Here is a 56711-nt window from a genome sequence, read left to right on the forward strand (position 1 = left end):
CCCGACATGAGCCCGGCGCGCTGGCACGCGCGCGCTGGGCGCTGCTGCCCAAGGACTGGCTGCGGTGGCAGATGGTGGGGACCGCTGCCAGCGACCCCAGCGACGTCAGCGGCAGTCTGCTGTCGACACCGGACGGCGAATGGGACATGGACCTGATCTGCGACCTGGGCCTGGGCCCCCATCTGTTCCCGCCCGTGCGCGCTTCGGCCGACGCAGCGGGAACCTTGCGCCGCGACGCTGCCGACGCCCTCGGGCTGCCGGCCGGCGTGACGGTCGCGACCGGTGCTGCTGACACGGCCGCCGCGGCCTTCGGCAGCGGTCTCGTGGAGCCGGGCATGGCGCAGCTCAGTGTGGGCAGCGGTGCCCAGATCATCGTGATGCAGCGCGACTGCCCTGCCAAGACGCCACAGCTCAACGCCTATCGGGCGGTGGTGGGCGCAGGGGGGCCGGGATGGTACGTGATGGCGGCGATGCAGAACGCGGGCACCGCACTCGAATGGGTCAGGGCCTTGTTCGACCTCAGTTGGGAACAGTTTCACGAACAGGCCTTCGGCGTCGACCGACGGCTGTCGCAGGCGCTGTTTCTGCCGTATCTGAACGGCGAGCGCACACCGTGGATGGACGCGCAAGCGCGTGGCGCGTGGGTCGGCCTGGCGCGCTCCGATGACCGTCCCCGGTTGCTGCATGCTGCCTTGCGCGGGGTGGCGTTCGCCCTGCGCGCGGGGCTCGATGTATTGCGCGGCGGCGGCCACGCCGTGACGGCCTTGCGGCTGGCCGGCGGGGGTGCCGCTCACCCCGCATGGCGCCAGTTGCTGGCGGACGTGCTGGGGTGCCCGTTGTGGCCCTCCGAGGTGCCCAACGCCTCGGCTCGCGGCGCTGCCTTGCTGGGCGCCTTGGCCGCCGGCCTGCTCGACCCCGCGGCCTTGCCGCCGGTGGCGGCGCTGTCGGGCCCCGTGGTGCAACCGGCGCCCGACCACCAAGCCGATCACGAAGCCGACTACGCCCGGTTCAGGGCCAGTTATTTGGCGCTACACCCAATACGCTGATGCCTGCACGCGACACTTACTTCCGCTGCAATTGACCCGCCCATGGGGGCGTGCCAGCATGACCCATGAAGCGTTCTCCCGTTGCGACGGTGGTGCCGTCCTCACCGGTCGAGATCGAGCAGGTGGCCCGCGAATGTCGTCGCTTGGTCACCCGGCGTGCGGCGATGGCCGCGGGGGTGGCCGTGCTGCCGGTGCCCGGGCTCGACTGGTTGACCGACGTGGGCGTTCTGGTGCAATTGTTTCGCGACATCAACCAGGCGTTCGGCTTGACACCGGAGCAGGTGGAGCGCTTGAGCCCGCACAAGCGGGTATATGCATACAAAGCCATCACGGCCGCGGGCGGTTTCGTCGTCGGTCGCGTGGTCACGCGTGAGGTGGTGCTCAAGACGCTGAAGCTGGTCGGCGTGCGCCTCACCACCCAACAGGCGGCCAAATTCGTCCCCGTGGCGGGGCAGGCCGTCTCGGCGGCGTTGACCTTTTCGACCTTGAAGCTCGTCTGCGAGCAACACATCCGGCAGTGCATCGAAGTGGTCGAGGTGTTGTTAAAGCTGCCCGAGCCTCAGGCTGCCTCGGACCCTTCGGCCGCCGTCTCTTCTGCCGGGCCCGATTCAGGGGGGGGCATACGCCCCGAACTAGGGATGGCGGTGCATCCCAACGGTGCCCAATATGGGGCCATCACAGCCGGGTCGCACCGAGAGGGTATGCAAGTTGCCGATCTGTGAGTGAGCGAAAGACGCGACGCGCGCATCCGCCCCTGGGTGGCATGCGTACCGAGACACAGGAGTACGTACAGGAGCTGCATCATGACGACCTTGACGATGCTTGCACCCCCACCGGCCCAGTATGAGCTGCGCTTCCAGTCGCTGTTCCATGCCGGGCGCGGCTATGCCTTTCCCTGCGATGCAGAAGGCCATGTGGACATCGACGCACTGAGCGAAAGAGCCCGGGCCAACTACCTGTATGCACGAGCCGTGGTGGGGCGCGAGCTGGCACCCCCGGCCGTGCAGACCTGCGCAGTGGACTGACGGTCGGGGACTTCAAGTCAGAACAGAGAATCTGATGATGTGCAAGGCCGTGATGACCTTGCACGACGGGCCCGGCAGGAGACAGTCGAGCCCATGGCAAGAGGGTGCTGGAGGACCGCCGTCGGCGCGACCCTTGGCTGGGTCGACGCCCTGACACTGGACGCGACACCGCTGCCGGTAGGCGAAGGTCCTCACATCGGTAGTTCCGATACGCAAGACCTACATGGCAGCGTAACCATCTCTCGTGCCGACGCCTCGTACGGCAGACGCAACTGCCTGGTTCGACGGGCCTTCTCATCACCCGCCGGCCATCACCCGCCGGCCATCACCCGCCGGCCGACAACGAGGTTGCCTCCGAGGTTGCCTCGTCACCTCCCATGTGCGCCCAGGCGCTGTCCGGGCCAAGGGCGTGGTCTGCCGCCCAGCCTCGCGCGATGGACAGAAGATGTAGCTGCACTTAGACCTCTGGCTCGCGAATGCAGGCCGGTAGGCTGGGGTCGGTGGCTGGCCGGCTTGGTGCGCTGGATGAACGGCGCGCCGAGCCCTCGATGGAGTGTGTCAGCCGGCCGCCGACTTGAGCCAAGCCCGGAAGCCTTCGTCCTCGAACGCATAGCGGCCCCGCTGGACCTTGCCCAGCACACCGGACGTCTCCAGCTGTTGGATGGCATTGGCCACCGATGCGGGCGCGACCGGCTCGTGCAGCCCGAGCGCGGCAGCGATCCGCTCGCGCGTGGCCTTGGCGAACAGCTGGGGAGCCTCGCCCACCAGCTCGTGCAGCACCGCACGTTGCATCGCCGAGCATTTGGCGTAGAGGTCTTCGAACACGAGGTCGGGGCTGTTGACGCGCTTGAAGCGTTGCAGGGCTTCGGTCACGGTTTGCCCGGGGGCATCGGTGATCCAGTAGCGAACGAAGTCGATCATCTCGCCGGGCCGCTGCAGCAGCTGCGAGAAGGCCCAGTCGAGGTCGGGCAACGCGACCTGCCGGCCACTGGCTGCTTGGTAACGCTGCGCGACGAAGGCAACGAACTCCATCCCCAGCAGCGGGAAGTCCATGTGGGCCGCCAGTTTGAAGGCCGTCTTGCTGTGGTCGCCCACCAAAGCCAACAACTGCGAACGCGACGACCCGGTGAGCAGCAGCAGCAGCCCATTCGGATGCACGTTGAACAGTGCGCGCACGGCTTTCATGGCGGCATCGCCGGTGGCGGTGCGGCCCAGTGTCTGCGCCTCGTCGAGCATCAGCAGCACCGGACGGTTGGGGTCGAGGCGGCGCAGCTCGGCGAACTGGCTGGCCAGCCAGGCGGCAGGGTCGGCGTTGGGCGGCAGCGGCTGCAGGGGGGCGATGCCGACGCTGACGCCGAGCGCGCCCACCTTGGTCACGGCGGTGCGGCTCGGCTCGGCTGCGAGCCCGCGCAGCAAGGCGGCCAGCGCCGTGTTGATGGCCCCCAACGGGTCGCTCTGGCTCCACAGGTCGACGTACAGCGGGCGCAAACCGCGCTGGGCGGCGGCTTCGGTCAGGTCGTGGGTGAGAAAGTAGGTCTTGCCGATTTGGCGCGGGCCGAACACGGCCAGCGGGCGGCGCGGGGCGTCGGCCAACAGGTCGAGGTAGTGCGTGGCGAGAGCAGGTCGGGGATGACGCCAGGGGTCGGGGCTCATTTCTTCATTTTTCCACACTGAAAGGAAATTTCCAACAGCAATGGAAATACCCCGAATTGCGCAGTGCCGGCGGTCCTGCCGTGGGCGCGCTCGCCGGCCGGCCGCGCGGCCGGCCGTGGCCGGGTCGCGACAGCCGCACCCAGCCTGCAGGCGCCGCCAGGCGCGCCGGCCTTCGCAGAAGAACAGCAAAGCGAGTACCCGTCCCCTTGCGGCCGGCGGCGCTGCGAAGGCCGCAGGAGCGCCGCACAATCACGCACCATGGACGATGCCCGCCCCCGCCGCAAACCCCGGCCGCCCGACGACAACACCGTGCGACCGGGCGATCGCGACAGCGACGTGCAAGCCTGGGTCGCCGCCTTGCGGCAGCAGGCCGGGCCCTACGTCTCGCGCGGCCTGGTGGGCCTGACTGGCAGCGAGGCGGCCCGCGTCGCGGCCTTGCTGCGAGGGGGTGACGACCAGCACCCGGCGACGCCCCCGCCTGCGGCCGGCCCGCAGCCCTCGCGTGGTGCCCCGCCACCGGGCCAGCGCGAGCCCGACGCGGCCCCCGACGCTGCGCCCGCGTCGGCGCCGTCACCCGCCCGGTTCCGCCCGCGCCTGACCCTGCAGACCCTCGGGCGGGGCGAGGGCTTGCTGGGGCTCAAACCGGCTGGCCCGCTCGGTCCGCGAGGCGACAGCGTCACGGTGGCCTGGGTCGACTGGACCTACACCACCGACACCGGCCTGCGCTGGGAAACCCCGGCCCCCCTCGGCATCCTCAACACCCGGCCCGCCGCCAGGCAGACGGTGTACGACGCACAGGGCCGTCCGCACCTGTTGCAGCGTGACTTGCCCGCAGAGGCCGACGCACGGGACGCCGTGTCGGCATCGGGCTTGGTCCCGATCCCCGCCGAGGCGTTCCAGTGGCGAACGCCGGCGGCTGCCGAGGGGCGCGGATCGGCCTGGACGCTGGTGCAGGAAGACGCCTTCGGTGATTTCTGGGCCGAGCGGCTGCCGCTGCTGCAGGCGCACGGCTGGGCGGTGGTGGTGCGCCCCGGCTTTGCCCACGAGAGCGTGCCGGTCCAGGCGTGGTGCCTGGTGGTGTGCCCGGACACGGGCGACGTGCTGGGCAAGGAGGTGGCCGAACCGCTCGGCCGCGGCGACCGGGGTGTGCAGGCGCTGCGGCTGCCGGAGCGGGCGGGGTCGTGGCTGGTGACCCTCGGCATCGAGGTGGACGGCCGCTCGCTCGACCTGGCGCCGCTGTTGGCCGATTTGCTCAAGCGCGACGCGCGCTGGCTCGACGCGCGCGAGATCGCCGCCATCGACGACCACGCCGTGATCCTGCTGCGAGCGCCCGGCGGCCGGCGCATCGAGGCCCCGGCGGGACCGTTGAAGGCCATCGTCGGCGCCATGGTCGAACTGCTCACCGACCCGCAGCGCGGCGAGGGGCCGCTGCGGCTCTCGGCCTGGGACGCGCAGCGCCTCGATGCCTTGCGTCTGAGCCTGCTCGACAGCCAGGCGGCCCGGGCCGGTGAGCATGGCGCGTGGCAGCTGCAAGGCGAGGCCGGGTTATGGGCCCTGGCGACACGGCTGCGGGCCGCAGCCAGCCCGCAACCGGTGGCGCCGCCGCCCGGTCTTGGGCTGACCTTGCGGCCCTATCAGCTGCACGGCCTGGCGTGGCTGCAATATCTGCGCGAGCAGCACTTGGCCGGCATCCTGGCCGACGACATGGGCCTGGGCAAGACGGCCCAGGCCCTGGCCCACCTGCTGTGTGAACAGCAGGCCGGGCGGCTCGACCTGCCGGCCCTGGTGGTGCTGCCGACCTCGCTGATCTTCAACTGGCAGGCCGAGGCGCGCCGGGTCGCCCCGGGCTTGCGGGTGCTGACCCTCCAGGGGCCGGATCGCGCCGGCGATTTCGGCCGCATGGCGCAGCACGATCTGGTGCTGACCACCTATCCGCTGCTGTGGCGCGACATCGGCGCGCTGCAGCGCCAGCCTTTTCATCTGCTCATCCTCGACGAGGCGCAGATGGTGAAGAACGCGGGCAGCCGCACGGCGCGGGCACTGCGCCAACTCAAGGCGCGCCACCGGCTGTGCCTGACCGGCACGCCGCTCGAGAACCACCTCGGCGAGTTGTGGGCGCACTTCGATTTCCTGCTGCCCGGCTTTCTGGGTGACGCGCGCACCTTCGCGCGCGTGTGGCGCAAGCCGATCGAGACCAACGGCGAGACCCTGCGCGCGCAGCTGCTCGCGCAGCGCGTGCGTCCTTTCATCCTGCGACGGCGCAAGCAGGACGTCGCGGCCGAGCTGCCGCCCAAGACCGAGGTGATCCGACGCGTGCGGCTGCAGGGCCGCCAGCGCGAGCTGTACGAGAGCGTGCGGGTGGCGGCCGACGAACTGGTGCGGCGTGCGCTGCAGCGCCAGGGCTTTGCCGGTGCCCAGATCACCATCCTCGACGCATTGCTCAAACTGCGGCAGGTCTGCTGCGACCCCTATCTGCTGCGCCGGCCGCCCGGCCCCGGCGAGACGATGGAGCGGGCCAAGCTGGAGTTGCTGCGCGACATGCTGCCGGCCCTGGTCGCCGAAGGCCGCCGCGTGCTCGTGTTCTCGCAGTTCACCCGCATGCTCGACCTGTTGCGCCCCGAGCTCGAGGCCCTGCAGCTGCCCTGGCTGGCACTCACCGGCGACACGCCCACGGCTGAGCGCGGTGCCGTGGTGCAGGCCTTCCAGTCGCAGCAGGTGCCGATCCTGTTGGTGAGTCTCAAGGCGGGGGGCGTCGGGCTCAACCTCACCGCGGCCGACACCGTCATCCACCTCGACCCGTGGTGGAACCCGGCGGTGGAACGCCAGGCCACCGACCGGGCACACCGCATCGGTCAGTCACAACCGGTGTTCGTCTACAAGCTGGTGGTCGAGGGCAGCATCGAAGAGCGTCTGCTGGAGCTGCAAGCGCGCAAGTCGGCGCTGGCGGAACAGGTGCTCGGGCACGACGGCGCGACGACACCGAAGTTCAGCCCCGAAGACCTCGACGCCTTGCTGGCACCTCTGAGTTGAAGCGACGATGTTGACCCAACACACCACCCACCTCGAGCTGCAGACCCGCGGCCGCGGTTTGGTCGAGATCACCGCACAGCTGCGCCACTGGCTCGCCTCACAAGGGGTGACCACCGGGCTGCTGACCGTGTTCGTGCGCCATACCTCGGCGAGCCTGCTGATCCAAGAAAACGCCGACCCGGACGTACGTGCCGACCTGGAGCGCTACTTCGCCCGTCTGGTGCCCGACGGCGACCCCTTGTTCGAACACGTCGCCGAAGGGCCGGACGACATGCCCGCCCATGTGCGCTGCGCCCTGTTGCCCACGCAGTTGGCGATCCCGGTGGTGCAAGGCGCGTTGGTGCTCGGCACCTGGCAGGGCGTGTACCTCTACGAGCACCGCACCCGCGGACACCGGCGCGAGGTGGTGTTGCATCTGATGGGGGCGTGAGGCCGCGTCCCCTGTCGGGCGTCCAACGCGGGCATGTCGCCACCTGCCAGCCACCGCATCGGGATCTGCCAGGCTGCAAGGTTCCTTCCTACGCAAGCGCGTAGTTGACACGCGAGCAAGGCGGTGACCGACGTCCACCTGCGTGTCCAACTGCGCGGCGATCTCGATGCCGTCATGGTGCTGGCGCTGCGCAAGGCGCCCGAGGGCCGATGTACGCCCCCGATCGGCTGGCGCAAGCGCTGATGGCACGCGCCCATGCTGCAGGGCTGGGGGCCGCGGCGTCGAGCGATCGCAGCGAAGCGTGTGCGCTGTTGCACGGCGCGCAGCAGCGGCTGAAGGGCGCGCCCGCGGACGAAGCGCAGCGTCCCCGGCTGGTGAAGCTGGAGCAGGTGCGCGAGGCCTCGGCCGCCTGTGGGTGATAAAGGAAGCGGGCGCCACGAGCCCGATCACGGGGCCGTTCGACCCCCTCCGCCCTGGGCCAGCCACCACGCCCGCGTGCTGCGGCGGAAAGCTGTGCTCAAGTTGGCGCTTGATCGGCCGAAATGTCCGGAGCTAACCTCGCAGAGGCTCGGCTTGTCTCGCCGTTGCGTGTCGCCGCAGTGCACCGCAGCGAACCCGATTTTTCTACTGTCAGGACGGCAAGACCCATGCTGATCAAGAACCTGAGCATCAGGGCACGGCTCATCTTTGTGCTGTGTTTCCTCGCCGTGCAGTTGGCCGTCGGCGCCTTCATCGGCATCTACAGCCTGCGCGACGCCAACCAGTCGATGGCGACAATGTACGACGACCGTCTCGTCGCGCTGGGTCAATTGGACCGCGTGATCCGCCTGTTGAACGTCAACCAGACCCTGCTGGCGCAAGCCCTGGTGCTGCCGGCGGACAAGGTGGCGGCGCACCTGCGCACGGTCGAAGCCAACGCGGCCACGATCGACCAGGTGTGGAAGCAGTACCTGGCCACCTATCTGACGCCGGCGGAAAAGGCCCTCGCGGGTGAGTTCGACCAAGCGCGCGGGCAGATGCTGCAAGGCGGCGTGAAGCCGACAGTGGCGGCCCTGCGGGCCGGTGACGTTGCCAAGGCCACCGAACTGTTGATCGGGCCGGTCACGACGCTGTATCTCCCGACGCGCGAAGCGGGCGACAAGCTCATCGAGCTGCAGTTGAGCGAATCGGCGACGCTGCGCCAGGAAGCGCAGGCTCACTACGAGCTGGTGCGCAATGTGTGTAGCCTGGCCGTCTTCTTCGGACTGCTGGTGGCGTGCGGTTTCGGTGTCTGGCTGGTGCGCTCCATCGTCGGGCCGCTGTCGATGGCAGTGCGCATCACCGACCGGGTGGCCCAAGGCGACCTGACACAGCGCATCGAAACCAATGCGACCGACGAGACCGGGCAGCTGCTCAATGCGCTGCAGCGCATGAACCAGGGGCTGGTGGGCATCGTGGCCCGGGTGCGCAACGGCTCCGACTGCATCGCCACCGGTTCGACGCAGATTGCCAGCGGGAATCAAGACCTGAGCCAGCGCACCGAGGAGCAGGCCAGCAACCTGCAGCAGACCGCCGCATCGATGGAACAGCTGACGGCGACGGTCAAACAGAATGCCGACACCGCGCGTGAAGCGACCCGGTTGGCGCAGGGCGCATCAGCCGCTGCCACCGAAGGCGGGCGTGTGGTGGGCCAGGTGGTGGCGACGATGGACGACATCACGCGGGCCTCGAACAAGATTGCCGACATCATCGGCGTGATCGACGGCATCGCGTTCCAGACCAACATCCTCGCGCTCAATGCGGCCGTGGAAGCTGCTCGAGCCGGCGAGCAGGGCCGCGGGTTTGCCGTCGTGGCAGGCGAAGTGCGCGGCCTCGCGCAACGCTCGGCTCAGGCCGCGAAGGAGATCAAGGTGCTGATCGGCGACAGCGTCACGAAGGTGGAAAGTGGTTCCGCCCTCGTCAACGAAGCAGGCGCGTCGATCAACAACATCGTCCAACAGGTGAGCCGGGTGCGCGACCTGATCGAGGAGATCAGCTCGGCGACCGCGCAGCAGAGCAGCGGCATCGAGCAGGTGGGGGATGCGGTGCAGCAGCTCGACCAGGTCACCCAACAGAATGCGGCGCTGGTCGAAGAAAGCGCGGCGGCAGCGGAAAGTCTGAAACACCAGGCGGACGAACTGGCGCGGGTGGTGTCGGTGTTTCGCGTCGCCTGAAAACGGCGCTCACCATCGGCCGGCAGAGCCTGGCAGGTCCGACCAGAAGTCGCGCGCTTCGCGGTGCGCCAAGGCGTCGCTGCGCAAGCCTTCCGGCAGGCCGACATCACGCAGGGTGCGAGGATCCAGCTCGGCCAGCGTCGACACCGTCCGCCGCTGCCGAGTCGCATCGCGGTGGCGTGACCAGACGGCGACGGCCTTGCGCCACCACATGATGAGGCGGCGCCGGATGAAGGACGGCGACGCGCGCCGGGAGGTGGACGGGCAGGGCAGCGAAGACATGGCGGGGCGGCAGTGGTGTTGGCAGTGGTCAGCATAGATTTACAGCCTCATGGGAGGAATCGACAAGTTCTTCCCAGATTGGTAAGTTATGCTTACCAGTCATGCGCTTGCCCCTGCAAACATTGCATGCCTTTCGAGCCGCCGCGCGACTGCAAAACCTGCGGGCGGCGGCGGATGAACTGCACCTGACGCACAGCGCGGTGAGCCAGCAGATCCGCACCTTGGAAGATCAGCTGGGGTTCGCGGTGTTCGCCCGCGTCGGCCGTCGGATCGTGCTCAACGCGGCCGGCCAGGCCTTGTTCGCCCATGTGGATGCGGCACTCGGCCAACTCGAACTCGGCGTGCAGGCCGCCGCCGCCGCGGCCACCGGGCACGAGCAGCGGGTACGACTGACGGTCGTGCCGTCGTTCGCGCAGCGGTGGCTGATGCCGCGCATCGCGCGCTGGCGTACGCTGCATCCCGACATCGCCATCGAGATCCACGCTTCGCAGCAGGTGATGGATTTGCAACGCGAGGGTTTCCATGCCGCGGTGCGCCAAGGTCGTGGCGACTGGGACCCTTTGGTGGCCGAGCCCTTGACCGACAGCCCGATGGTCGTGGTGGGGTCGCCGGTGGCCGCGCAGCGGCTGGCGGGCCAGGAGGCGCAGGCCTTCGTGCATGAGCCGCTGCTGGGCGAGCCGGGGCCTTGGGAGCAGTGGTTTGCCGCCGCCGGTTTGCCGCGGCAACGCATCAAGCCGGTGGCGATCTTCAACGACCTGGGCCTGATGCTGCAGGCGGCCGAGCAAAACCTCGGCATTGCGCTCGCGCGCGAGTTGCTGGCCGCCGATGCCCTGCGCGACGGCCGTTTGCTGCGGCTGCACCCCCTGGCCCTGAGGGCGGCCGGCAACGACCGCTACTTCCTGGTCTACCCTCCGGCCTTGCGTGACTGGCCGCCTTTGGCGGCCTTGCGCGTCTGGCTCAAGGACGAGTTGCGCCGGGGGCGCCGACACTTGCGCTCGGGCTGAGCGAGCCCCCCGGGGTGTCAGGGCTGGAACACCGCCCGCACCATGCCGTCTTCCTTCTTCTTGAACATCTCGTAGGCACGCGGACCTTCATCCAGCGGATAGAGGTGGGTGGCGAGGAAGGACGCGTCGAGTTCACCGCGCTGGGCGTGTTGCAGCAAACGCGGCACATACCGCTGGCCGTGCTGCTGCGCGGTCTTCACCGTCAGCCCCTTGTTGATCACGGTGCCGATCGGGAACTTGTCCATCAAGCCGTAGACACCCAGGATGGACAGCGTGCCGCCCTTGCGGCATGCCAGGATGGCCTGGCGCAGCGCATCGCCCCGGTCGGTCTGCAGATGCAAGGCCTGCTTGACGCGGTCGTAGGCGTATTCGAGGCCGGTGCCGTGCGCTTCCATGCCCACGGCATCGATGCAGGCGTCGGGGCCGCGTCCTCCGGTCATCTCCTTGAGGACCTCGAGCACGTTGTCGGTGGCGCTGTAGTCGATGGTTTCTGAACCGATCTTCTCGCGCGCCAGTTGCAGGCGTTCGGGAAACCGGTCGATGCCGATGACACGCTCGGCCCCCATCAGGAACGCACTCTTCTGCGCCATCAGCCCCACGCCGCCACAGCCCCACACCGCCACCGTATCGCCCGGCGAGATGTTGCAGAAGTCCGCGCCCATGTAGCCGGTGGGCACTGCGTCGGACAGGAACAAGGCCTGCAGGTCGGACACGCCGTCGGGCACCACGAAGGCGTTGACGTCGGCATGCGCCAGCCGCATGTACTGGGCGTGCGAGCCGGCGTAGCCACCGAAGGCGTGGGTGTAGCCGTAAATGCCGCCGGTGGGGTAGCCGAACAGCGGTTCCTGCAGGTAGGGATGCGGGTTGGTGTTGTCGCACAGCGACCAGAGCTGTCGGCCGCAGTACCAGCAGCGGCCACAGCCGATGAAGGACGGCACCACGACGCGGTCGCCCGGCCTGAGCTTCTGGACGCCGCGGCCCACTTCGACGATCTCGCCCATGAACTCATGGCCGATCACATCGCCTTCCCGCATCGTGGGCAGGTAGCCGCCGATGAAGTGCAGGTCCGACCCGCAGGTCGTGCTCAGGCGCACTTTCAGGATGGCGTCGCCGGGGTTGACCAGCACCGGGTCCGGCACGGTTTCGACGGCGAGCTTGTTGACGCCGTTCCAGCAGATGGCTCTCATTCAAACGCTCCATAAGGGTCAGGGTCGCGGCGGGCCGCGGGGTTGTGGGCCAGGCTGGGCACTTCGCCGGTCTCGGCCAGGCTCTTGAAGCGCCGCAGGGCGAGTGACACCGCCACCTCGGGCGCATGCAGCCACTTGGCCACCAGGTCGCCCAGCTTCCCGCCAGGGGGGTCGAAGCGCCAGGTCAGCGTGACCTCGGTGCCCCAGTCGGCCGGCGCCGAATGGAACACCAGTTCACCGCGATTGGGCAGCTCGGCGCCCTCCAGCGACTGCCACACGATGCGGTGGCCGGGCAGGTCTTCGATCACTTGCGAGGACCACTCGAGTTCGCCCGCCACCGGCACATGGGCCTTCCACTGCCAGTGCCCCTGGTCGTCGAGGGACACTTCGGCCAGATGGGCCATGACGGTCTGCTGGGCCACGGGTTCGAGCCAGAGCCGGTGCAGTTCGAGCGCCGGTCGGCCTATGGTGAGGGTTCTGCGGACGCACCGGGCATGGGTGGGATGGACCCTGGCCGTGGCGTCGGTGGGAATGGATGCCATGTTGTGCTCCCGAAATGAAGGCACGAAGTCGCCGGCAAAAGGGGTGCCGGCCGGCCTGCATGTGCACGCCGTGGGCACCGCTGTACGGCTGAACGAGGCTGCTCTTGGACCGAGGTGACAGGGCCGCCGTCACGCCTTCCCGCGTGTCCCGGGTGCCCGGGAGCCGACATCTTGGGAGCCCTGTTTGCTCGCCTCTCCAACTGACTGCCGTTGCCCCCTTGTCCCCGCTGACCCTGACATGCAGCAAGTCCTGATTCGCATCGCCGCTGTTGCCGTCACCTATGGCGTCCTGGGGGCCGCCACGGTGCTGCTGTCACTGCGCTTTGCGATTCCATCGCCGATCTTCCCCGCCACGGGCGTCGCGATGGGCGCCGTACTGGTGTGGGGCCTCAAAGTCCTGCCGGGGGTGTTCGCAGGCCGACTGCTGCTCACCGCTATCACGGGCGGAACGTTCGGACCCGCCGAGTACAGCTTGGCCTTCGAAGCGGCGGTTGCGGCGGGGGCGACGCTTCAAGCGGCTGCGGGTGGGTGGTTGGCGAGACGCATCATGCGACCGACCGAGTATCTGGACTCGGGCGGTCGGGTGGTCGCGTTTCTCGCGCTGATAGGCCCTGCAAGCTGCTGGATTGCGCCTGCCATCGGTGTGCCGGCGCTGGTGTGGCACGGGCGCATCGCGGCCGACGACGTCTGGTTCGTCTTCTACAAGTGGTGGGTCGGGGACAGCATCGGGGCCATGTGGGTGGCGCCCATCTTCCTGCCGCTGTTCGGCCGGTTCCGCTCCCTTTGGCGATCGCGGGCGCCCACCGTGGTGGGCACCTTGCTCTCGATGTCGTTGCTGCTGGGCGCCTCGCTAGCGGTGGTGACGAACCAGGAGAAGCAGCGGCTCAGCCGCAAGTTCGAAAAAGAAGTGACGGAGCGAGCGGACGCGATCAAAACGGCGTTGGGCCGCGTGGTGGCCGTTGCCGAGGGGGTGCGCCGATGGAGCGAGCGCACCAGCCCCGAAGCGCTGCCGGAGGCGGTGAGCGCCTTTGCGCTGCCGCAACTGCCCGCCGGCGCCACGGTGCGGCTCGACCACTCCGTTGCGGCGCCCGTGCCGCATGGCGACCACCGTGCGGCGGTCGACCTCTCGCCCAGCCACTTCATGCTGCGGCTGCCCGGTGACCCGCCGATTCACGTGGAAGTGCCAGCGTTGCAGGTCATCGGCAACCCGGCATCCTGGTCTCCCGTCAGGCTGTGCCTCTTCGACGCACAGGTCGCACCCCCCAAGCCTATTTGGGGCGCGGACGGATGCCGCGAGGTCGGGAGGCGGTCCTTGCAGCGAGAGACCGAGATCGATTTCGCGGGCCGCCGACTGCTGCTGCGCGCGATTGCGCCCCCCGCATACGTCGCCCGCGACCGGTCGCCGGGGATGTTCACCGCCGACCTGCTGGCGATGGCGGGCAGCATCTTCGTGATTGCCTTCGTGCTGGTGATGACCGGGCGCACGCAGCGGGTCAAAGAGCTGGTCAACGAGCGCACCGCCGAACTCAGCGAGCGCGAGGAGCGCCTGCGCTTCATCCTTCGCTCGGCCGGGGTCGGCATCGTCTACGCAAGTCCGGGGGGGCTGGTGGAGCAGGTCAATGACGAGGCGTCGCGCATGATCGGCTTGAGCGAGTCGCAGGCCTTGCGCCGACATCTCACCGAGCTTGTGCAGCCGGACCAGGTGGACGCCCTGCGCGCCAGGATGCTCGCCGCATTGAAATCCGAGTTGCCCCCGGCGGTTCAGGAGGTCACCTTGGTCCGGCCGGACGCACCGCCGCTGGAGGTCCTGGCCACGCTGGCCGTCTCGCGATCGAGCGGGCGTTCTCAGCACATCGTCTGCATCCTCCACGACCTCACCGACGTGCGGCGGCTCCAGTCGGCAGAACTGGCCCAGTCGCTCGCCGAGCAAGAGAGCCATGCCAAGGGCGAGTTCGTGTCCCGAATGAGCCATGAGCTGCGAACGCCCTTGAACGCCATCCTCGGTTTCGCCCAGCTGATACGCGGTCGGCCACAAGACCCGGTGGCGGTGCGCAACGAAAAGCTGGCCCGCATCGAGCAAGCCGGGTGGCACTTGCTGGCGATGATCGAAGACATCCTGCTGCTGGGCCGGCTAGAGGCCGGCACCGAGGCCGTGGTGGCCTCCACCGTCGACGTTCATGCCGTCATCGAGGACGGGCTTGCGCTGCTCGAACCTGAAGCGCGGGCACGTGGCATCGACATCGTTTGGCAACGAGAGCATGCGCGGCCCTATGTACGGGGCGACATGACCCGGGTGCAGCAGGTCCTGCTCAACTTCCTGACCAACGCCATCAAGTACAACCGGCCCTCGGGGCAAGTGCGGGTCAGCGTCATCGAAGGCGAGGACCAGTGGGGCATCGGCGTATCGGACACCGGCATGGGCATGAGCCCGGAGCAGGTGCGGCAGTTGTTCATACCCTTCAACCGCCTGGGCCAGGAGCGCAAGGGAACGTCCGGCACGGGGATCGGCCTTGTCATTTCGAGGCGATTGGCCGAGCAAATGCACGGCAGCGTCGAAGTGAAGAGCCAGGAAGGCGTGGGCTCGACGTTCACCTTGTGGTTGCCCAAGTCCCGGATGCCGGCCGCGGTGGTGCCCGAGGAGACCGTCCCCGGACCGGAAGACCGGGAACTGTGCGGCCGCGTCATGTACGTCGAGGACAACGAAGTCAACGTCGAGGTGATGCGTGCCGTGTTCGCGCACGACAAGGACGTCCGTCTGGTGACCTGCGGCACCGGCCAGGAAGCGGTCGAGAGCCTCGAGCGGGAGGACATCGACCTGGTGTTGCTGGACCTCGGGTTGCCGGACATGTCCGGCGAAGAAGCACTGCAAAGGCTCAGGGATTGCAGCACGCAGCCCTGTCCGCCCATCGTGGTGGTGAGCGCGGATGCCGAGGAATCGACGCGCGCCTGGGCCTGCAGCCAAGGCGCGGCCGACTGCATCCCGAAGCCTTTCGACGTCGCGCAATTGCGGCAGACGGTGGCGAAGGTGCTCGAGGCGCGCTGAGCGGCGCGCGCCTCACGGCATCGGTGGACGGCGCTCACGAGGTGTCGCCTCACTCCAGGTTCATCTTCTTGCGCTGCACCAGTTCGGAATACACCTTGGCCTTCAATGCGGCCTGCTGCTCGATCTCGGCTGGCGTCCACGCAATGCTCTCGAATGCGTAAGCTTCGAAGCGGGCCTTCACGTCGGGCTCAGCGAGCGCCTTCTTGACGTCCGCGTTGACCTTGTCGCGCACGGCGGCCGGAAGGCCGCGGGGCGCCACCAGCACGACAAAAGAGTTCACGTCCAGGCCGGCCGGGCCCCCAGCCTCCGCCACCGTCGGGACTTCCGGCAACTGGGAAAGGCGCTCGGGCGCCGCCACCGCGAGATAACGCAGCTTCCCGGCCTTGTAGGCCCCCTGGCTGGACGGCACGCTGCTGAAACTCCATGCGACGTCGTGCGCCCCGACCGACATGAACAGTTGAGACACTTCTCGGTAAGGCACATGGTGCATGTCGACGCCGGCCAGCGATTCGAGTTGCTCGCCCCCCAGGTGCCCCGGGCTGCCGACGCCCCACGAGCCGAACGTCACCTCCCCTGGCTGCGCCCTCGCCGCGGCGACCAGGTCAGACATGGACTTCAGTTTCGAGTCGCTGGCCACCGCCACCAGAAACGGCGTGCGAAACAGCGCCGCGACCGGCTCGAAGGTCTTCAGTGTCTGCACGCCGCGCGACTTGTAGAGGTAAGGCAGCGCCGCCAAGTGTTCGCTGTCCAGCTGCAAAAGCGTGTACCCATCCGGCGAATCGCGCTTGACGGCGTCCATCGCGATGAAGCCCGCGCCCCCTGGCTTGTTCTCAACCAGGACACGTTGGTTCCAGAGCTTGCCGAGCTTCTCGGCCAGGAGCCGCAGCACCGCATCGGGGCCGCTGCCGGGCGCGAACGCGGTGATCAAGGTCACCGGCCGGGAGGGGAAGGTGCCCTCGGCCTGCACGACATGGACGGCGAATGGGGCCAGTGCACCGAAGAACAGTTTCGTGTTCAAGTACATGAGGGTTCTCCGTGTCATGTCGAGGCCGCAGGGGTGGTGGCCGTGAACGAGAGCCGCAGCGCCGTGGGCGTCGACGACACGAAAGCCCGCCGCGCCGATCGCCAAGACCAGCTCCATTTCGGGGTGGAGATTCTTCGTCCCAGGGGGATGGGCGACCGTGGCGCTGGACTCGACCAGAGGCGAGGGCGACTTGGTGAAATGGCAGGGCCGCTCGCTCGCTTTGTCGACCGGTTGGCCCATCTCGAGTGCGTGTGCATGGTGGTTGCGTCCCACGAAGAACCGTCGGTGGATCGGAAGGCGCTCGGCCTTGCCGCACACCGGCAGCGAGTTCAGAAGGGGGCGCCCAGAGGTCGGCCGTGCTCAGGGTGAGGCGGTCGGCCAGGGCGTCTCAGCCGCGGGTCTCGAAAATGCCGAGCTTGCGATGCAGCGGCGTCTCGTCTGCAATGAACAGGAACGCGGCAGCGTCGCCCGATCGGTTGGTCAGGGTCACTTCGCAATACCCCGGTGCGCAGCACGTGTCGGCCTCGACGAGGGTGAAGCGCTGGGTCTCGATCTGCACGTCGACGCAGCCTTCGATGAGGTGGAACACGCTCGCGGGCGAGCGCACCGGCAGGCGTAGCGCCTGTGCGGGGCGCAGCATCAGTGCGTAGTAGCCGAGGATGTTCTGCGCGTCGTCGCCCGTGGCCGGGTTGACGTAGCTGACCTGCACCGCGGCGAGCTCGGGCTCGGCGACGGCCAGCGACTCGAGCGCTGCACGTGTGTCGGTCCAGGGGTAGTGCAGCATCGGGTAGGCCTTGTCGGCGCGGACGAACAGCGGGGTTGGCACCACACCGCCTTGCGCATACGTGCGAGTGCCGGTGCCGGAGGCGGCCGTCTCGCCCCGGGCCCCGACGTGGTACGAGGCCTCGATGTAATGCACCAGCGGCAGGTCGAGCACGTCGAGCCACACGACAGGCTCGTCACCCTCGTGACCGTGCTCGTGCCACAGCCCGCTCGGCGTGAGGATCAGGTCGCCCCGGCACATCGGGTACTTCTGACCGTCGACGGTCGTGTAGGCACCCTGTCCCTCGACGATCATCCGCACCGCATTCGGCGTATGGCGGTGCGCAGGCGTCGACTCGCCTGGCAGCAGCAGCTGCATGCCCAGGTAGATGGCGGCGCTGGCCTGCATCTTCTCCAGGCCGTGGCCGGGATTGGCGAGCACCAGGACACGGCGCTCGGCCTTCTCGATGGGTGTCAGTTCACCGGCCTTCAGCAGCAACGGCCGCAGCGCTTCATAGGACCACTGGGTGGCGCGCGTTTGCGGACGCGGCCGGCCCGGTGGCAGCAAGGCCCGCAAGCTGGGCCACAGCGGCACCAAGTTCTGGCGCTTCAGCTTGGCGACATAGTCATGGGGCAGGTCTTCGAGACGCCCGAGTTCACTCATGATCTTCTCCTGGATTCAATCCGCAAGACAGTTGTCGACGCGCCAGCCGTAGAGCCACTCCATCGCGTCGTAAAAGCGCTCGGGCGATCTGTCCTTCCAAAGCTGATTGCGCACCAGGCGCTCCACGCCCTTGGCGTGGAAAATGCGACCCAGCTCGCGCGCCGACAACACGATGCGTGCGGTGCGCACGATGCGCGAGCGCTGGTAGTGCTCGTAAGCCTTGGCGAAGTCGTTGTCATGCACGCGCAAGGCTTCGCCCAGCGTGACGGCGTCTTCCATCGCCATGCACGCGCCTTGCGCCAGATACTGCAGCGTGGGGTGCGCCGCGTCGCCCAGCAGCGTGACGCGGCCGAAGTTCCACTGCCCGATGGGCTCGCGGTCGACCGTCGCCCAGCGCCGCCAATCCTTCGGCAAGTCGATCAGCTGGCGTGCACGCGGGCAGATGCCCTGGAAATAGCTCTGCACCTCTTCGCGGCTGCCCTCGCGCACGCTCCACGCCTCCTGCTCGCGGCTGTGGAAGGTGACCACGACGTTGTATTGCTCGCCGCCACGCAGCGGGTAATGCACCAAGTGACAGTTCGGCCCAACCCAGATGCTGGCGGCGTTCCACTGCAGGTCCTCGGGAAAGTCGCGTTTGTCCACCACCGCTCGGTACACGACATGCCCTGAGACGCGCGCTGCATCGCCGACGTATTGCTGGCGCACGGTCGACTTCACCCCGTCTGCGGCGATCAGGACGATGCCATGGTGACGATGCCCACGCGCGTCGATCACCGTGACGCCGGCCTCGCTCTGTTCCACATGCTGCACCTGCGTGGACGTCGAGATCTCGATGCGGCCGGTGGCCCGCGCGCCGTCGAGGAGCGAGCGATGCACGTCGGCGCGGTGGATCACCGCATAGGGGTTGCCAAAGCGCCGGCGAAAGGCTGCACCCGTCGGAATGCGGCCTGTCAGCGTCTCGTCCAGTGCGTCGTGCATCACCATTTCGTCCGTGTAGACGGCCTGCGCGCGGGCCATCTCGCCGATGCCGAGCGCGTCGAAAGCCGCGAATGCGTTGGGCCCCAGTTGCATGCCGGCGCCGACCTCACCCAGTTGCGCTGATTGCTCCAGCACCTTGACCGGGTGGCCCCGGCGGGCGAGGGCGAGTGCTGCGGCGATGCCGCCTATCCCGCCACCTGCCACCAGCACCAAGCGCTCCTCACGTGATGTCTCTGTCATTTCTTGTTGACGCAAGCAGTCGACCTGAACCAACTATCGGCGCCGAGGACTATTGCGTCGATGCGAAATGGCGAATACGCTGCATATCGTTTTGATATAGAGCACGATGGCGAAGCTGGATGTCGACTGGCTCGACGTGTTCGTCGAGATCTACAAGACGCAGAGCGTCTCGCGCGCCGCGTTGCGGCTCGGCATTGCACAGGCGAGTGCGAGCATTGCGCTCAACAAGCTGCGCCGGCACTTTGACGACCCGCTGTTCTGTCGCACCTCACAGGGCATGGAGGCGACACCGCGCGCACAAAGCATTTACCCCGACATTCAGGAAGCGCTGCTGCGCATCGAGAAAGCGCGGGGCACGCGCGGTGCCTTTTCACCTGCCGACGAGCAACGCGAGTTCCGGATCTGCATGACCGACATCAGCGAGATCGTGCTGCTGCCCAAGCTGATCAACCACTTGCAGCAAACGGCCCCAGGCGTCTCGGTCCAGGCCGAGAAGATCTCGCCCGACAGCCGGCGCGGCCTCGAATCGGGCGAACTGGACCTGGCGGTCGGGTTCACGCCCGACCTGGACGCCGGCTTCTACCAGCAGGCGCTGTTCGTCCAGAACTTCGTCTGCCTGGCGTCGCAAGCGCATCCACGCATCCGCGGCAAGCTCGACCGCCGTGCCTTTTCGGCGGAAGGGCACATCGTGGTCACCACGGCGGGAACGGGGCACTCGATCGTCGACAAGGTGCTCGTCAAGCACAAGCTGGAGCGACAGGCGGTGCTGCGGGTGCCCAGCTTTCTCGGGGTCGGGCGGATCGTCGCGCAGACAGAACTTCTGGTCATCGTTCCCAGGCTGCTGGGGACGGCGTTGGCATCGCAAGAGCGGGTTCAGGTGCTGGAGCCGCCGGTGCCGCTGCCGTCGTACAAGGTCAAGCAGCATTGGCATGAGCGGTTCAACCTGGACGCGGGCAGCATCTGGCTGCGCAGGACGATGGCCGGGCTGTTTTCGGGGCGGCGGATGGACGGGTGAGGAGAGGGGGGAACCGTAGAACTGCGGCGGGACAGGGTGCGCAAAGAAGCTCAAGGTGCTCGATAGCACCAATGGCCCGGTTCGTATTGGTGGCCGGAGCCGTTGCCCTTGCGAAAGGAGAGGTGGAACCCGAACCGAGCCCCACGGAAATGGGTGCAATTGGATGTAGCATTGGCGAGAATGATCGGTTTCCACTCCGTCCAGATCACGCCCGAAGTCCTGCAACTCATCGCCAAGCTCGATGAGTTCAAGGGTGCGTGGCGCGCGGCTGGCGGCTTGGCTCCGGCCCGCCTCTCGGCCCTGCGCCGTGTTGCTACCGTCGAAAGCATCGGTTCGTCTACCCGTATCGAGGGCGGCAGGCTGTCGGACGGGGAAGTCGAGTGCCTATTGTCCAACCTGCAGGGCAAGTCTTTCACGGAACGCGACGAGCAGGAGGTGGCCGGCTATGCCGAGGTCATCGAGCGGGTGTATTCATGCTGGGAGGATCTGCCGCTGACCGAGAAGCACATCAAGCAGTTGCACCGCGACCTGCTGGCGTACAGCGAGAAGGACGCCTGGCACCGGGGAAGCTACAGAACTTCCACGAACGGCGTCGCCGCCTCGGAAGAGGACGGCAAGCAAGCGGGCCTGGTCTTCGAGACGGCAGCGCCTTTCGACATCCCAAGCCTGATGACCGAACTGGTCACCTGGTTCAACGAAGAGCGCAGCGCCGCGCGGCTCCACCCCTTGCTGCTCATCGGCATTTGGGTCGTGGTCTTCTTGCAGATCCACCCCTTCCAGAACGGCAACGGGCCCCTGAGCCGGGCGCTGAGCACCTTGTTACTGCTGCACGCCGGCTATGCCTTCGTGCCCTACAGCTCACTCGAAAGCGTGATCGAACAGAGCAAGGAGGCCTACTGCGTCGCGCTGCGGCAGACGCAAGCCACCATTCGCTCGGAGTCTCCGAACTGGCAGCCCTGGCTGGTTTTTTTCCTGCGGGCGCTGGCGGAGCAGGTCGGTCGACTCGACCGCAAGGTGGAGCGCGAGAAGACCGTGCTGGCCGCGCTGCCCGAACTCTCGCTGCAGATTGTCGAGTTTGCGCGGGAGAGTGGGCGCGTCACGATGGGCGATGCGATTCGGCTGACGGGCGGCAACCGCAACACCCTCAAGCAGCATTTCCGTTCGCTCGTTGTCCGGGGGCAGCTTCGGCGGCACGGCAGTGGTCGAGGCGTCTGGTATGAACTGGGGTCATAAAACAAGGAACGGCGGCTGGCGTTTTCAACCATGACCAGCACGGCTGTTCCGATTCAAAGGTACCTGACATGGCATTGATTGAAGGTTTCCGCGTCCGCAACTACCGGGCCTTGCATGACATCACGCTGGGGAAGCTCTCAACCGATCAGGAGGGAGACCCTCTGACCCCTTTCACGGTGGTCATTGGCAAGAACGGCGTCGGCAAGAGCACGCTGTTCGACGCCTTCGGCTTCGTCGCCGATTGCTTGAACACCGATGTGGAGACCGCCTGCGATGGCAAGCAGCGCGGTGGCTTCGAGCGCATGCGCTCGCTTGGCATCGACGAGCCGATCCAATTCGATATTTACTACCGCGAAGCCCCCGGCGAACGGCCCATTACGTACGAGTTGGCGATCAACGTGGACCGCACTGGACGGCCTTTCGTCGAGTCGGAGGTGCTGAAGCAGCGTCGCAAGGGCCAGAAGCACGGCCGACCCTACCCCTTCCTCCGTCTGCACCACGGCGTCGGCAAGGTGTGGGCGGGCGAGGAGGCCGTCGAGACGGAGAGCGGCGAGGAGGATCGGGCTCAGGAAGATGTGGAGCTGACAGACTTGCGCCAGTTGGGCATTGCCACGCTGGGCACCCTCAAAGAGCATCCGCGCATCAAGCGCTTTCGGGACTTCCTGAAGGGCTGGTACCTGTCCTACTTCCACCCGGACGCTGCCCGCAGCATCCAGCCGGCGGGCGTCCAGCGCCACTTGAACATCCACGGCGACAACATCGGCAATGTCGTGCAGTACATGGAACGTGAGCACAGGGAGCGTTTCCAGGCCATCTTGGCCCGCATCGCGGCCAAGATTCCCGGCGTGAGAAGTATCAAGACGGATGTGACGCAGGACAAACGTGTGCTGCTGCAGTTCAACGACGGCGCGTTCTCCGACCCGTTTTACGCGTCGCAGATGTCCGACGGCACGTTGAAGATCTTCGCCTACCTGCTTCTGATGGAAGACCCCGATCCACCGCCCTTCATCTGCATAGAGGAGCCGGAGAACGGGCTGTACCACCGCCTGCTGGACTCCCTGGCGAACGAATTGCGCGCCCATGCGACCGGCAAGAAGAATGCGCCGCAGATCTTCGTGACCACGCACCAGCCCTACTTCGTGGACGCTCTGTCGCCAAAGGAAGTCTGGATACTGGAAAAGGGTGCCGACGGCTTTTCAGCCATCCGCCGAGCCTCCGACATCGAACTGGTGCGCAATCTCGTGGATGAGGGGCTTCCCCTGGGGGCCTCTGGTATAGCAACTACCTGGATGCGAGGTAGGCATGCACATCGAGGTACTGGTGGAGGACAGTTCCGGGGCCAAGTTGATCGAGACGCTGTTGCCCGCCGTCATCGGGGCACAAGGCGAGCCGCACACATGGCGCGTGCATGACTACAAGGGCATTGGCCGGATTCCCCAAGGGCTGTCCAAGATGGAGGCACCGCTCAAGAAGACGTTGCTAGACCGTCTGCCGGCTATTCTTCGTGCGCATGGCAAGACGCATGGGATCGACGCGGTTGTAGTTGTTCTGGACAGTGATCGCCGCAACTGCCAGCAGTTCCTCGGTGAACTGCAGACGCTGCTGAACCAGTGCGACCCCGCACCACGAACGCTTTTTCGATTGGCGATAGAAGAGATGGAGGCTTGGTACTTGGGCGACAGGGAAGCACTTCTGGCAGCCTACCCTAGGGCCAAGAGGGACGTGCTGGCCCGCTATCAACAAGACAGTGTCTGCGGCACATGGGAGTTGCTGGCCGATGCGGTCTATCCTGGCGGCCAGGCAGCCATTCGCAAGGCTGGTTGGCCGCTGCCGGGACAGATCAAGCACGAGTGGGCCGAGAAGATCGGCCCGCGCATGAGCGTCGAGGTCAATGCATCGCCCAGCTTCCATAAGTTCCGTGAGGGGCTGCGTCGTCTGATCGCCGAAGCAAGCTGAGTCATGGTGTTACGCATCGCCGAAGCACTCACCGTGAACTTCGGCTGCTGTGTGATGTGCACCGGGGCCCGTGCCCGCTTGCCGATCACGGGTGTCAAGCTCGGTTCGGCGTTTCTGTAGAACATGCAGGACATCCGAAGGTCACCATGATGTTCTTTACGCCACCCCGCGAACACTTTTTCCGCCCGCTCACCCATGACAACCGTGAGCTGTGCGCCGCCGTGCTGCGCTTGCTGCACGAGCGGGTGCACGGGGCCAACGCAGACTATGCGGAAGTGCTGACACGCGAGCTGGTGCTGGAGGTGATCCAGCGCGCGCTTGGCGATGCCGCGCTGCGCGCGCTGGCGTTCGGTGCAAGCCAGACGACGGTGCGAGCCGAAGACGAACGCACGTATGCCAGCGAACTGCTGCGCAAGCTCAAGGAGCATGGCTGGTTGGAGGATTACCGCGACCCCATCGACCTTAGGCCCACGCTCAAGCTCAGCCGCGCGGGCAAGGCCTTCAGCGAAACCTTCGCCAACCTGGACGATTCGCGCGCCAAGACCCGCCAGCGCAACATGCGCTCGGCGCGCAAGGCGCTGGCGGCCTTCATCGCCACGCGTGACGCGGACGAGCTGCTGGACGCGCACGAATTCGCCAGCCGTGTAGTGCAGGACCTACAGGACGACATCGAGTATTTCCGGCACCTGATCCAGAGTCTGACGCGCGAGGCGCTGGCGCAGAAAGTGGCCTGGAACGAGTTCAACGATTTCATAGAGAAGCGCTTTGCACGTGAATACGCGGTACGCCTGGTGGCCGATTCGGCCGAGCGCCATCGCGGCCAGATCAACGAGGCGCTGGAAGAAGTGCGTGCCCTGGATGGCAACCTGCGTGCACTGGCCGATGCTCATCTGTTGCAGCGCGCGCCCTGGCTGGAGCAGCAGGTGCAGGGGCGCAGCCCCATGCTGTGGCTGGCCGACCGCATCGAGAGCATGGTGGAGGCCGCTTGTGGCCTGAAGCTACCGATGCTGCGCTCGGAGATGAACAACTACGTGCGCCGCTTCACCAGCCTGCTGCGCCAGGCGCTCTCGCTGGACTACGGCGCCGAGTCGCCCCTGGGCCGTACCGTGGCGTGGCTGAAGGAGCGGCCAACAGCGGAACATGACCTGCTGCTGGATGTACTGGCTCGCCGCCTCGCCGCCAGCGAGATCCGCCTGCCCGGTGGCGTGCTCCGCTGGACGGTACGCGACCGTGAAGCCGCGGTGCCCGAGCAGACGCCGCTGGTGGTGGACAAGGCCAGCCGCCTGAACGCGCTGCTGCGTCAGGCCGAAGCCGAAGCTTTCGCCTTCAGCGACCAGCAGGTGCTGCAAGGTCTGTTGCCGCACCTGTCGCAGGGGCCGATCACGCTGGCCTCACTGCCCGTCGCCACCGCCGAGGATGCCGTGCGCGTGCTGCATGCGGTGGGTGCGGTGCGTTCGACCGAGGGGCGTCGTCTGGTGCGGGCGCGTAAGACGACGGGTCAGGTGCGCACCCCGTACTTCCAGGCTGACGACTACGAATTGCGCCCCGAACCGTCGGATTCGGTCTCTGACAAGGCGGTCTGAATACGATGCTGCAATCCCTTGCCCAGTTTCTAGACCAGCGCCTGGCCACCGAGGGGACCGGCACCGTCAAGCCTGCGCGCTTTGCCGAGCTGGCGGGGCGCCTGCTGGCCAGCGGCGTGGTGTGGCGCGAGCAATCGCAGCCCGAGGCCGGGCTGTACGATGATGCCCTTCAATGCGAGCAATTGTTGCGCGAATGGTTTGCCTGTATCGGTTTCGTGCTGGTGCACGACAGCGACGCGCGCCTGCTGCGGCTGTATCCGCCGGGTGAAGGTGGTGGCGAGGACGAAGAAGACGGCGTGCGCCGGCTGCGCGCTCGTTTGTCGCGCGACTTCGTCGCCGCCGTGATCGCGCTGCGGTTTCTCTACACCGAGGCCCTCACCGGCCGCCGCCCCCTAGTGGACGAACGACTGACGATCAGCTTGGAGGAGTTGTCGCAGGCCGTGGTATCGCTGCTGGCGCACAAGCTGCCCAACGCGGCCAGCGAGCGCCTGGCCTTGCTGCGAGAACTGCGCAAACACCGCGTGCTGCATTTCGTCGAGGGTGACGATGCCGGCGACATGCAGATGGGTCTGGCCGTGCTGCGCCCGGTGATGAGCTTCGTCAGCGACGAGGCTATGGAAGAGGCCTTGCGGATGGTGGGCCGCAGGCTGGACAGCCGGGTGCCGCAGCCACCTGCCGGAGGGCCGCGGCACGAGGACCGCAGCACATGAAGATCGGCAAGCTGCTGACCTGGCACTGGGGCTCGCTGGAGGATCGCGAGTGGCCGTTCGCCGATACCGTGCTGCTGACGGGCGAGTCGGGCTCTGGCAAGTCCACCCTGCTCGACGCCATCCAGACAGTGTTGACGGCCGCCCACCAGCACGTGGTGCAGTTCAACGTCGGCCAGGACGAATCCACGCAAAGCCGTCGCGGCGGCAAGGAGCCGCGCACGCTGGCAGCTTATGCGCTCGGGCAGCAGGCCGACGGTGTGTTCTTGCGCTCGCGCTCGACCAGCTACGCAGGCATCGTGTTCGAGGCGTCCGAACAGTCCGCAGAGCAGTTGGAGCCCTTCACGGCGCTGGTCGCCGTGGAGGCTTTCGAGGATGGCCGGCGCGCGGTGCTGCAGGGCGCGCCGCAGTTCTTCATCGTGCGCCGCGCGCTTTCGCTCGATCATCTGGCCCGTCGTGCAGGGGAGGCGCTCGCCGCTTCGCCGCTGCCACTGAAGGAGCTGTACGTGCAACTGCAGCACCGGCTGCAGGTGGGCCGTGACAAGGCCGGCACTGTCGTGCAGCGCTTTCCGGACAAGGGAAGCTACCTGCAACACCTGTATGGCGCGCTGATGGGCAAGACAGCGGTGGGCGAGAGCGACGCCACGCGGGCGGCCAAGTCCATCGTCAAGGCCATGGCCTACAAGGAACTGGGCAACGTCAACGACCTGGTGCGAGACGAGATCCTGGAGCCGCACGACTTCAGCCGGGACCTGGACAAGATGCGCGAGCTGATGCGTTCCATCGCCGGCCTCAAGGCCGAAGCCGAGCGCTTGGCATTGAATCTGGAGCGGCTGGAGACCGCTGCGGCCAGTGCCAACCAGGTGCTGGACGAGGCGCGGCGCTTTGTCACCACCACCATCGCGCATGCGCTGCGCGCTCGCAGCGAAGCGCAGGACGAGCTGGCATCGGTGCAGCGCCAGATCGGCATTCAAGACAAGAAGCAGGCACAACTGCAAGAAAAGCTGGCCTCGCTCGAAGCGCAGGAAACCCAGTTGCGGGAGCAGCTGCGCCTGGTGGACAAGCGCCTGGACGACAGCGATGTGGCGCGCGAGAAGCAGGCGCTGGAGAACCAGATCAGGCTGCAGGCCGACCAGTTCCGCCTGCATTGGGGGCGTGTGCAGGAGGCCGCGCGCGGCATCGGCGGGATGGTGGCACAGCTTGGCCAGTTGCTGACGCTCGACCTGTCTGCCGTCCCCGCGCTGGCTGCTGCGGTCGAGGCCTTGCGCCCCGCCGCGCAGCAAGTGCTCAAACCCTGGCCGGCGATGGCGGGTGCCTACTCGCGCGATGCCGCGTTGGACGTGATGCTGCCCGCCTTCGAGCTGGAGGTGTTCGATGCCCAACTGGTCGCCTTGCGCCAGGGTATCCACGAGGGCGATGCCTCGGTGCAGGGCGCCGTGCTGCAGGCGCTGACCGACGTGGGCATGCGGCTGAACCAGTTGAGGGACGACGCCACGCAACGTGATGCCGAACTGCGTCGGCTGCAGGCCGGCCGTGCGCAGGGGCCAAAGGATGCGCATGACGCGGTGGCGCTGATCGAGGGCGAACTCCCGTCGGCAAGACCACACCTGCTGGCGCAGTTGGTGGAGCCGCGTGCCGGCACGCGCTGGCAGAACGCCATCGAGGGTTACATGGGCGGCGACCGCTTCGCGATCATTGTCGAGGCCGGCATGGAGGCGCGTTGCGCGCGACTGGTGAAGCAGCACTACCCCGTGCGGTCGCCAAAGGTCGTGCAGGGCCGAAAGGCGATGGAGGACACCGAAGGCCGTCAGCTCGAAGCTCGCGCCGTGCTGCACGAACTGCAGTGTCGGCACCCGGTGGCCAACGCCTTCCTGATGGCGCAGTATGGCCGGGTGCGCAAGGTGGACAGCGAAGAGGAACTGGCTCGCACCCCGCAGGGCCTGATGGAGCAAGGCCTGGGCAGCCGAGGCTATGGCATGTTCGCGTGCCGGGCGCCGGACGGCGAATTGGCCTTTGGTGAAGCCGCCCGGCAGCGGCGGCGGCAGTGGTGCGAAGACGAACTGCAGAGGTTGGCCGGGGAAATCCGTGCGATGGAATCGTTGCGCCAGTCGCTGCAGATGATCACCCGCATGTTCAACGGTGCCGTGTTCACGCCGCTCACGCCTCTGCTGCTGGCGGTGCTGGAGAGCCAGGCCCAGCATGCGCACGCCGCGCAGGCGTTGAAGGCGCTGGACTTGTCCGCCATCGACGCCTTGCTGATCGAGCAGAAGGACTTGAAAGACCGCATCGAAGCCGTCCGCACGCACCACAGCGACGAAACGGAGCAGGTCGGGGCCACGAAGCAGGCCTTGAGCGGCTTGTACCGACGTGAGGCCGACCTGGAGATCCGCCTGCCCGAGCTGGACATCGCCTGCACCAACGCGACAGTCTGGGCCTCGCGCTTCGCCGACGCCGTCCCCACATTGGCCACGGAGCCGCAACTGCTGGCCGAGGCCGAGGCACTGGCGGCCGAAGCCGACACCAGCCTGGACGCGCTGCGCCACCGCGTGCTGAGTCTGCGCGAGAGCCTGCCGCGCACTTTGCGCGAACTGGCCCAGGGTGTGGGCGCCTACCTTTCCGGGGCGCGCGACGACAGCGAGCGCTTCGCCTGGACCGACCCACCGCGCAGCATCGACCGCCTGGAAGAACTGCTCCCCCTTGTCGAGCGCACCCGGGCTGCCGTGGCCGAGCAGGCACAACGCCAGCGCGCCATCGGCTTGGCCGACAACGCCCGCTTGCTGCGCGAGGCCGAAGCGCAGTTCAACCACGTCTTTACCAGCAGCTTCTGCTTCAAGGTGCGCGACGACGTCAAGCAAGGAGCGCTCACGCTGCAGCGACTCAATCGCCATCTGCAGGACATCCGCTTCGGGCACGACAGCTTCAAGCTAGAGTGGGACTGGGTGCCGCGCTTGCAGAAGGTTCAGGAGTTTTTCGAGGCTGTCGAAGGTGCCGTCGAAGGGATGGAGCACGATCGCGGCTCGATTTTTTCCTCACCCCGCCTCACCGACGAGCAGCGCGCCACCGCCGAGGAGATCCGCCGCCTACTGCTGGCCAACGACCAGGGCGCCAGCGAGCGTGCGCTGCGAGAGCTGGCGGACTACCGCAACTACCGGCGCTACGACATCGTGCGCAGCAGCCCAGTGGGCAGCACGCGGCTGTCCACCTGGGGCACAGGGTCAGGCGGTGAGCTTGAGACGCCTTTTTATGTGGTGCGCTCGGCCGTGCTGGCGCATGCCCTCGGGCACTTCGGCCGCGACCGGCGCGGGGCACCGGCCTTGCGCCTGATGCTCAGCGACGAGGCTTTCTCCAAGATGGATGAATCGCGCTCGCGCAGCGTGCTGCGCTTTCTGTCGCAGACGCTGGGGCTGCAACTGGTCGTGGCCATGCCCACCTCCAAGTCAGGGGCGGTCAAGCCCGAGTTTGACAAGGAGTTCACCTTCTCGAAGGTCATCGCCCACCGCGGCGGCCAGGAACTGTTTGTCAGCGAAGCGCAGGAAAAGACGCTGAACCGCCCGGCTCTGGCCCGCTTGTGGGACGCGCATGCCGAGCAGGCGCGCGAAGCCGCACGAGCGCGATGGCAGGTGGAACAGAATGCGCAACCCGGGCACGCCGTCAACCCGGTGCCGACATCTAGTGATGATCCCGCAGCCTGACCCTGCCCCGTGCCATCAGCGCCCCCACAGCATCCCTTCCTGCTCAGCCTGGCTCGGCGGTTACTCGCCAAGGCGGAACGCAGCACTGCCACGGGACCGGTTCGTTTGCCGCTCGACCGCAAGACTGCGCCCGAACTGTATGACGCTGCTGACGCGGACCAGATCGAGTTGCTGCGCATGCAACTGGACGACCTGCTCGGTACCGGCTGGATGGCATTGCAACTTGCGCCGCCGCGCGCCTTCGCGGGTTTCACCGATCGCAAGCCCCGGCTGGAGTTGTGCGACTTCGACGCGCTTGCAGCCTGGGCCGGCTACACGCCTCAAGCCCAGCGCTGGCAGCGGCAATGGCGAGAGCATCTGGCGGCGCACTGGGCCGCGCACCCGCACGCAGCCCCTGCCGACCCCGTGGCCGTGCTCGACTACCTGGCCCGCAACCCGCTGGCGCAGATGGAGGCCCTGCCGCTGGCCGATGCTACCTGCAGCCTCGTCACATTGACCGCGCTGTGCCGCTCGGGGCGTCGGATGGCGTTGCGTGAGGCCTCGGCGCAATCCTTCCAGGGCCGCTCCAAGCTGCTGGATCATCGTGAGGAACTGCTGCGCCTGCTCGGCGCAGCGTCCGGCCAGTTCTGCGAGTCGCCGATCCAGTTGCTGCTGGCCCCTCCCGCTCGGCCACATGCAGGTCCGGACGGCTTCGCGGACGTGTTGTTCATCGAAAACCTGGCTACGTTCGAGCACATGGCCGATGCACGCGCGCCCGACTGGGGCGGCAGCTTGTTGGTCTACGCCGCGGGTTTTCGTGGCAGTGCGCGGCGGCTGCGATCAACCGGCGGCTGCCGCCTTTACTTGCGGGCGCCCGCGTCCGTCGGTCATCTGCCGGTCATCGAATCCTGGCTGTTCGACACGCAAAGCGAGCACCACCAACTGCCTGTCCATTTTTTCGGGGATCTTGACCATGCCGGTATGCAGATCCTCGCCAGCCTGCGCGCCGTGTTTCCGCACGCCAGTGCCTGGCGACCGGGGTACGCAACGCTGGCACGCTTGCTGGCACAGGGCGGCGGCCACGCTCCGGGCTTGGCCGACAAGGCGCAGCAGGTCGACCCGGGTCAAACGGGCTGCGCTTATGCAGACGGTGAGCTGCTCCCCTTGCTGCGGGAGCAGGGGCGGGTCATTGACCAGGAGGCTTTCGATCCGGAGCGCATCGACGGAGACAGCGCATGACGAACGGACCGGGGACGACCGAGCAGGCGGGTCAAGCACCGTCGCGGACGGGGTGGACGACGTTCTTCGCATCCAGCTTCATGATGAATTGCAGATACTCCCATGCCATGAAGACAAACTCCGACCCGTCCGCATTGCGCTTGAACCCATAGAGCTTGGGGCAGTTCTTCAAGTGGTCCCGCTCTTTCCTCTCCACCAGCGATTGCGCGGCCGCCATCAGATCCTCGGTCTTGATCGCGGCCGCCGAGAGCAACCTGCCTCCTTTCTTGTCGAGAAAGGCTTGGATGGTCAGGTGTGGAAAGAGGAAACCCTCGTCCTTCCGCTCGATGGCATGTAGCCTTTTGTGGTATTCGGTCTCCTTGCCGGACGGCAACTTCAGCCGAATAGAGAACGAGTCGTGGTCGCGTCCCCACTGCACCCGGCTCGCAAGCCCGCGGATGCCCGAGGAACTGTGCTGGATCTGCCAAGCGTCAATTCCGGCCAGCAAATCCAGTTCATCCCTGAAGTTACTTGCAGCAACCGCCTCGACGGGACGGAGTGTGCCTCCGCCAACGAGAGGCAATCGAGACACTTGCGGCCAGACGATGTCCTGGAAGTCCCGAGCGCTGTCGCTCAAGGCAGCGATGATCTCGCTCGCTGGCGCCCTGGCGGAGAACAGTCGAATGGGGCGTGTGTCGCTCATTCGTCGGTGCAGTTGCTGGTGTAGGCGGATTGAAGCACAACGTTCAAGCCGACTGGGTAGACCCCACAGACGACCGGGCACTCGTCGCTGCCGTCACCCTTCATCTCGGGCGGGAAGGTGTCAGTACCGCCTACTTGCGCCACGTGAACCAGCAACTCCTGTCTGAGCGAGTCAGGCGATAAATACCGTCGCGCGCCGCAGTCCGACGGCAAACGCGGTTCTGATGCTTCTGAGCAACTGACGTCAGCGCTTTTGGATGTCGAAAGCATTTGGCTCTCGAGTACCGCTCGGCCCTTTTCGCGCCCGGCACGATGACGCCGTGAAAGGCCCGGGCCAGTTCCTTCTTCCCCCTTGCCCATCTTGCGGAGCTGGTGCAAATGTAGGGGGTGGCGCGGGAGGGGCGTTTTAGATTGCTGCAGGGGCGTAGCGTCCGCGCGGCCCTACGTCAGGTGGCGCAAGCCTGGCGCGTCGACTGGATATGGAGAATTCTCCAATCGCTTCCCAGTACCGGAAACGACGAAGGGGTCAGGCTTGTGGCCTGACCCCTTGATATTTTGGCTCCCCGACCTGGGCTCGAACCAGGGACCTACGGATTAACAGGCCAGTGGTCGAATCCAGCGCTAGCCCGCATGTTTCCTAGCATTCTTAGGTGCACGTTTCCAATACTTTCGTCTCCGATGCTCAGGTTCTTCCGGGGCTGGGCGCTGCGCAAATCACTGTATATTGGAACGCCAAGCGGAGGGGTGACATGGACGAATGGGTCTTGGATCACGGGCTTGCGCAGCCGCAGTACCTGGTCGCAGCCGAGTTGCTAGACACGGCGCTGAAGCTCTTTTACGTCGGTGAGTGCTACTACGCGGCGCTCCACCTGGCCGGCGGAGCAGAAGAGCTGTTGGCGAAGCTGTTGGAGGGCCAAGGGCGAACGGCAGCATTCGCTGACATGGTCGAGGCCGTCGTCACGTTGAGCCCCCTCGTCGATCCTGGCGATCCCCTCGACCCGAAATGGGTGAAGTGGCGCCTCAACGAGGCTCGCAACGCGACGAAGCACGACCGACCGGACGGGCATGTCCGCTTTGACCCGCGGGCGGAGGCCCAGGATCTGCTCGATCGCGCTGTTAGCAACTACTATTGCGCAATGGAATATGTCCCGTTGCCGGAAACAGTGCTGATTCGGCGATTCCTTGGGCACGAACATCTGGGCAAATTGTGGTGCCCGTCCGATCAGCCGGGGACTGGTTGAAAACGTCCGGCGCCCTTGACACGCTCCAGCTCGCTGCGCATCACCAACCGGCGTCCGCCCGGCTTTCGGTTCACCAGGATGTTTGCCGGCGATCCTCACGAAGCCGCCCTATCGCGGAGAGGTCGGAGTTACGTGTTCTGCGCCCGATTAGGGCTTACTGTCAGCGCTGCGGGGGCCGCTCTTGTCGGAAGGTCCGATTAGGCTTCGATACGAACCGCTTTACCTGTGCGTTCAGCTCCGCGCTGTGGTAAAGGTCCAGGCATTTCAGCAGGTCGAACTTCACGCCCTTGACTTCGGGCTCGACCAGCGGGTTGTGATAGTCGCGGGCAAGGTAGCGGTTCACCAATGACATGATCTCATCGGGACTGTTTTCCAAGTCGTAGTAGGTCCAGTCTCGCAGCGCACTGACACTGCTGCCTGCATCCGTTGCTGCAGAACGATTGTTTTGGTAGGCAGTGGCGATGCATGTGGCCAATACCATGTCCTTGTAGTTCGTCGCATACGTCCGGCCCGCGGCCTCGGGCGAGTCGATGGCACGGTCCTTGGCGCAGGCGGCGCCCGAAACGGCGAACAGAAGCACCGTAGCAAGACAGCGTCGAATCATCGCAAACTCCAAAAGTTGGCCCGGTCGGTGCGGTAGTTGACGCCTGGCTCATTGAAGTAGCAATGGTCGTAGCAGATGCTGCCGTCCCAGAGGGTGGCATGCCCCCGGGCATCTCTCCAACCCGTCACCTCGAACATGACGACGCCTTTCTTGCCGGCAAGCTGACCTCCTCCGGGCGGCGGATAAGGCACAACGAGATCCGGTTTGCCCCACTGCTGGGTGAGAAAGCTGATGAGGTCGGGCACCCTGTAGAAGTAGTGCCGCTTGTCAGCACCCGTTACCGTCGCTTCGGGGCGCGCGGGAATCAGCACGCCCGACTGGTTGAGGATGTAGCTCATCCGCACCGCACAAGTGTTGGTCCACTTGTAAGGCGCCGGGGCGTTGATGTTACGGGCGACGGCGCCTCCCACTACCTGGGCCACCTTGCCGCTTGAGTCGGACGGCGAGTAGATACGCAACGATGCCGCCCACGCGGCCTCGAAAGTCGGACGTGTCATCTTCTCTCCCTGTTTGATCTAGCGACTCGAAATCATAAGGCGAGGCCGCCGCCGTCTCTTTTTTCGTGCGTGTCGCTCGCGCATGCGCACGGGTTGGGCCCGAGGCCAAGAGTGCCGACGATCACCAATGCCGGGTTGCTCGCTCGTGTAGCACATGAGCAGGCTCACGCGCCTGGTCCTGCTTCAGCATGCGAACCGGCAGAGTCCACGCGTCTGCCAAGCGGACTTCGATCCGCAGAGGAGAGGCCGAGGAGCCGTGATGCGCTGTAGCGCGGCGCATGGGGAAACCGGGCATGTCGGCTGCGGCTAGGCAGGTCTGTGGTGGGGGGATCTGCTCCGCACCGGCCTGTGGCAACCAGGGCAGCACGGCTCTTAGGCCCGTTGCCTTCACCGCTTGTTCGGTCGCCCAAAGGCGTTGAGACTGCCGGGCCCCGCCTGCCTTCTCTCGGGCACCGCTAGCGCAGGAATTGACCGGTGGATGACGAGGACGGCATCAAGGCGCTTGGCCAGCCCGACGAAGTGCTGTGGGCCGGGATGACGGCGCGCGCGGCCTGGCGCAGCTGTTCCTCAGCCCTGTTCGCCCTCCGGGACAGTGCCCCAGGTGCGGTTCGATCTTGCTTGAGAGGGCCGCGTAGCGGCTTGCCGCGACTACTGGATATTGGAAACTCTCCAATATCTTTCCAATATCGCCAATGACGAAGGGGTCAGGCTTGTGGCCTGACCCCTTGATATTTTGGCTCCCCGACCTGGGCTCGAACCAGGGACCTACGGATTAACAGTCCGGCGCTCTACCGACTGAGCTATCGGGGAACAGAGCCTCGCATTATAGGATGGTTCTTTTGATCTTTACAAGTCTGCCTGCAAAGAAAGTTGAAAACTTCTTGGCGCCAGGGGGTAGAGGTAGACGTGGTTGAACTGGTAGGCCGACTCGCGCCAGGCCTGCTTGTCGAACAGGTTGGTCACGCCGGCGCGCCAGCGCAGCGTCGTGCCCTGCCACCTGTGTTCCTGCAGCACGGCCATGTCGTAGCGGGTCCACCCGCCGATGCGGGCGCTGTTGTCGGGGTGGGCCATGCGGTTGCCTTCATACACGGCAGCCGCCAGCACGCTGAGGCCGGTCACCTGCGGTACCGCATAGCGGGCCTGCGCCTTGAGGCTGCGCTTGGGGACGTTGGCGGGGCGCTTGCCGTTCACGGCCGGGTCGCGGCTGCCCTCGCGTTCGGCGTCGAGCAACATCGCGCTTGCGTCCAGGCGCCACGCACCGACTCGCATTGCGCCGGCCGCTTCGACACCGCGATGGCGGGCGCTGCCATCGAAGGCCCAGGTGCAGGGTGTCGGGCTGCACCCGGCCACCGGGCGGTCGATGTCGAACAGGTTGACGCTCCAGTCGAAGCGGGTGCCGGTGGCCTTGACGCCCACCTCGACCTGGCGGCTCTTCAAGGGCCGCAGCGTCTCGCCTGCGTTGAGGTAGCGGTCGCTGCGGTTGGCCACCACCTCCGACTCGCTGCCGCGGCCCCAGCTCACATACGCCATGTGCTGCGGCATGAACTGGTAGCTCAACGCGGCCCACGGGGTGCTGAACGACTGGTCGTAGTCGGTCGCCTCGGTGCCGTCGGTCTGCACGCTCTCGCGGTGCAAACGGGTATGGCGTAAACCGAGCCAGGCACTCCACTGGGGGTTGAGTTCGATGGCATCGCGCAAATACCACTCGGTCGAGCGCTCGGTGCGGTTGCGCCCCGGGTAGAGCATGCCCACCGACGGCGGGACCTCGGTCTGGCCGTCGTCCGTCCCGACGCCGGCGATCTCGTAGATCTGCGGCTCGACGCGGGTCTTGTAGCGGCTCAGCAGCACGCCGGCGGTCAACTGATGCTGCAGCGTGCCCGTCGCGAAGCGGCCGTCGGTGTAGAGGTTGAGCGCGTCGGTGCGGCGGCGTTCGTTGTCGCTCACGTACTCCCACACCGTGAATCGGCCGTCCTCGGTGAAGCGGTCGCACGGGTTGCACTCGTAGCTGACAGGGTCGTACAGCCCTAGCGGAAACGCCATGCGGTCGTCCATGTGCAGGCGCTGGGTGCCGAAGTGGGCGGTGCCTTGCCACTCGGGGCTGAAGCGGTGTCGCAGTCGCAACGAGGCGGTGTCGCCTTGCATCACCACCGGTTGTGACCAGGGCTGGTTGTTCAGGTTGGTGCGAGGGTGGTCGGGCTCGGGAACATCGTTGCCGCGCAAGCTGAAGCCGGCCTGGCTGGGTTGGCGGCGCTCGCTCGACTCGACCTCGGCCTCGAGCCAGGTGTCAGGGCTCAAGCGCCAATCGCCGGCCACCGCGACGATCCGTCGGTGGCCCTCGGCATCGTGCAACTGCGGCTCGAGATGTTCGTAAGCGGCGTTCACGCGCAGGCCGAAGCGTTCATCGGCTCCGAAGCGGTCGCCCAGGTCGACGCCCGCCCGCACGCTGCCACGGCTGCGCCAGCCCAGTTCGACCGAACGGATGCGGCCTTCCGGGCGCTTGACCACATAGTTCACCAGGCCGCCCGGTGCGCTGGTGCCGGCCTGGATGCCGCTGGTGCCCTTGAGGATTTCGATGGCGGCCTTGTTGTCGAGCGGAATCGAGGTTTCGCCGCTGATCGGCAGGCCGTCGCGCCGGTAGTTGAAGCGGTTGTCGAGCGTATAGCCACGCACCGTCAGGTTGTCCCAATAGCCTTCGGCGTTGTACGCATCGCTGATGCTGGCGTCGACGCTGGTGATGTCGGACAAGCGGGTCGCGCCTTGCTCCTTCAAGGCTTCCAGGGTCAAGACCTTGGCCTGCAGCGGCGATCGGGCCAGCGGGACGTCGCCGAAGCCGGCGACACCGGCACGCGACGTCGGCGACTGCCCGGTGACGCGCACGGCCGGCAGCTGCGACGGTGTGACGCCGTCGCCGGCTTGCGCCCGGGCCAGTGGCGGCACCAGCAGCGCGCAGGCGAGTGCGACGGGTGTCAGCCGGCGGAGCAGGTGAGGGGGGTGGCATGCCATCGTCTTGTCCTTCATTCTCTTTACTTCGATCGACGGCAGGGGCGGCGCGTGCCGGCCGACGCGGGCGGTGCCGGCGCAGCACGGCATCGCGGTCGACGGGCAGATGGCTTCCCTGCGCGAGGATTACCTCAACAGGTTCGAAGGGTTTGTTCTCAGTCGGGCTCGCACGGTATCGAACGGCCCAACACCCCTAGCGGATGCGTCCGCATCGGACGCAAAGGCGCATTATCCGGCAGCGCCGGTCGCCGGCCGCAGCGGCGGCGGACGCAAAAAAGCCCGCAGGGCGCGGGCTTGCAGGAAGGAGCAGGAGGGGAGCGTCGGCAACGCCCGCCGCTCACTCGTCGAACACCGGCGTCTCCACCCCCAGCATCTTGTGCAGCTTCGGGCTGGTGGTGGTGTATTGCAGCTGGATGTGTCGGTCGGGAAACACCCGCGGCGCCGCGCCGAAGGCCGCCAGCGCGGCTTCATGGAAGCCAGACAAGATCAGCTTCTTCTTGCCCGGGTAGGTGTTGATGTCGCCGACGGCGAAGATGCCGGGGATGCTGGTCTCGAACTTCTCGGTGTCCACCACCACCTGGCGGCGCTCGAGCGCCAGCCCCCAGTCGGCGATCGGGCCGAGCTTGGGGCTCAGGCCGAAGAACACCAGCAAGGCATCCAGCGGCACCACCCGCGTCACCGCGTCGGCCCCGGTCACCTTGAGCCCGGTCAGCCGGCCGTTCGACTCTTCGATGCCGGTGGGCTGACCGACCAGGAACTGCATTTCGTGCGCTTCGCACAGCGCCCGCATGCGGGCCACCGACGCCGGCGCGGCCCGGAAGCCGTCGCGCCGGTGGATCAACACCACGCTGGCGGCCTTGTGGGCAGTGTGTTGCGCGAAGTGCAGCGCCCAGTCGAGCGCGGAGTCGCCGCCGCCGACGATCACCAGCTGCTTGCCGGCGAACTCGGCCGGGTTGCGCACGCGGTAGAACAACTGCCGCTCGGCGTATACGTCGAGGCCTTCCACCTTGAGCGCGCGCGGCTGGAAGGCGCCGACGCCGGCGGCGATGAACAAGGTCTTGGTGATGAAGTGCAAACCCTTCGACGTCTCGACGTCGAAGCGGCCGTCGTCGCGCCGCTGCACGCCGCTGACTTCCTGGCCGTAATGGAATTGCGCGCCGAAGGGTTCGATCTGCTGCAGCAGGCGTTCGGTCAGTTCGCGGCCGGTGCACACCGGCACCGCGGGGATGTCGTAGATCGGCTTGTCGGGGTACAGCTCGGCGCACTGCCCACCGGGGTAGGCCAGTGCGTCGACGACATGCGCCTTGATCTCCAGCAACCCGAGTTCGAACACCTGGAACAAGCCGACCGGGCCGGCGCCCACGATCACGGCGTCGGTCTCGATCGGTGATGCCCCATGCCGGTGCGACGACACCGTTTCACCGGCTGCAGCAGCTGCCGTCAGCAGGGGCTCCATCGCGCCAGGCTCTGCCACCGCGCGATCAGCGAACCAGCTCGGACAGCTTGCCGGTCTTGTCCTTCCACTCGTCGGCGTCGGGCAAGGCGGCCTTGCGCTTGGTGATGCTGGGCCACTTCTTGGCCAGCTCGGCGTTCAGCTGGATGTAGTGCTGCTGGTTACCGGGCACGTCCTCTTCGGGCAGGATGGCGTTGACCGGGCATTCAGGGATGCAGACCGCGCAGTCGATGCACTCGTCCGGGTCGATGGCGAGGAAGTTGGGGCCTTCCCGGAAACAGTCCACCGGGCACACGTCCACACAGTCGGTGTACTTGCAGCGGATGCAGGCCTCGGTCACTACGTGAGTCATACAAAGTCTCGTATGGGGGTTGGGGGCCGCCGTGGGGGCCGGCCGAGTTCTATGGTCCGCCGGCGATTTTAAGGGTGGAGTCTGCTTGCCGGGGGATGATCCGCCTCAAGCAACTGACAGGCAGGCTCGTCGTCGTCCTTGTTGTCGCGCTCGGAGGCGGCCTCGGGCGTTCGGCTGCCCGTCGTCGCTGTCTCGCGTGCGCCGGCGCCGACCACCACCACCGTCGGGCGGCCGGCGTGCAAGACGCTGGCCTGGGCCAGATGGGCGATGCGGTGTTCGCTGTGCAACTGGTCGGGCCAGCCGGCGCGCGAGACCACACTCACCGGCGTGTCGGCCGGCCAGCCGGCCTCGCTCAACCGGCGCGACAAGGCGCCCAACTGCTTGCCCGCCATATAGAACACCTCGGTGTCGGCGGTGCGGCTGGCTTTCAGTTCACCGCTGCGGGTCATGGCCGTCGTCAGGCTCACGCTGCGGCCGTTGCCGCGTCGCGTCAGGGGACGCTTCGTTCCCGCCGCGGCGGCCAGCGCTGCCGTGACGCCCGGCACCACTTCGGCTTCGAGGCCGGCCTCGGCGACCGCCTCGAGTTCTTCTTCCAGCCGGCCGAAGATGCTGGGGTCGCCGCCCTTCAGCCGCACCACCAGCGCGACCTCCCGGGCATGCCGGACGAGCAGCGCGTTGATCGCCGCCTGGCCGGTGCTGTCGGAATAGCCGCGCTTGCCCACATGGACCCAGCGCGCGTCGGGTGCGAACTCGCGCAGCGCCGGGTCGGTCAGGGCGTCGAACAGCACCACGTCGGCCTGCGCCAGCAGCCGGGCGCCGCGCAGCGTGATCAAGTCTGCTGCGCCGGGGCCGGCACCGATGAACGCGACCTTGCCCATCGTCGTCGCTCGGGTGGCGCTCAGGCCGCGGCCTGCACCAGCAACGCGCCGCTGGTGCGGTTGCTGGCCGGGTCGACGATGATCAGCGAGCCGCCGACGCGGTTGTCCTGGTAGGGCTCCACCGGCAGCGGCTGCTGGGTTTCGATCACGACGCGGCCGATGTCGTTGACGGCCAGCTCATGCGTATCCGTCGCCTGCAGCGTGTGGATGTCGAGCCGGCTTTCGATCGACGCGATGCGCGCCTGCACCCAGCGGTTGCCGTGCCGCACCCAATACTTGCGGCCGACCACCGCCGGCTCGGTGTCGAGCCAGGCGAGGGTGGCGGCGAAGCGGTTGCTGTCCTTGACCGACTGGGGCGTGGCGATCCAGTCGCCGCGCGAGACGTCGATCTGGCGGTCGAGCACGATGCCGGCCGATTCGCCGGCGACGCAGACGTCGACCACTTCACCGGCGCGGCGCACCTCGGCCACCGTGGCGACCTGGCCGCTCGGGAACAGCTGCACCTGGTCGCCGGCCTTGACCTGGCCGTGGGCGATACGGCCCCACAGCGTGCGCGGCTGGTTGCCGGTGCCTTCGCCTTCGCGGGCCACGTATTGCACCGGCAGCAGCAAATTGCCGGTCTTGCGCTCTTGCGTGGTGGGCAGCGACTCGAGCAGTTGCAGCAGCGACGGGCCCTGGTACCAATCGGCGGCCAGCGGCGTGGTGACGTTGTCGCCACGCAGCGCCGACACCGGAATGATGCCGGCCACGGCAATGCCGGCCTGCTCGGCAAAGCCCTGCAACGCCTCACGCACGGCTTCGAAGGCGGGCTGGGGGTCGGCGATGGCGTCGAGCTTGTTAACCGCGAACACGATGCTGGGCACGCGCAGCAGATGCGCCAGCAACGCATGGCGGCGGGTCTGCGGCAGCAGCGCCACCGGCTTCGCGTGGGTGTCGAGCTTGGTGATGTCGACCAGCACCACGGCGGCATCGCTGCCCGCCGCGGCGGTCACCATGTTGCGGGTGTACTGCTCGTGGCCGGGGGCGTCGGCGATGATGAACTTGCGCTGCTTGGTCGCGAAATAGCGGTAGGCGACGTCGATCGTGATGCCTTGCTCACGCTCGGCCTCCAGGCCGTCGGTCAGCAGCGACAAATCGATCGGTTGGCCGGCGGCGCGCTTTTCGAGCGTGTCGAGCTGGTCGGCCAGGATGGCGCGACTGTCGAACAGCAAACGGCCGATCAAGGTGCTCTTGCCGTCGTCGACGCTGCCGGCGGTCAGGAAGCGCAGCGCGCGGTGGTCGACTTCTTGCGCCACGGCGGTGGTGGCAGTGTGGGCGGCAGACATCAGAAATACCCTTCCTTCTTGCGGCGCTCCATCGAAGCGTCCGACGTGCGGTCGTCCATGCGTGTGGCGCCGCGTTCGCTGATCGTGACGGTGAGCGTCTCGGCGACGATCTCGGCCGGCGTGGCGGCTGGGCTCTCCACCGGGCAGGTGCAGGTCATGTCGCCGACGGTGCGGAAGCGCACCTGGGCGGTCTCGACCGTTTCGCCGGCCTGCACCGGCGTCACGTCGGTGACGGGCACCATCAGGCCTTTACGGCGCACCACCTGCCGGTCGTGCGCGTAATAGAGGTTGGGCAGCGGGATGTTTTCGCGGGCGATGTAGAGCCAGACGTCGAGTTCGGTCCAGTTGCTGATCGGGAAGGCGCGCATGTGCTCGCCCGGCTTGATGCGCGTGTTGAACAGCGTCCACAGCTCGGGGCGTTGTTCCTTGGGCTGCCACTGCCCGAAGCTGTCGCGGTGCGAGAAGATGCGTTCCTTGGCGCGCGCCTTCTCTTCGTCGCGGCGGGCGCCGCCCATCAGCACGTCGAAGCGGTGTTCCTCGATGGCTTCGAGCAGGGTCACCGTCTGGTGGCCGTTGCGCGACTCGAGCGGGTGCGACAAACGGATGGTGCCGCGCTTGATCGAGTCTTCGAGGTGGCCCACCACCAGGCGCTCGCCCATTTCGGCGACGCGGCGGTCGCGGAACTCGATCACCTCGGGGAAGTTGTGGCCGGTGTCGACGTGCAGCAGCGGGAACGGCAAACGGCCCTTGAACTCGCCGTTGCCCAGGCTGTTCTTAAAGGCTTTTTCGGCCAGGCGCAGCACCACGCAGGAGTCCTTGCCACCGGAGAACAGCAGCGCCGGGCGCTCGAACGCGGCGACGGTTTCACGCAGGATGAAGATGGCTTCTTCTTCCAGCCAATCGAGGTGCCGGCGGTCCAGTTCCGGCAGAAGTTTTTCGACGCTCACAGGGGCGTTCATGCTCGGGCTCCGATGATCGATACAGCAGCAGCAGGGGTTTCTTGATGCGACACGTGCAGCCCGCATTCCTTGGCTTTTTCGTCTTCCCACCACCAACGGCCGGCGCGGAAGTCCTCGCCCACCGCGATGGCGCGCGTGCAGGGGGCGCACCCGATGCTGGGGTAGAACTCGTCGTGCAGCGGGTTGTAGGGCACGTCGTAGGTGGCGATGTAGTGCCAGATGTCGTTCCAGCTCCAGTCGGCCAGCGGGTTCAGCTTGGTGCGCCCGTTGTCGTCGGTGTCGCTGAACGGCACGTCGCCTCGGTTGGCCGATTGCTCGCGGCGCAGCCCGGTGACCCAGGCGCTGCGGTCTTTCAACATACGCGCGAGCGGCTCCAGCTTGCGGATGCCGCAGCACTGCTTGCGCAGGTCGATGCTTTCGTACATCGCCTTGTCGCCGTGGCGGCCGACGAAGTGCACCACCGATTCCGCCACTGGGTGGTAGACCTCGACCTGCAGGCCGTAGCGGGCGTTGATGCGGTCGATCAGGCTGACCGTCTCGGCATGCAGCATCCCGGTGTTCAAGGTGGCGACCGCGATGTCGAGGCCGTTGCGACCGATCAGGTCGGTCAGCACCATGTCTTCCGCGCCGAGGCTGGTGGCCTGGACGATACGCCCGGGGTTCTGGGCCGCCGCGGCTTGCAGCACTGCCTGCGCATGCGCGAGGCGGGCGGCGAAGTCGGGGGTGGGGCGGGCGTAGAGGTCGATGGCGGTCATTGGGTAACCTCCGCCGCCCCCGCAGAGGCCTCGCGCTTGAACAGCGGCTGGTGCTGGTGCACGTCGCCCTGGTAGTAAGACGGGAAGAAGCCCAGCGTGCTGCGCGCGATCTCGACGCTCTGGCCGGCGCGCAGCACCACGGCATCAACGCCGGTGCGGGCCAGCAGCGGCACCATGTCGACCACCACGTCGCCGACCGCGCGCACCTGGCCCTGGAAGCGGAAGCGCGTGCGCAGCAGGCGGGCCTGGCTGTAGGCGCGGCCGTCGGTCCATTTCGGGAACTGCAGCACCACCAGGTCGAGGCGGGGCAGGTCGTCGGCCAGCTCCTCGATGTCGGCATCGTTGGGGAACACGACGCCGGCCTTCAGGTCGGCGGGCCAGGTCGCGCGCGCTTCGCGCCATTGCGCCCAGCTCAGCAGGGTGCCGGCGGCCGGGGTCACAGGCTGATCGTCGGCCACGGTGTGCCAGCGGTCTTGTTCGGGCGTGATGAATTCCATCTCGTTGCTCCTCCTCACGCTGCGGCCAGCGCCTTGTTGCCGGTGGTGCGTCGCACGGCATTGGCGGCGACCTTGAACGGTTCCAGGCCGACGCGCTTCACCGTGTCGATGAAGCGCTCGTTGGCGCTGCGCTGGGTGCGGTAGGTTTCGACCACGGCCTCGATCACGTCGGGCACTTCGTCGGCCGCGAACGACGGGCCGATCACCTTGCCGGCCACCGAGGCGCCGCTGGCCTGCGTGCCGTCGGAGCCGCCCAGCGTGATCTGGTACCACTCGGAGCCGTCCTTGTCGACGCCGAGGATGCCGATGTGGCCGGTGTGGTGATGGCCGCAGGAGTTGATGCAGCCGCTCATGTGCACGTCGATGTCGCCGATGTCGTACAGCTCGTCGAGGTCTTGATAGCGCTCGGCGATGGCTTCGGCGATCGGAATCGACCGGGCGTTGGCCAGCGCGCAGAAGTCGCCGCCGGGGCAGGCGATCATGTCGGTCAGCAGGCCGATGTTGGGGGTCGCGAAGCTGGCGGCCTTGGCGGCTTGCCACAGCGCGTACAGGTCGGCTTCGCGCACCCACGGCAGCACCAGGTTCTGGTCGTGCGTCACGCGGATTTCGCCGGCGCTGAAGCGGTCGGCGATGTCGGCAGCCGCTTCCATCTGCGTGTCGGTGATGTCGCCGGGCGCCTGGCCGACACGCTTGAGCGACAGCGTCACCGCACGGTAGCCGGGGAAGCGATGCGCGTGGACGTTGCGCTCGAGCCAGCGTTGGTAGGCCGGCGGTGCATCGGCCACCGGCGCGCCCAGCGCGTCGTTGGCGGCACCGAAACGCACGCCTTCGGGCAGGTCGAAGTACTGCGCCACCCGGTCGAGTTCTTCCTGCGGGATCAGGTGGGAGGCACCGTCGACGTCGTGTTCGAGGATGTTGCGGAATTCTTCTTCCACGTCCTCGATGAAGCGCGGACCTTCGGCCTTCACCAAAATCTTGATGCGGGCCTTGTACATGTTGTCGCGCCGGCCGTAGCGGTTGTAGACGCGCACGACGGCCTCGATGTAGACCAGGATCTGCTGCCACGGCAGGAACTCGCGCACCACCGTGCCGGTGATCGGCGTGCGGCCCATGCCGCCGCCCACCAGCACCTTGAAGCCGACGTCGCCCGCTTCGTTGCGCAGCAGCTGCAGGCCGATGTCGTGCCAGGCGATGGCTGCACGGTCTTCGGCCGCGCCGCTCACGGCGATCTTGAACTTGCGCGGCAAGAAGGCGAACTCGGGGTGCAGCGACGACCACTGCCGCATGATTTCGCAGTACGGGCGCGGATCGATCAACTCGTCGGGCGCGATGCCGGCGAAGGCGTCGCTGGTGATGTTGCGGATGCAATTGCCCGAGGTCTGGATGCCGTGCATGTGCACTTCGGCCAGCTCTTCCATCACGTCGGCCGAGCGTTCCAGCGGAATCCAGTTGAACTGCATGTTCTGGCGCGTCGTGAAGTGCCCGTAGCCGCGGTCGTAGGTGCGCGCGATGTGCGCCAGCTTGCGCAGTTGCCGCGTGTTCAGCTCACCATAGGGCACGGCGATGCGCGCCATCGGCGCGTGCCGCTGGATGTACCAGCCGTTTTGCAGCCGCAGGGCGCGGAAGTCGTCGTCACTGAGCGTGCCGGCCAGGTTGCGTTCGAGCTGGTCGCGGTACTGTGCTGCGCGTTGCTTGACGAAACGATCGTCGAACTCGGTGTATTGATACATCGTGGCTTCTTAGTGAATGACTTTGACGCCGGCGGCCACCAACGAGCCGCACAGCAGGGTGCGCACGAGGCGATCGGGCATTTTTTTGGTCAACTGCGCGCCCAACCAGATGCCGGGGATGGAGCCGACCAGCAGCGCCCCCAGCAGGCCCCAGTTGACGTGTCCGAGCGTGGCGTGGCCGATACCCGCCACCAGCGTCAGCGGCACCGCGTGCGCGATGTCGGTGCCGACCAGGCGCTTCGGATCGAGCTTGGGATACAAAAACAGGATCAGCGTCGCACCGATGGCCCCGGCGCCGATCGAGCTGAGCGACACCAGCACGCCCAGGATCAACCCGGCGAGCACCGTGAGCATGGGCTTGCGTTCTTCGGTCACCCAGCGCTGCAGGCTGTTGGCCACCGCCTGCCAGGTCTGCTTGAAGGCGACCGTCACCGCGGTCAGCAGCAAGGCGATCCCGAGCGAGAACGTCAGCGCGCTGGCCCAGCCCTTGGTGACGCCAGTCAGGTGCATCAGTGCGATCGTCGCGACGGCGCCGGGAATGCTGCCGGCGAGCATCAGCCCGGTGATGCGGTAGTCGACGTGGCCGTGCCGGTGGTGGGCGATCGAGCCCGAGGTCTTGGTGATCGCGGCGAACCACAGGTCGGTGCCGATGGCGACCGCCGGGTTCAGCTTGAACACCGACAGCAGCAGCGGCGTCATCAGCGAGCCGCCGCCGACGCCCGTCATGCCGACGATGGCGCCTACGCCGAAACCGCTGAGCACTGCAATGGGATCCATGAAACTCCTCTGTACGCCCACGCCGGCACCGGCCGGTCTGCGGGCAAGTGGCGACTGTAGAGGGGCTCTATATAAAAGAGAACTATTGTTTGGTTGGTTGTTTATCGAATATCGTTATTTGGAGCCGGGGGTGCCAGAGGGGCCTGGCTAGAATTCGGCCCCATGCTGGCCTCCCTACCTTCCCCCATCGCGCCGACGCCGGACGGCCCCGGCGCTCGCCCTTCCGTCCACGCTGTCTCGCGTGCCCAGCGTTGGCGCCGGCGGGTCGTCCACGGCGCCGCGGCGCTGGCCGTGGTGCTGCTCGCCGCCTGCGAAACAGCGCCGCCGGCCGCTCCGACCCCGCCGACGCCGCCTGTCGCGCCGCCTCCGGCGGAGCCGCCGGCCGCCCCGGTGGTCGCCGTCCCGAAACCCGCGCCGCGCCCGGCCAAGATCGGCCTGGCCCTCGGCGGGGGCGCCGCCCGCGGTTTTGCCCACATCGGGGTGCTGCAGGTGCTCGAAGAGAACGGCATCAAGCCCGACGTGGTCGCCGGCACCTCGGCCGGCAGCCTGGTCGCCGCCCTCTATGCGTCGGGCAAGTCGCCCACCGAGCTGGTGGCCTTGTCGGACACGATGGACGAACTCAGCATCACCGACTGGTCGTTTCCTTTCCGCGGCGTGATCCGCGGCGAAGCGCTGGCGCGCTACGTCAACCAGCACACCGGCGGCAAGATGATCGAGCAGATGCGGCTGCCGCTGGGCATCGTGGCGACCGATCTGGGCAACGGCCAGCCGGTGTTGTTCCAGCGCGGTGACGCCGGCGTCGCCGTGCGGGCGTCGAGCGCGGTGCCGGCGGTGTTCCAGCCGGTGCGCATCGCGGGGCGCGAATATGTCGACGGCGGGCTGGTGTCACCCGTGCCGGTGCGCTTCGCCCGCCAGATGGGTGCCGATTTTGTCGTGGCCGTCGACATTTCGTCGCCGCCCGAGGGCAATGCCCTTGGCGACGCGATGCGCATGCTGCTGCAGACCTTCGCGATCATGGGTCGCAGCATCAACCAGTTCGAGTTGCGCAATGCCGACGTGGTGCTGACGCCCAAACTCACCGGCGTGTCCGGCGCCGACTTCACGGCCCGCGGCCGTGCCATCCAGGCCGGCCGTGATGCGGCACAGGCCGCCCTCGCCGACATCAAGGCCAAGCTCGCCGCCCGGCGTCGCGAGGCAGCGGGAGGAGGGAGCGCGACGCTTCCCCGTTGACGTGCGGCGGCGTGTCCCGCTGCCAGCCCGCCGAGCGGCGGCCGCCGTCGTGGGCTCACCCCGACCGCTCGCAGCCCGCACTGACTTTCACGGCGCCATGAAAAAAGCCCGACGGCAAGCCGTCGGGCTGAAGGTACCTTGAAAGGAGGGTTTCGAGAGGTACCGAGGAGACAACCTTTCAGGGAGACCGTGATCACTCACGGTATTTCCACAGATCGGGCTCGAGTCGGGAAGTTCAACCCCGACACAGAAAATTACTTAGACCGCGGCCGGGCGCTTGGCCTGCTGCTTGGCTGCCTGCGTTGCCTTCACCGCGGTGTTGGTCACGGCTTGGAAATTGGCTTCGGCAACATCAGCCGCTTGCTTGGCCGCCTTGTGCACGCTCTCGAACGCATTGTTGGCAGCGGCCACGGCCGACTTCACCAGCGCCACGGCGTTTTCGGTGCCGGCCGGCGCGTTCTTGACGGCGGTGTCGACCACCGACATGAAACGACGCTGGGCTTCCGCCATCTGGGTTTCGGCGACCTTGCCGACTTCCGAGTTGGTCGACGCGGCGATGTCGTAAACATGGCGGCTGTAGGCGGCGGCGCGCTCAGCGGCGGGCTGCAGCAGCGACGCTTGCAGCGCCAGCAGTTCCTGCGCGTCCTTCACGGACAGCACGGCCTGGGCATGCTCGGCGACTTCGCCCAGAGACGCCTTGGCGACCTGGACATTCAGTTCGACCAACTTTTCGACGCCTTCGAAGGCCTTTTGCGTGAGGCCGAAAAGGGTTTCGACTTGGGTCCGTTGGGCGGCGATGAGTTGTTCGGCAGTCAGCATGGTGAGAAACCTCCAGGGGTGGCGACGGTGATTGGTTGAGGTGCTGCTTTTGTTGCGGTGCAGCATGGAAGCAGTATAAGGAATCGCTCCGGTCGTGCAAGCCCGAATTGGTGCAGTGCAGCAAATTTAGGGGAAGGCTTCTAGGTCGGCGCTTGTGCCTGCCGATGGGCGCAGGGATTGCTCTCGGGGGAGACCTCCCGGTGCGAGCAAGACTCGGCGGGGGCGGGCAGAATGAGGCGCATCGGCCTGTTCGGGGCCCCCGCGTCCCGCGTACCACGTGCAAGCGTATTACTCCGACCACTTCGTGCTGCCCCTGCCCCAGGGGCACCGGTTCCCGATGCAAAAGTACCGTTTGTTGCGGGAGCGGGTCGCGACTGAACTGCCGGGCCTGCGCCTGCAGCTGGCGCCCGAGGCGAGCGACGGCGAGCTGGCCCTGGCGCACGAGCCGGCCTATGTGTGCGCGGTGGTCGAGGGCTGCTTGAGCGCCGCCCAGCAGCGCGAGATCGGTTTCCCGTGGTCGCCCCAAATGGTCGAGCGGTCACGGCGATCGGTGGGCGCCACCATTGCCGCGGCCCGCACGGCCCTGGCCGAAGGGGTGGCGGCCAACCTGGCCGGCGGCACCCACCACGCTTACGCCGACCGCGGCAGCGGGTACTGCGTGTTCAACGACGTCGCGGTGGCCGCCCGTCTGATGCAGGCTGAGTGGCACCGGCTGCACCGCCAATTGCTGCGGGTGGCGGTGATCGACCTGGATGTGCACCAGGGCAACGGCACGGCCGCGATCTTCCGGGACGACCCGACGGTGTTCACGCTGTCGGTCCACGGCGAGCGCAACTTCCCGTTTCGCAAGGAGGCGAGCGACCTCGATGTCGAATTGCCCGACGGTTGCGGCGACGACGAGTACCTGCAAGCCCTCGAGCGCGCGATGGACGCGCTCTGGCACCACCACCGGGCGCAGCCCTGCGGCCTGATCTTCTATCTGGCGGGCGCCGACCCCTACCAAGGCGACCGGCTGGGCCGATTGGCGCTGAGCGCCGCCGGCTTGGCGGAGCGTGACCGGCAGGTGTTGGCAGCGGCACACGAGCGTCGTTTGCCTCTGGCCCTGAGCATGGCCGGCGGCTACGGCCGCAACATCGACGAGACGGTGGCGATCCAGTGCCGAACGCTCGGCCTCGCCCTCGAACATCACCAACGCTGGCAACAGCAGATCGAGCATGTCCCGACCCCAACCTGACGCGCGCAGCGCCTATCGCCATTTCCTCGCGATCACCTCGCGCTGGATGGACAACGACGTCTACGGCCATGTCAACAACGTCGTCTACTACAGCTACTTCGACACCGTCGTGAACCAGTATTTGATCGCGCAGGGGGCGCTCGACCTCCACGCCGGTGACGTGATCGGGCTGGTCGTCGAGACCCAGTGCAACTATTTCTCGGCGCTGTCGTTCCCGCAGACGATCGACGCCGGTTTGCGTGTCGCCCACCTGGGCAGCTCGAGCGTGCGCTACGAAGTGGGGTTGTTCGCCCAAGGCGAGGACCAGTGCGCCGCCCGGGGCCATTTCGTGCACGTCTACGTCGACCGCGAGAGCCGGCGGCCGGCGCCCTTGCCGGCGCCGCTGCTGCGCGCCCTGGAGCCGCTGCGATGAGCGCGTCGTCGCCGGAGGCCACCGCCGCGGTGGACGCCACCATCTGCTCCCGGCGGTCGGTGCGCGCCTTTCTGCCCACCGAAGTGCCGCGCCAGGTGGTCGAAGAGATCCTGGCGGTGGCGGCGCGCGCCCCGTCGGGCACCAACACCCAGCCGTGGAAGGTGTACGTGCTCGGCGGCGCCGCCAAGGACACGCTGAGCCGCAAGATCCTGGCCGCCTACGACGACCCCGCCGAGGCGGCCCGCCACCAGGAAGAGTACGCCTACTATCCGCGCACCTGGGTCAGCCCCTACCTCGACCGGCGTCGCAAGGTCGGCTGGGACCTGTACGGGCTGCTGCAGATCGACAAAGGCGACAAGGCGCGCATGCACGCGCAACACGGCCGCAACTACCTGTTCTTCGGGGCGCCGATCGGGCTGGTGTTCACGATCGACCGGGTGATGCAGCAGGGCAGCTGGCTCGACTACGGCATGTTCTTGCAGAACATCATGGTCGCCGCCCGTGCCCGCGGCCTCGACACCTGCCCGCAGGCCGCCTTCACCCCCTTTCACCGCATCGTGCTCGACCATCTGCAGGCCCCGGCCGAAGAGATGCTGGTGTGCGGCATGGCGCTCGGCCATGCCGACCCGCAGGCGGTCGAAAACCGCTTGCAGACCGAGCGCGAGCCGGTCGAGGCGTTCGCCCGTTTTTTGCTCGACTGAGCCTGGAGCCGTTCCATGTCCATGTTCGATCGCGTTGCCGAAGACCGCATCCTGGCCGCCATCGCCGATGGCAAGTTGTCGGGGTTGCCGGGCGAGGGGCGTCCGCTGGCGCTCGACGACGACCCGCTGGTGCCGCCCGAGCAGCGCGCGCTGCTGCGCGTGCTGAAGAACGCCGGCGAGGTGCCCGAGGCTGTGCGGCTGCTGAAGGAACTGCGGGAGCTGGAGGCCCAGCCGGACGCTGACACGACGGCCTCGGCCGAGCGCTTGCTGCGCGTGCGCATCGCGCTCGAGCGGGCCGGCATTTCACAGGGGAAGGCCGCGCTCGCGCGCTATGGCGCGCAGCTGCGTGCGCGTCAGCGGGCTCGGTGAGAGGGCGCGCGCCAGCGCCTGACCTCCAAACCCCTGCCATTTCTATAATCCCGCCGATGGACACCTCCGCAGCGCGAGAGCGCATCCTCGCGCGCATCCGCAGCCGCCAGGGCCGCGACGCCGCCGCCAAGCCGGCGGAACAGCAGGAAGCCCAGGCCTGGCTGGCCGCCCATCCGCGCGGCCCCCTGCCGGCCCTCGGTCCCGACCTCACCACTCATTTCGTGACCATGGCCGAGCGCATGGCGAGCACGGTCGACAGGGTGCCGACGTGGCGCGAGGCACCCGCGGCGGTCGCGGCTTACCTCGCGGCCCGCGCGCTCCCCGTCCGTGCCGTGGCCCACGACACCTTGCGCGACCTGGCCTGGGCCGGCGCCGGCCTCGACGTCGAATTCCGCCCCCCGCGCGACGAAGACGCGGTCAGCCTCACCGCCTGCTTCTGCGCGGTGGCAGAAACCGGCTCGCTGGTGTTCGCATCGGGGCCGCACAGCTGGGTGTCGGCCCATTTGCTGCCCGAGACGCATGTGGTGGTGCTACCGGTCTCGCGCATCGTCCCTTATGCCGAAGACGCCTTCGCGTCGATGCGCCGCGAGTTGGGCGAGATGCCGCGCGGCTTCAACATGGTGTCGGGGCCTTCGCGCACCGGCGACATCGAACAGACCATCGTGCTCGGCGCACACGGCCCCTACCGCGTGCATGTGGTGTTGGTGGACGACGCTGCGTGAGCGATTTGCAATCCAAGATAGATCTGACGTCAGGAGACAGTGGATGAAGCCCAAGGTGCTGGTCACCCGCAAGGTGTTCCCGGAGGTGCTGGAGCGCCTCGCCGAGCATTTCGAACTGGAAGTCAACGAGTTGGACCGTCCCTGGACGGCCGACGAGCTGCGCGCCCACCTGCAAGGCAAGCAGGGCATGTACCTCACGCCGACCAACTCGGTCGACGCCGCCTTGCTCGACGCCTGCCCCGACCTGAAGGTGGTGGCCAACATGGCGGTCGGCTACAACAACATCGACGTGCCGGCCTGCACCGCCCACGGCGTGCTGTGCACCAACACGCCGGGTGTGCTGACCGAGTCCACCGCCGACTTCGGCTTTGCGCTGATGCTCGCGGCGGCACGGCGGCTGACCGAGTCGGAGCGTTTCCTGCGCAGCGGTCAGTGGGCCAACTGGTCGTTCGACATGATGATGGGCCGCGAGGTGCACGCCACCACGCTCGGCGTGTTCGGCATGGGCCGCATCGGCCAGGCGATCGCCCGGCGCGCCTCGCTCGGGTTCGGCATGCAGGTGATCTACCACAACCGGTCTCGGCTGCCTGCCGAGCTGGAAGAGCCGATCAAGGCGCGCTATGTCGGCAAGGAGCAGTTGCTGCGCGAATGCGACCACCTGATGGTGGTGGTGCCGTATTCGGCCGAAACCCACCATGCCATCGGCGCCGCCGAGCTGGCCCTGATGAAACGCACCGCGACGCTGACCAACATCGCGCGTGGCGGGGTGGTCGACGATGCGGCGCTGGCCGAGGCGTTGAAAGAGCGGCGCCTTGCCGCCGCCGGGCTCGATGTCTTCGAAGGCGAGCCGCACGTGCATCCGGCCTTGCTCGAACTGCCCAATGCCGTGTTGACGCCCCACGTCGCCAGTGCCACCGTGCGCACCCGCCGCGCCATGGCGGGCATGGCCGCCGACAACCTGATCGCTGGCATGGGCTGCGGCCCTCTGGCGGGGCGTCCGCCGTCGCCGCTCAACCCCGAAGTGCTGGCGACGCGCGCCTGAGAGGGCCGTGCCCCCAGGGCCCTGCGGCCCGGCCAGCGCTGCCACAATGGCGTCGATGAATCACGACTTCTGGTGGCTGGCGGCGCTGGCGGTACTCAACCTGCTGCTGCTGTTGTGGATCGTGCTGGCGAGCCGTCGCGGCGACGCAGACCAGGACCGGGCGGCCGAGTTCGAGCGGCTCGGCCGGACCCAGGCCGACGCGCTCGCGCGACTGGAGCGCGAGCTGCGTGACGAGGTCGGCCGCAGCGGCCAGGGCACGCGGCAGGAGCTGGCGAGCACGCTGGCGCTGTTCCAGCAAACGCTGTTGACGCAGCAGGGCGACGTGGCCCGCACGCAGAACGAACAGATCGACAGCTTCCGCACCCAGCTCGCGGCGATGCAGCAAGCGGTGGCCGACAGCCTGCGCAGCGCGACCACCGCGCTGGGCACGCAATCGCAAGCGGCGCGCGACGCGCAAGACAGTGCCCTGAAGCGTTTTGCCGATGCGCTGAACGATCAGGTGCGCGCCTTGTCCGACGCCAACGAGCGGCGCCTGGCCGAAGTGCGGGCGACGGTCGAGCAGAAGCTCACCGCCTTGCAGGCCGACAACGAGAAAAAGCTCGAACAGATGCGCCAGACGGTCGACGAGAAGCTGCACGCGACCCTCGAGCAGCGCCTGGGGGAGAGCTTCCGCCAGGTGGCCGAGCGGCTCGAGCAGGTCCACCGCGGCCTCGGCGAGATGCAGACGCTGGCGCAAGGGGTGGGCGACCTCAAGCGGGTGCTGACCAATGTGAAGACGCGCGGCATCTTCGGCGAGATGCAGCTGGCCGGCCTGCTCGAACAGGTGTTCACGCCCGAGCAGTACGCGGCCAACGTCGCCACCGTGCCGGGCAGCAAGGAGCGCGTCGAGTTTGCGATTCGCCTGCCGGGGCGCGGCGAATCGGGTGCGCCGGTGTGGCTGCCGCTGGATGCGAAATTTCCGCGTGAAGACTACGAGCGCCTGCTCGAGGCGCAAGAGCGGGCCGACCGCGAGGCCGCCGAGAACGCGGCGCGCGCGCTGGAAAACCGCATCCGCGACGAGGCCCGCACGATCGCCACCAAATACCTGGCACCGCCCCACACGACTGATTTCGCGGTGCTGTTCGTGCCCACCGAAGGCCTCTACGCCGAACTGCTGCGCCGCCCCGGCCTGGTCGAGGCCTTGCAGCGCGAGCACCGCGTGACCCTGGCTGGGCCGACCACGCTGCTGGCCATGCTCAACAGCCTGCAGATGGGCTTTCGCACGCTGGCACTGGAGCGCCGGTCTTCCGAGGTGTGGAGCGTGCTCGGCGCCGTCAAGACCGAGTTCGCCAAATTCGGCGACGTGCTGGACAAGACCAAGAAGAAGCTCGAGGAGGCCAGCAACACGATCGATGCGGCCCAGACCCGCACGCGCGTGATGGGCCGGGCGCTGAAAAGCGTCGAGGCCTTGCCGGACGCGCAGGCCGCCGAGTTGCTGCCCAACGCCGCGGGCGCCGAGCCGGACTGAGCATGCGCCGGATGCCGGTCACACTGCGCGCCGTCATCGCGGGGCAGGTGTGCCTGCATGCCTGCATGGCGGGCACCCGGTTGGCGGCGCCGCTGCTGGCGCTCGAACAAGGCCGCTCGGCCTGGGCGGTCGGCGTGTTGCTGGCCTTGTTCGCGGTTGGCCCGGCCTTGTTGTCGCTGCAAGCCGGCCGCATGGCGGACCGCCATGGCTACCACCGGCCGGTGGCGATCGGCGTGGCGATGAGTTTGGCCGGTGCGGTGCTGGCCGTCGCGCTGCAGCACTACGCCGCCTTGTGCATCGCCGCCCTGTGCACGGGCGGCGGCACGTCGTTCGCGCTGGTGGCCATCCAGCGGACGGCAGGGCGCACCGCGCGTGACGAAACCGAGCTGAAGCGCGTGTTCAGCTGGCTCGCGCTGGGGCCGGCGCTGTCGAATTTCGCCGGGCCTTTCACGGCCGGGCTGCTGATCGACCGTTGGGGGTTTCGCGCCGCCTTCGCGGTCCTGGCCTTGCTGCCGCTGGTGACGCTCGCGTTCAGCCGGCGGGTGCCCAGAGAAGCGCCAGCCGCCGCCCCGGCCGCGCGCGTGCGCGGCAGCACGCGCGCACTGTTGCGGCTGGCGCCTCTGCGGCGCTTGTTGTGGGTCAACTGGTCCTTGTCGACCTGCTGGGACGTGCACACCTTCGTGCTGCCCGTGCTGGGTCACCAGCGGGAGCTGGCGGCCTCGGTGATCGGCTCCATCCTCGGCGCCTTCTCGATCGCGGCGGTCGTGGTGCGGCTGCTGATCCCGCTGTATGCCCACCGGCTCAAGGAGTGGCAGGTGCTGTACGGCGCGCTGACCCTCACCGGGCTCGTGTTCGCGGTCTATCCCTTCATGCGCCAGCCCTGGTCGATGGGGCTGTGCTCGGTGCTGCTCGGCGCGGCGCTCGGGACGGTGCAGCCGATGGTGATGTCGGCCCTGCACCAGGTCACGCCGGCGTCGCGCCACGGCCAGGCGCTGGGCCTGCGCATGACGGCGCTCAATGTGTCGAGCTCCGCGATGCCCTTGCTGTTCGGCGCCATCGGCGCCACGGTGGGCGCGGGCATCTTGTTCTGGGCCGCGGGCCTGCTCGTCGCCACCGGCGGCTGGCAGGCGCGCCACATCCGCCAGGACCTGTCGGACGCCCGCGTCACGAGGCCCGACGGACCGCACGGCTGACGAAGCGGGCAGCGTCAACGGCGTCGCGCAAATCCGATTCGACCGGGCAGGGCGCGCCGCTGATCCACGCGGCCAGCACCTCGGCGCCCAGCAGCGCCCAGGTGATGCCGCGCGAGGCCAGGCCGGTGTACAGGTAAAGGCCCGGCAGGCGCGGCACGTAGCGGGCGTGATCGAGCCGCTGCCGCGGTGCGCCCAGAGCCGACTCGTCGACCACCGGGCCGATGACGGGCAGGCGGTCGTCGCTGACGCAGCGCCAGCCGACCCGCCCCGCGAGCGAGGCGAGCGGCACCTGCGGCGCCGCGCCACACAGGCGTGCCAGCTGGTCGAGGTTGTAGCGGTGGTCGGCCTCGCGCAGTGACGCATCGTCGTCGCCCGGCTGAGTGGTCGCACCGCACAACACCTGCCCGCCGTGGGGCGGCAGCAGATAGCCGGACCCGGCGACCGGCAGTCGGGCGTGCGGCAGGCCGGGCGTGGTGTCCGGCAGCGAGGTGGTCTGGCCCCGCACGCGCGAGATCGGCCAGTGGGTCGGGCGCAGCAGGCGGGCGGCGTCGTGGGCATTCGCCAGCACGACGACTGCGGCGCGGGCGAGGACCTGCTGGTCGGCATCGAGCAGCTCCCAGCCGTCGGCGTCATGTCGCAGCCCGGCGACGCGCTGGCCGCCGCGCCAGGTCACGCCCGGGGCCGAGGCGAGCAGCGCCTTCGCCAAATCGCTGGGACGCAGCCAGCCGCCGCCCGGGTAATACCAGGCCGGCAGGCGCAGCGACAAGCCCGACCGCCGGCTGGCGTCTGCGGCGGCGATGGCCTGGACATACTCGGGAGGCAGCGCCTGGGCGTCGAGCGTGGCCTGCATCGCGGCGAGGGCCGCGTCGGCGCCGTCTGGCGCGGATTCGAGCCGCAGCAAGCCGTCCCATTGCCCCGCGATGTCGTGGCCGGCCCGCAGCGCGGCGTACGCTCGTGCCGCATGCAGGGCCGCCGTGCGGTTGAAGCGGGCATGCGCGCCATCTTGCGGGTTGACCACGCCGTGGAACAAGCCACCGGGGTTGCCCGACGTCTCCTGCGCGGGGTGGGCATGGGTTTCGAGCACCGAGCACTGCCAGCCTTGCAGGGCCAGCGCGTGCGCCGCTGCGCATCCCGCCAGGCCGCCGCCGACGATGACCGCGCTGCGCTCCAGCCCCGCGGCCGGCTGCCACGCCCCCAGCCGCGGCGGCTGGAAACGGGGTTCGAAGCGGGCCACCGTCATCTCGCGCTTGGAGCCGAAGCCCGGCGCCCGCTCGACCCGGAAGCCGGCCTCGACCAACCCATCACGCACCGGCCGCGCGACACTCCAGGTGGCCGCGGTGGCGCCGGGTGCGGCGAGCCGGCCCAGCCCCTTCAGCACCCTGCAGTCCCAGATGTCGGGGTTCTTGGCCGGCGCGAAGCCGTCGAGGAAAAAGGCGTCGACTTCGGCCGACAGCTCGGGCAGCAAACGGGTGATGTCGCCGAACCCCACCAGCAGCGTGACGCGGCCGCCCTCGAAGGACAGCGTGTGCAGGTTGGGCGTCAGCGGCGGCCAGGCCGCCACCAACTGCGCCGCCAGGTGCGGCACCTCGTGGCGGTGGTGCAGCCGCGCCAGGTCGTCGCGCCGCGGCGGGTGTTTCTCGAGCGAGACGAAACAAAGCCGCTGCGGCCGCTCGGCGTCGTCGCGCCAGGCCTGCCACGTGGCCAGGAAGTTGTTGCCCAGGCCGAAACCGGTTTCGAACACCGTGTAGCGGTCGCGCCGCCGCCAGCGCCGGGGCAGGTCGTTGCCGCCGAGAAACACATGCCGGGCCTGCGCCAGGGCGCCGGCGGCGGGATGGTAGATGTCGCCGAACGCCGGCGCCGACGGCGGTTGTGCCTCGGCGGTATAGGCGATGCGGGCAGGCTGGATCGGTTCGGTCTTCATCGGCGGGGGGCGGGGGCCGCGCAGGGCGAGGGCCCCAAACGACAAAGGGCACCCCGAGGTGCCCTTCGCAGTCAGCAAGCCGCGTTCAGACGCGCTTGCGGTACTCGTGCGTGCGGGTGTCGATTTCGATCTTGTCGCCGGTGGCCACGAAGATCGGCACCTGGATTTCGAAGCCGGTGGCCAGCTTGGCCGGCTTCAGCACCTTGCCCGAGGTGTCGCCCTTGACGGCCGGCTCGGTGTAGATGACTTCGCGCACCAGCGAGGTGGGCAGTTCGACCGAGATCGCCTTGCCGTCGTAGAACACCA

General features: G+C 67.5%; 50 protein-coding genes and 1 tRNA gene (2 of these 51 cut by a window edge). 27 read left to right on the top strand and 24 right to left on the bottom strand.

From position 1 onward, the window contains the following. The 3 genes from AAW51_RS09985 to AAW51_RS09995 form a co-directional block, all read left to right on the top strand. Positions 1-1046, top strand: the 3' portion of a protein-coding gene (locus AAW51_RS09985; protein WP_238947813.1) for a xylulokinase. Its footprint begins 406 nt before the window's first position; only the last 1046 of its 1452 coding nucleotides appear in the window; its start codon lies off the left edge, out of view; it ends in the stop codon at positions 1044-1046. Positions 1047-1111: 65 nt separating this feature from the next. Then, positions 1112-1768 carry a hypothetical protein gene (locus tag AAW51_RS09990; RefSeq protein ID WP_238947814.1) on the top strand — a complete coding sequence of 219 codons (657 nt, stop codon included), beginning with the start codon at positions 1112-1114 and terminating at the stop codon, positions 1766-1768. A gap of 81 nt (positions 1769-1849) precedes the next feature. Further along, a complete protein-coding gene (locus tag AAW51_RS09995; RefSeq protein WP_047194501.1) occupies positions 1850-2071 on the top strand; it encodes a hypothetical protein in 222 nt (73 codons plus the stop codon). A 558-nt stretch (positions 2072-2629) separates the two neighbouring features. On the opposite strand, the gene AAW51_RS10000 is transcribed toward AAW51_RS09995, so the two are convergent. Next, complete coding sequence (locus tag AAW51_RS10000) at positions 2630-3724, bottom strand: ATP-binding protein (RefSeq protein WP_047194502.1); 1095 nt, start codon at positions 3722-3724, stop codon at positions 2630-2632. A 258-nt stretch (positions 3725-3982) separates the two neighbouring features. On the opposite strand from AAW51_RS10000, the gene AAW51_RS10005 reads away from it, so the two are divergent. The 4 genes from AAW51_RS10005 (at position 3983) to AAW51_RS31115 (ending at position 9376) form a co-directional block, all read left to right on the top strand. Then, the gene (locus AAW51_RS10005; RefSeq protein ID WP_083438679.1) at positions 3983-6754 is read left to right on the top strand and encodes a DEAD/DEAH box helicase; all 2772 of its coding nucleotides are present in this window, start codon (positions 3983-3985) and stop codon (positions 6752-6754) included. Between the two features lie 10 nt (positions 6755-6764). After that, positions 6765-7184: a secondary thiamine-phosphate synthase enzyme YjbQ gene (locus AAW51_RS10010; protein WP_417903615.1), complete on the top strand. Its 420-nt coding sequence runs from the start codon at positions 6765-6767 to the stop codon at positions 7182-7184. A gap of 209 nt (positions 7185-7393) precedes the next feature. Next, on the top strand, positions 7394-7603 hold the full coding sequence (locus AAW51_RS29850) for a hypothetical protein (protein ID WP_157359751.1): 210 nt from the start codon (positions 7394-7396) through the stop codon (positions 7601-7603). 228 nt (positions 7604-7831) lie between these two features. Beyond that, positions 7832-9376, top strand: a complete 1545-nt coding sequence (locus AAW51_RS31115; RefSeq protein ID WP_047194504.1) for a methyl-accepting chemotaxis protein — start codon at positions 7832-7834, stop codon at positions 9374-9376. 9 nt (positions 9377-9385) lie between these two features. Here AAW51_RS31115 and AAW51_RS10020 read toward each other — a convergent pair whose 3' ends face one another. Continuing rightward, a complete protein-coding gene (locus AAW51_RS10020) occupies positions 9386-9658 on the bottom strand; it encodes a YjiS-like domain-containing protein (RefSeq protein ID WP_083438201.1) in 273 nt (90 codons plus the stop codon). Between the two features lie 101 nt (positions 9659-9759). Between AAW51_RS10020 and AAW51_RS10025 the strand changes: the two genes are divergently transcribed. After that, complete coding sequence (locus tag AAW51_RS10025; protein WP_047194506.1) at positions 9760-10662, top strand: LysR substrate-binding domain-containing protein; 903 nt, start codon at positions 9760-9762, stop codon at positions 10660-10662. Between the two features lie 17 nt (positions 10663-10679). Here AAW51_RS10025 and AAW51_RS10030 read toward each other — a convergent pair whose 3' ends face one another. Both AAW51_RS10030 and AAW51_RS10035 read right to left on the bottom strand, forming a co-directional pair. After that, the gene (locus tag AAW51_RS10030; RefSeq protein WP_047194507.1) at positions 10680-11849 is read right to left on the bottom strand and encodes a zinc-dependent alcohol dehydrogenase; all 1170 of its coding nucleotides are present in this window, start codon (positions 11847-11849) and stop codon (positions 10680-10682) included. Continuing rightward, on the bottom strand, positions 11846-12391 hold the full coding sequence (locus tag AAW51_RS10035; RefSeq protein ID WP_047194508.1) for an SRPBCC family protein: 546 nt from the start codon (positions 12389-12391) through the stop codon (positions 11846-11848). The genes AAW51_RS10030 and AAW51_RS10035 overlap by 4 nt, the downstream gene beginning before the upstream one ends. Before the next feature lie 238 nt (positions 12392-12629). On the opposite strand from AAW51_RS10035, the gene AAW51_RS28025 reads away from it, so the two are divergent. Further along, complete coding sequence (locus tag AAW51_RS28025) at positions 12630-15434, top strand: ATP-binding protein (protein WP_053013460.1); 2805 nt, start codon at positions 12630-12632, stop codon at positions 15432-15434. Positions 15435-15483: 49 nt separating this feature from the next. Here AAW51_RS28025 and AAW51_RS10045 read toward each other — a convergent pair whose 3' ends face one another. The 3 genes from AAW51_RS10045 to AAW51_RS10055 form a co-directional block, all read right to left on the bottom strand. After that, on the bottom strand, positions 15484-16731 hold the full coding sequence (locus AAW51_RS10045) for a tripartite tricarboxylate transporter substrate-binding protein (protein WP_256365087.1): 1248 nt from the start codon (positions 16729-16731) through the stop codon (positions 15484-15486). 115 nt (positions 16732-16846) lie between these two features. Then, complete coding sequence (locus AAW51_RS10050; protein WP_047194509.1) at positions 16847-17884, bottom strand: cupin domain-containing protein; 1038 nt, start codon at positions 17882-17884, stop codon at positions 16847-16849. Positions 17885-17899: 15 nt separating this feature from the next. Then, positions 17900-19102: a 3-hydroxybenzoate 6-monooxygenase gene (locus tag AAW51_RS10055; protein ID WP_047194510.1), complete on the bottom strand. Its 1203-nt coding sequence runs from the start codon at positions 19100-19102 to the stop codon at positions 17900-17902. A gap of 106 nt (positions 19103-19208) precedes the next feature. On the opposite strand from AAW51_RS10055, the gene AAW51_RS10060 reads away from it, so the two are divergent. From AAW51_RS10060 to AAW51_RS10095, 8 genes are all read left to right on the top strand, one after another. Next, positions 19209-20117, top strand: coding sequence for a LysR family transcriptional regulator (locus AAW51_RS10060; RefSeq protein WP_047194511.1), 909 nt, complete (start codon positions 19209-19211; stop codon positions 20115-20117). Between the two features lie 180 nt (positions 20118-20297). Then, entirely contained in the window at positions 20298-21350 is a 1053-nt protein-coding gene (locus AAW51_RS10065; protein WP_047194512.1) for a Fic family protein, read from the top strand. Positions 21351-21418: 68 nt separating this feature from the next. Next, complete coding sequence (locus AAW51_RS10070) at positions 21419-22762, top strand: AAA family ATPase (RefSeq protein ID WP_238947815.1); 1344 nt, start codon at positions 21419-21421, stop codon at positions 22760-22762. After that, positions 22695-23306, top strand: coding sequence for a DUF4276 family protein (locus tag AAW51_RS10075; protein ID WP_238947816.1), 612 nt, complete (start codon positions 22695-22697; stop codon positions 23304-23306). Before AAW51_RS10070 ends, AAW51_RS10075 begins: the two co-directional genes overlap by 68 nt. Before the next feature lie 146 nt (positions 23307-23452). After that, on the top strand, positions 23453-24889 hold the full coding sequence (locus tag AAW51_RS10080; RefSeq protein ID WP_047194514.1) for a Wadjet anti-phage system protein JetA family protein: 1437 nt from the start codon (positions 23453-23455) through the stop codon (positions 24887-24889). 5 nt (positions 24890-24894) lie between these two features. Next, on the top strand, positions 24895-25599 hold the full coding sequence (locus tag AAW51_RS10085; protein WP_047194515.1) for a DUF4194 domain-containing protein: 705 nt from the start codon (positions 24895-24897) through the stop codon (positions 25597-25599). Continuing rightward, positions 25596-29288, top strand: a complete 3693-nt coding sequence (locus AAW51_RS10090) for an SbcC/MukB-like Walker B domain-containing protein (RefSeq protein ID WP_047194516.1) — start codon at positions 25596-25598, stop codon at positions 29286-29288. The genes AAW51_RS10085 and AAW51_RS10090 overlap by 4 nt, the downstream gene beginning before the upstream one ends. 105 nt (positions 29289-29393) lie before the next feature. Further along, positions 29394-30506 (top strand): DUF2220 domain-containing protein, encoded by a 1113-nt coding sequence (locus AAW51_RS10095; RefSeq protein WP_238947817.1) that lies wholly within the window; start codon positions 29394-29396, stop codon positions 30504-30506. 31 nt (positions 30507-30537) lie between these two features. Here the strand turns inward: AAW51_RS10095 and AAW51_RS10100 are convergent, their stop codons facing one another. Beyond that, the gene (locus AAW51_RS10100; RefSeq protein WP_047194518.1) at positions 30538-31188 is read right to left on the bottom strand and encodes a hypothetical protein; all 651 of its coding nucleotides are present in this window, start codon (positions 31186-31188) and stop codon (positions 30538-30540) included. 748 nt (positions 31189-31936) lie between these two features. Between AAW51_RS10100 and AAW51_RS10105 the strand changes: the two genes are divergently transcribed. After that, positions 31937-32428, top strand: coding sequence for a hypothetical protein (locus tag AAW51_RS10105; protein ID WP_047194519.1), 492 nt, complete (start codon positions 31937-31939; stop codon positions 32426-32428). A 160-nt stretch (positions 32429-32588) separates the two neighbouring features. Here the strand turns inward: AAW51_RS10105 and AAW51_RS10110 are convergent, their stop codons facing one another. From AAW51_RS10110 to AAW51_RS10170, 13 genes are all read right to left on the bottom strand, one after another. Next, entirely contained in the window at positions 32589-33032 is a 444-nt protein-coding gene (locus AAW51_RS10110) for a type VI secretion system amidase immunity protein Tai4 (RefSeq protein ID WP_047194520.1), read from the bottom strand. Then, entirely contained in the window at positions 33029-33529 is a 501-nt protein-coding gene (locus AAW51_RS10115; protein WP_047194521.1) for a type VI secretion system amidase effector protein Tae4, read from the bottom strand. Before AAW51_RS10115 ends, AAW51_RS10110 begins: the two co-directional genes overlap by 4 nt. A gap of 734 nt (positions 33530-34263) precedes the next feature. Continuing rightward, positions 34264-34339 (bottom strand) — tRNA-Asn (locus tag AAW51_RS10120). A gap of 36 nt (positions 34340-34375) precedes the next feature. Continuing rightward, the gene (locus AAW51_RS10125; RefSeq protein WP_047197623.1) at positions 34376-36532 is read right to left on the bottom strand and encodes a TonB-dependent siderophore receptor; all 2157 of its coding nucleotides are present in this window, start codon (positions 36530-36532) and stop codon (positions 34376-34378) included. 334 nt (positions 36533-36866) lie between these two features. Beyond that, entirely contained in the window at positions 36867-37985 is a 1119-nt protein-coding gene (locus AAW51_RS10130; protein WP_047194522.1) for an NAD(P)/FAD-dependent oxidoreductase, read from the bottom strand. A 25-nt stretch (positions 37986-38010) separates the two neighbouring features. Then, positions 38011-38334, bottom strand: coding sequence for a ferredoxin FdxA (gene fdxA / locus AAW51_RS10135; RefSeq protein WP_047194523.1), 324 nt, complete (start codon positions 38332-38334; stop codon positions 38011-38013). 68 nt (positions 38335-38402) lie between these two features. Further along, positions 38403-39212, bottom strand: a complete 810-nt coding sequence (cobA, locus tag AAW51_RS10140; protein WP_083438202.1) for a uroporphyrinogen-III C-methyltransferase — start codon at positions 39210-39212, stop codon at positions 38403-38405. A gap of 20 nt (positions 39213-39232) precedes the next feature. Beyond that, positions 39233-40537, bottom strand: coding sequence for a sulfate adenylyltransferase subunit 1 (locus AAW51_RS10145; RefSeq protein ID WP_047194524.1), 1305 nt, complete (start codon positions 40535-40537; stop codon positions 39233-39235). Further along, positions 40537-41496, bottom strand: a complete 960-nt coding sequence (gene cysD / locus AAW51_RS10150) for a sulfate adenylyltransferase subunit CysD (RefSeq protein ID WP_047194525.1) — start codon at positions 41494-41496, stop codon at positions 40537-40539. The genes AAW51_RS10145 and cysD overlap by 1 nt, the downstream gene beginning before the upstream one ends. Further along, entirely contained in the window at positions 41493-42251 is a 759-nt protein-coding gene (locus tag AAW51_RS10155; RefSeq protein ID WP_047194526.1) for a phosphoadenylyl-sulfate reductase, read from the bottom strand. The genes cysD and AAW51_RS10155 overlap by 4 nt, the downstream gene beginning before the upstream one ends. Next, positions 42248-42748, bottom strand: coding sequence for a DUF934 domain-containing protein (locus AAW51_RS10160; protein ID WP_053013461.1), 501 nt, complete (start codon positions 42746-42748; stop codon positions 42248-42250). The genes AAW51_RS10155 and AAW51_RS10160 overlap by 4 nt, the downstream gene beginning before the upstream one ends. 14 nt (positions 42749-42762) lie before the next feature. Beyond that, positions 42763-44478: a nitrite/sulfite reductase gene (locus AAW51_RS10165; protein WP_047194527.1), complete on the bottom strand. Its 1716-nt coding sequence runs from the start codon at positions 44476-44478 to the stop codon at positions 42763-42765. Positions 44479-44487: 9 nt separating this feature from the next. Next, positions 44488-45255: a sulfite exporter TauE/SafE family protein gene (locus AAW51_RS10170; RefSeq protein ID WP_047194528.1), complete on the bottom strand. Its 768-nt coding sequence runs from the start codon at positions 45253-45255 to the stop codon at positions 44488-44490. Positions 45256-45417: 162 nt separating this feature from the next. Between AAW51_RS10170 and AAW51_RS10175 the strand changes: the two genes are divergently transcribed. Next, on the top strand, positions 45418-46485 hold the full coding sequence (locus AAW51_RS10175; protein WP_083438203.1) for a patatin-like phospholipase family protein: 1068 nt from the start codon (positions 45418-45420) through the stop codon (positions 46483-46485). 258 nt (positions 46486-46743) lie between these two features. On the opposite strand, the gene phaP is transcribed toward AAW51_RS10175, so the two are convergent. After that, on the bottom strand, positions 46744-47304 hold the full coding sequence (gene phaP / locus AAW51_RS10180) for a TIGR01841 family phasin (RefSeq protein WP_047194529.1): 561 nt from the start codon (positions 47302-47304) through the stop codon (positions 46744-46746). Between the two features lie 277 nt (positions 47305-47581). On the opposite strand from phaP, the gene AAW51_RS10185 reads away from it, so the two are divergent. The 8 genes from AAW51_RS10185 to AAW51_RS10220 are packed head-to-tail and all read left to right on the top strand — an operon-like array spanning position 47582 to position 54484. Then, positions 47582-48538 (top strand): histone deacetylase family protein, encoded by a 957-nt coding sequence (locus AAW51_RS10185; RefSeq protein WP_047194530.1) that lies wholly within the window; start codon positions 47582-47584, stop codon positions 48536-48538. Beyond that, positions 48519-48950, top strand: coding sequence for an acyl-CoA thioesterase (locus AAW51_RS10190; protein ID WP_047194531.1), 432 nt, complete (start codon positions 48519-48521; stop codon positions 48948-48950). The genes AAW51_RS10185 and AAW51_RS10190 overlap by 20 nt, the downstream gene beginning before the upstream one ends. Next, positions 48947-49651, top strand: a complete 705-nt coding sequence (locus AAW51_RS10195) for a nitroreductase (RefSeq protein ID WP_047194532.1) — start codon at positions 48947-48949, stop codon at positions 49649-49651. Before AAW51_RS10190 ends, AAW51_RS10195 begins: the two co-directional genes overlap by 4 nt. A gap of 15 nt (positions 49652-49666) precedes the next feature. Continuing rightward, a complete protein-coding gene (locus tag AAW51_RS10200) occupies positions 49667-50020 on the top strand; it encodes a DnaJ family domain-containing protein (RefSeq protein ID WP_047194533.1) in 354 nt (117 codons plus the stop codon). Positions 50021-50076: 56 nt separating this feature from the next. Further along, the gene (locus AAW51_RS10205; RefSeq protein WP_047194534.1) at positions 50077-50742 is read left to right on the top strand and encodes a LutC/YkgG family protein; all 666 of its coding nucleotides are present in this window, start codon (positions 50077-50079) and stop codon (positions 50740-50742) included. A gap of 43 nt (positions 50743-50785) precedes the next feature. Next, the gene (locus AAW51_RS10210) at positions 50786-51784 is read left to right on the top strand and encodes a 2-hydroxyacid dehydrogenase (RefSeq protein WP_047194535.1); all 999 of its coding nucleotides are present in this window, start codon (positions 50786-50788) and stop codon (positions 51782-51784) included. Positions 51785-51839: 55 nt separating this feature from the next. Then, positions 51840-53291, top strand: a complete 1452-nt coding sequence (locus tag AAW51_RS10215; protein ID WP_047197627.1) for a DNA recombination protein RmuC — start codon at positions 51840-51842, stop codon at positions 53289-53291. Between the two features lie 11 nt (positions 53292-53302). Next, positions 53303-54484, top strand: coding sequence for an MFS transporter (locus AAW51_RS10220; protein ID WP_047197628.1), 1182 nt, complete (start codon positions 53303-53305; stop codon positions 54482-54484). Here AAW51_RS10220 and mnmC read toward each other — a convergent pair. Both mnmC and efp read right to left on the bottom strand, forming a co-directional pair. Next, positions 54456-56405, bottom strand: a complete 1950-nt coding sequence (gene mnmC / locus AAW51_RS10225; protein WP_047194536.1) for a bifunctional tRNA (5-methylaminomethyl-2-thiouridine)(34)-methyltransferase MnmC2/FAD-dependent 5-carboxymethylaminomethyl-2-thiouridine(34) oxidoreductase MnmC1 — start codon at positions 56403-56405, stop codon at positions 54456-54458. The genes AAW51_RS10220 and mnmC overlap by 29 nt on opposite strands. 85 nt (positions 56406-56490) lie before the next feature. Next, positions 56491-56711: the 3' portion of an elongation factor P gene (efp, locus tag AAW51_RS10230; protein WP_047194537.1), read on the bottom strand. It continues 334 nt past the right edge of the window; 221 of the gene's 555 nt are visible here — the last part of the coding sequence; the start codon falls outside the window, past its right edge — the gene reads right to left on this strand; it ends in the stop codon at positions 56491-56493.

The organism is Caldimonas brevitalea, from assembly GCF_001017435.1.
In the GTDB taxonomy this organism is placed as follows: Bacteria; Pseudomonadota; Gammaproteobacteria; order Burkholderiales; family Burkholderiaceae_C; genus Caldimonas; species Caldimonas brevitalea.

Bases quoted from the DNA above. Each gene is read 5' to 3' on its own strand.
- cobA (WP_083438202.1), bottom strand. From the start codon at position 39,212: ATGGGCAAGGTCGCGTTCATCGGTGCCGGCCCCGGCGCAGCAGACTTG.
- AAW51_RS10195 (WP_047194532.1), top strand. From the start codon at position 48,947: ATGAGCGCGTCGTCGCCGGAGGCCACCGCCGCGGTGGACGCCACCATC.
- AAW51_RS10035 (WP_047194508.1), bottom strand. From the start codon at position 12,391: ATGGCATCCATTCCCACCGACGCCACGGCCAGGGTCCATCCCACCCAT.
- AAW51_RS10055 (WP_047194510.1), bottom strand. From the start codon at position 19,102: ATGACAGAGACATCACGTGAGGAGCGCTTGGTGCTGGTGGCAGGTGGC.
- AAW51_RS28025 (WP_053013460.1), top strand. From the start codon at position 12,630: ATGCAGCAAGTCCTGATTCGCATCGCCGCTGTTGCCGTCACCTATGGC.
- AAW51_RS10070 (WP_238947815.1), top strand. From the start codon at position 21,419: ATGGCATTGATTGAAGGTTTCCGCGTCCGCAACTACCGGGCCTTGCAT.
- AAW51_RS10210 (WP_047194535.1), top strand. From the start codon at position 50,786: ATGAAGCCCAAGGTGCTGGTCACCCGCAAGGTGTTCCCGGAGGTGCTG.
- AAW51_RS10145 (WP_047194524.1), bottom strand. From the start codon at position 40,537: ATGTCTGCCGCCCACACTGCCACCACCGCCGTGGCGCAAGAAGTCGAC.
- AAW51_RS10025 (WP_047194506.1), top strand. From the start codon at position 9,760: ATGCGCTTGCCCCTGCAAACATTGCATGCCTTTCGAGCCGCCGCGCGA.
- AAW51_RS10215 (WP_047197627.1), top strand. From the start codon at position 51,840: ATGAATCACGACTTCTGGTGGCTGGCGGCGCTGGCGGTACTCAACCTG.
- AAW51_RS10115 (WP_047194521.1), bottom strand. From the start codon at position 33,529: ATGACACGTCCGACTTTCGAGGCCGCGTGGGCGGCATCGTTGCGTATC.
- AAW51_RS10085 (WP_047194515.1), top strand. From the start codon at position 24,895: ATGCTGCAATCCCTTGCCCAGTTTCTAGACCAGCGCCTGGCCACCGAG.
- AAW51_RS10065 (WP_047194512.1), top strand. From the start codon at position 20,298: ATGATCGGTTTCCACTCCGTCCAGATCACGCCCGAAGTCCTGCAACTC.
- AAW51_RS10220 (WP_047197628.1), top strand. From the start codon at position 53,303: ATGCCGGTCACACTGCGCGCCGTCATCGCGGGGCAGGTGTGCCTGCAT.
- AAW51_RS10060 (WP_047194511.1), top strand. From the start codon at position 19,209: ATGGCGAAGCTGGATGTCGACTGGCTCGACGTGTTCGTCGAGATCTAC.
- AAW51_RS10020 (WP_083438201.1), bottom strand. From the start codon at position 9,658: ATGTCTTCGCTGCCCTGCCCGTCCACCTCCCGGCGCGCGTCGCCGTCC.
- AAW51_RS10170 (WP_047194528.1), bottom strand. From the start codon at position 45,255: ATGGATCCCATTGCAGTGCTCAGCGGTTTCGGCGTAGGCGCCATCGTC.
- AAW51_RS10125 (WP_047197623.1), bottom strand. From the start codon at position 36,532: ATGGCATGCCACCCCCCTCACCTGCTCCGCCGGCTGACACCCGTCGCA.
- AAW51_RS10105 (WP_047194519.1), top strand. From the start codon at position 31,937: ATGGACGAATGGGTCTTGGATCACGGGCTTGCGCAGCCGCAGTACCTG.
- AAW51_RS10080 (WP_047194514.1), top strand. From the start codon at position 23,453: ATGATGTTCTTTACGCCACCCCGCGAACACTTTTTCCGCCCGCTCACC.
- AAW51_RS10100 (WP_047194518.1), bottom strand. From the start codon at position 31,188: ATGAGCGACACACGCCCCATTCGACTGTTCTCCGCCAGGGCGCCAGCG.
- cysD (WP_047194525.1), bottom strand. From the start codon at position 41,496: ATGAACGCCCCTGTGAGCGTCGAAAAACTTCTGCCGGAACTGGACCGC.
- AAW51_RS29850 (WP_157359751.1), top strand. From the start codon at position 7,394: ATGTACGCCCCCGATCGGCTGGCGCAAGCGCTGATGGCACGCGCCCAT.
- AAW51_RS10155 (WP_047194526.1), bottom strand. From the start codon at position 42,251: ATGACCGCCATCGACCTCTACGCCCGCCCCACCCCCGACTTCGCCGCC.
- AAW51_RS10160 (WP_053013461.1), bottom strand. From the start codon at position 42,748: ATGGAATTCATCACGCCCGAACAAGACCGCTGGCACACCGTGGCCGAC.
- AAW51_RS10005 (WP_083438679.1), top strand. From the start codon at position 3,983: ATGGACGATGCCCGCCCCCGCCGCAAACCCCGGCCGCCCGACGACAAC.
- AAW51_RS10090 (WP_047194516.1), top strand. From the start codon at position 25,596: ATGAAGATCGGCAAGCTGCTGACCTGGCACTGGGGCTCGCTGGAGGAT.
- AAW51_RS09995 (WP_047194501.1), top strand. From the start codon at position 1,850: ATGACGACCTTGACGATGCTTGCACCCCCACCGGCCCAGTATGAGCTG.
- AAW51_RS10165 (WP_047194527.1), bottom strand. From the start codon at position 44,478: ATGTATCAATACACCGAGTTCGACGATCGTTTCGTCAAGCAACGCGCA.
- AAW51_RS10205 (WP_047194534.1), top strand. From the start codon at position 50,077: ATGGACACCTCCGCAGCGCGAGAGCGCATCCTCGCGCGCATCCGCAGC.
- AAW51_RS10050 (WP_047194509.1), bottom strand. From the start codon at position 17,884: ATGAGTGAACTCGGGCGTCTCGAAGACCTGCCCCATGACTATGTCGCC.
- phaP (WP_047194529.1), bottom strand. From the start codon at position 47,304: ATGCTGACTGCCGAACAACTCATCGCCGCCCAACGGACCCAAGTCGAA.
- AAW51_RS10110 (WP_047194520.1), bottom strand. From the start codon at position 33,032: ATGATTCGACGCTGTCTTGCTACGGTGCTTCTGTTCGCCGTTTCGGGC.
- mnmC (WP_047194536.1), bottom strand. From the start codon at position 56,405: ATGAAGACCGAACCGATCCAGCCTGCCCGCATCGCCTATACCGCCGAG.
- AAW51_RS10190 (WP_047194531.1), top strand. From the start codon at position 48,519: ATGTCCCGACCCCAACCTGACGCGCGCAGCGCCTATCGCCATTTCCTC.
- fdxA (WP_047194523.1), bottom strand. From the start codon at position 38,334: ATGACTCACGTAGTGACCGAGGCCTGCATCCGCTGCAAGTACACCGAC.
- AAW51_RS10000 (WP_047194502.1), bottom strand. From the start codon at position 3,724: ATGAGCCCCGACCCCTGGCGTCATCCCCGACCTGCTCTCGCCACGCAC.
- AAW51_RS10175 (WP_083438203.1), top strand. From the start codon at position 45,418: ATGCTGGCCTCCCTACCTTCCCCCATCGCGCCGACGCCGGACGGCCCC.
- AAW51_RS10130 (WP_047194522.1), bottom strand. From the start codon at position 37,985: ATGGAGCCCCTGCTGACGGCAGCTGCTGCAGCCGGTGAAACGGTGTCG.
- AAW51_RS31115 (WP_047194504.1), top strand. From the start codon at position 7,832: ATGCTGATCAAGAACCTGAGCATCAGGGCACGGCTCATCTTTGTGCTG.
- AAW51_RS10200 (WP_047194533.1), top strand. From the start codon at position 49,667: ATGTCCATGTTCGATCGCGTTGCCGAAGACCGCATCCTGGCCGCCATC.
- AAW51_RS10030 (WP_047194507.1), bottom strand. From the start codon at position 11,849: ATGAGAGCCATCTGCTGGAACGGCGTCAACAAGCTCGCCGTCGAAACC.
- AAW51_RS09990 (WP_238947814.1), top strand. From the start codon at position 1,112: ATGAAGCGTTCTCCCGTTGCGACGGTGGTGCCGTCCTCACCGGTCGAG.